The sequence below is a fragment of the Bacillus sp. AY2-1 genome (genome assembly GCF_008368965.1).
In the GTDB taxonomy this organism is placed as follows: Bacteria; Bacillota; Bacilli; order Bacillales; family Bacillaceae_G; genus Bacillus_A; species Bacillus_A thuringiensis_S.
Window position 1 is genome coordinate 1 of record NZ_QPEL01000049.1, and the last position, 48,849, is coordinate 48,849.

Consider the following 48,849-nt stretch of genomic DNA (forward strand, 5'->3'; position numbering starts at 1 on the left):
AACAATTGGGGTGCAGTTCACTGTTTCATTCAGTTTTACTCTTTTTTCTATTGAATCTAATAATCAAATAGTTTCTTAGAAGTATTAAAAGACGTAAAAAAATGGATTATAAAAATATTAGCTATTAATGAGCGTGTTTTGTAGAGGAAATCATGATTAATCAACACGCCTGACTTCACATATTACTTTTGGTGCCTGATTTTATGAATTCACACCATTCACAAGATTTTCACAGAATTAATGACTATACTAATTAACAGGATGTTCAAATGAAAATGATTATCAATAGCGATTCAATTGAATAAAAGTTAATTTCTAATTCAATCTATGGATGTCATCATTTTCGAAATAAATTACACTATAAGGAGTATACATATGAAAAAATCTATGCTTTTAAAATTAGTGAGTATTCTAGCAATTTTTACTTTAATGTTAGTAGCTTGCTCAAATCCAAGTAATGATACTAAAGAGTCAAAGGCTAATAAAGATAATGGTAGTGATAAGGCAAAAACGGTTGAAATCACTGATGCTCATGGAACTGTTAAAGTCCCTGTAAACCCAAAGAATGTAGTTGCTTTGGATAACAGAACTTTTGAAACTTTATCTGATTGGGGAATTAAATTAGCGGCTGCTCCAAAGGATATCATGCCTGCAGATTCAGCATATAAAAAGGATGATTCAGTTCAAAACATTGGAAATCACCGTGAACCAAATCTTGAAATTATTGCAGCTGCAAATCCTGAACTTGTAATCGTTGGTCAAAGATTTGCTGGTCATTACGAAGAAATCAAAAAATTAGTACCAAATGCAGCTGTTATTGATCTTAATGTTGATGTATCTGAGAAGGCTACTAAGCCTGGCGAAAATTTAGTAAAAGGACTTAAAGATTCTACAGTTACTTTAGGGAAAATCTTTAATAAAGATAAAGAAGCTAAAAAATTAGTAGCTGATTTTGATAAATCTATTGAAAACGCAAAATCTGCTTATAACGGAAAAGATAAAGTTATGAGTGTTATCGTTACTGGTGGGAATATCGGTTTTGCTGCGCCGCACTCTGGTCGTGTTTGGGGACCAATGTATGAAATTTTCGGTTGGACTCCAGCATTAGAAGTTTCAAATTCTACTGCAGGTCATAAAGGTGACGACGTTTCTGTTGAAGCTATTGCACAAACAAATCCTGATTGGATTTTCGTATTAGATCGTGATGCTGCAACATCTGATGCAGCCACTTCAGCTCCAGCTAAGGATGTTATTTCTAAATCACCTGCTCTTCAAAACACAACTGCTGTTTCTAAAAACCAGGTTATTTATGCACCAGAAGATACTTACACAAATGAATCAATTCAAACTTATATAGAGTTATTTGGAAATATTTCAAAAACTTTAGCTAAGTAGTGTAAAGGAGTACGAAGCAGTGTCAAAAAATATAATTTCTAGGGTTGAGAATATTTCTCAACCCCAGTTTTATAATCACAATAAATTATGGACAAAACCTTTTATAATAGCGATTATAGTTGTTCTAATTTTAGGGATTATATCACTGTTTACTGGAGTTTATGATATACGTGGACAAGAGGACGGAATGGAGATGTTTTTCATCACTCGTGTTCCAAGAACAGTTGCATTAATGCTTACTGGAGCTGCAATGGCGATGGCAGGGCTCGTAATGCAACTCATTACACAGAATCGCTTTGTTGAACCTACTACAACAGGGACTATTGAATGGTCAGGCTTAGGCCTGCTTTTTGTGTATTTACTATTTCCTGCCCCAACTTTAGTGCAAAGAATGACTGGTGCAATCATTTTTTCTTTTATAGGAACTATGATTTTTTTTCTATTTTTAAGAAGAGTTAAGCTTCGTTCGTCTTTAATTGTCCCGATTATTGGATTGATGCTTGGAGCAGTTATTTCTGCAGTGTCTACTTTTTTGGGACTCCTTTTTCAAAAGACGCAAAGTATTGAAACTTGGTTCGTAGGTTCATTTGCGAACGTTCAGGTAGGAAGATATGAATATTTATGGCTGATTGTTATCATTACTTTTCTTATTTTTATGTATGCTAATAGATTGACTTTAGCTGGACTAGGAGAAGATGTCGCAACAAGCCTTGGAGTTAATTACAATAGAATTGTTCTTTTTGGGACTGCTCTTATATCTGTTGCAGTTGGAATTGTTGCAGCTGTTATTGGACACTTACCTTTCTTAGGATTAATTGTGCCAAATATCGTTTCAATGTTTAGAGGTGATGATCTTAGGAGTAATTTACCTTGGGTTTGTGTGATCGGAATGGGGTCAATAACTGCCTGTGACATCATTTCTCGAACAATTATACAGCCTTTTGAATTACCTGTTTCTTTAATACTTGCAACAGTGGGAGCAGTCGTGTTTATTACTATTTTATTGAGACAAAGAAAACCAAGGAGGCTACGATGATCACATTAGAATATAGAAAAAAAGAAAATGTCGAAATCGATTCTAGCCTTCATAATGAAAGTAGATCAGCTAGCGCTTTTCGGTCTAAGAAGGAAGCAAGACGTTATTGGATTTTACTGATTACATTGATTGCTTTAGGTCTCCTTTCTTCATATGGACTTTTAGTTTATAACAATCCAGTTCCGATAGATTCACCTTCTTTTATCCCAGTCGTTAAGAGAAGGATAGTAGCTATTGTTGCAATGATTATCGCTGCAGTTTGCCATAGCTTGTCGACAGTTGCTTTCCAATCTATTACGAATAATAAAATTATTACTCCATCGCTTTTAGGTTTCGAATCACTTTATTCAGCAATTCAAACGAGTACAATATTCTTCTTTGGTGCTAGTGCATTAATAAATTTTAATGGAATTGGATCATTTTTATTCCAAGTTGTTGTTATGGTCTTCATGAGTTTGATACTTTATGGATGGTTACTTTCCGGTAAATACGGGAATTTACAACTTATGCTTTTAGTTGGAATTATTATTGGTACCGGGCTAAATTCAGTGTCAACTTTCATGAGAAAACTACTTGCGCCTTCAGAATTTGATATTTTACAAGCAAGATTATTTGGTTCTGTTAATCATGCAGATCCTGCATATTTTCCTATTGTAATTCCTATGATCATAATTGTAGCAGTATTAATTTTGGCTCATTCTAAGAATTTGAATGTTTTGTCACTAGGAAAAGATGTTGCTACTTCTTTTGGTGTTAAATATCAACCTAGTGTAATTTATACGCTTGTATTAGTAGCTATTTTGATGTCCATTTCAACAGCTCTAATTGGACCACTTACTTTCTACGGCTTTTTAGTAGCAACTTTGAGTTATCAGGCAGCGTCAACTTATGATCATAGATACATTTTTCCGATGGCTTTTGCTATAGGATTTTTAATAATGACGAGTGCATACTTTTTAATGTATCATGTATTCCATGCTCAAGGTGTAGTTTCAGTTATTATTGAATTATTTGGTGGAATCATATTCTTAACTATAGTTTTAAGGAAGAGGGCTTTATGATAAAAATTGATAATGTTAAAAAGTTCTATACTGATAAGGTGAAGATAGGACCTTTGGATATTGAAATACCAAAAGCAGGCTTTACTTCTTTAATTGGACCAAATGGCGCTGGAAAGTCTACGACACTTTTGATGATTGGAAGACTTTTAGATATGGATGAAGGTCAAATTCAGGTAGCAAATATGGATGTTTCTGAATCCAAATCAAAAGACTTAGCAAAAATTTTGACTATATTGCGACAAGAAAATCATTTTGTAACTAGGCTTACTGTTAGACAATTAGTTGGATTTGGGCGCTTTCCTTATTCAAAGGGAAGATTGACTAAAGAAGATGAGGTTATCATTTCTAAATATATTGATTTCTTAGATTTAACTAGTTTAGAGAATAGATATTTAGATGAGCTTTCTGGTGGTCAAAGACAAAGGGCATATGTAGCGATGGTATTGTGCCAAGAGACGGAATATGTACTTTTGGACGAACCTTTGAACAACCTTGATGTTGCTCGTTCTGTTCAAATGATGGAGCATTTGAGACGTGCAGCTAATGAATTTGGACGAACAATTTTGACTGTCATGCATGACATAAATTTTGCGGCTAAATACTCTGATAAAATTTGTGCTATGAAAGATGGACAAATTGCTGCTTTTGGAACAGTAGAAGAGGTTATGGATCCAACACTTTTGACAGATATTTTTGAAACAAAAATAGAAATTATTAATGGTCCTTATGGGCCAATAGCAGTTTATTAGTTATAAAATGTCTTGCGTAGATTATGCAAGACACTCTAGTTGAAGTTGCTGTCTGTATTTTATAGGCAGCAACTTTTTTTATGTGATTACTCATAAAATGCAAAAGAATGCTTCACCTTTTCAAGTATGTACCAAACGAAAAAAATATCTCTGTATAACTTTTTAAAAGAATTCAGTTTGTTTTTGATATGTAATATTGCATATCAGAGTGTATTGATAAAAGTGTAAGGTGTCACTATAATGAGGGCATAAAGATAAACCACATTATCGTAGCAAGAAAAAGGAGGAAATAATATGGAAATCGCAATGGCAGTTTTAAAATTTGTAGGTGGCGTAATCCCGTTAATTCAAGAACTTTTAAAAGCATTTATGTAAGTTTATTAATTAGCTATCATTTATCAATCATTATCATATTTTACTAAAAAAAGAACGGGGTGATTTTTCTGAATATTAAGAAAAACACTAAAAGAAGAAAGTTCCTTGCATGTTTATTAGTTAGTTTATGCACTATTAATTATTCATCTATTTCCTTCGCAGAAACACAAGCAAGTAATGTAACTGATGTAACTAAAAATGCTAGTGGCATTGATACTGGTATAGCAAATCTTAAATATAATAATCAAGAGGTTTTAGCTGTAAATGGTGATAAAGTAGAGAGTTTTGTTCCGAAAGAAAGTATCAATTCAAATGGTAAATTTGTAGTAGTGGAACGCGAGAAAAAATCACTTACAACGTCACCAGTCGATATTTCAATTATTGATTCTGTAGTGAATCGCACGTATCCAGGAGCTGTACAACTTGCAAATAAAGCTTTTGCAGACAATCAACCAAGTTTATTAGTGGCTAAGAGAAAGCCTTTGAATATTAGTATAGACTTACCTGGCATGAGAAAAGAAAATACAATCACTGTTCAAAATCCGACATATGGTAATGTAGCTGGAGCAGTAGACGATTTAGTATCTACTTGGAATGAAAAGTATTCTACAACACATACGTTACCTGCAAGAATGCAGTATACAGAATCTATGGTTTATAGTAAATCACAAATAGCAAGTGCTCTTAATGTTAACGCTAAATATCTTGATAACAGTCTAAACATTGATTTTAATGCGGTTGCAAATGGAGAGAAGAAAGTGATGGTAGCGGCATATAAGCAAATATTTTATACGGTAAGTGCTGAACTACCTAACAATCCATCCGATCTTTTTGATAATAGTGTTACTTTTGACGAGTTAACTCGGAAAGGTGTAAGTAATTCGGCTCCACCTGTTATGGTTTCAAATGTAGCTTATGGTAGAACCGTTTATGTAAAATTAGAAACAACATCTAAGAGTAAAGATGTACAAGCTGCTTTTAAAGCCTTACTTAAGAATAACAGCGTCGAAACGAGTGGACAGTATAAAGATATTTTTGAAGAAAGTACCTTTACTGCTGTAGTATTAGGCGGAGATGCGAAAGAGCATAACAAGGTTGTTACTAAAGATTTCAATGAAATCCGAAATATCATTAAAGATAATGCTGAATTAAGTCTTAAAAATCCAGCATATCCAATTTCATATACAAGCACTTTCTTAAAAGATAATGCAACTGCCGCTGTTCATAACAATACAGATTATATTGAGACGACAACTACAGAATATTCAAGTGCTAAAATGACACTTGATCATTACGGTGCTTACGTTGCTCAATTTGATGTATCTTGGGATGAATTCACATTTGACCAAAAGGGTAACGAAGTACTAACACATAAAACATGGGATGGTAGCGGAAAAGACAAAACGGCTCATTACTCTACAGTTATCCCTCTTCCACCGAACTCAAAAAATATAAAAATTGTAGCAAGAGAATGTACAGGTCTTGCATGGGAATGGTGGAGAACAATTATTAATGAACAAAACGTTCCATTAACAAATGAAATAAAAGTTTCAATTGGAGGAACAACATTATATCCAACTGCTAGTATTAGTCATTAGTTATAAAAAAAGCGCCCTATAAGTAGGGCGCTTTTTACTCTTTCCAAAATTGTTCTAATAGAATGACAAGCATGGTACCCACAAGTAAGCCATTACTTAAAACATATTGTAAGGAAGAAGGAACTCCGCTAAATGCACTTTCTGGAAGAAACAATATTCCCAAACTGATTAATAATGAAATTCCTAATATAGTTAATCGGCATTGATTTAATTCTTCACGTAAAATGGATTGAAATGAAATGCCTATTACTTGGACAAATGTAGCTAAAAGTGCAGCATTAGCAATAGGTCCTGGTAGCAAGGATATAAAGTTTACAATTGAGGGAATAAAAGAAATTCCTGCTAATATAAGACTTGCTATAAGGAACGACTTCACTTTTCTTTGTCCTGTTAGTTGGATAAATCCTGCTGATGCAGGTAATGGTACAATTCCAATTGTAGAGAACAACGACGAGATAATATGTGATATACCTCCGACCCATACACCACGGTTCAGTGTTTGCTTTTCATTTTCTTTAGATAATGGAGCCACTTGTTTTACAGCCGAAATAGCAGCGATTGTATTTGCAACTAAAAGAAATGTAAATAAAGTTGCAGTTAGAGTCATTCCAATATCGAATCTAGGTGTGCCCCAAGCAAATATCTCTGGTAACTTAACTAGCGTTGTATGCGAAGGGATATGAGATGATTTTCCTAATACTGCATACAAAAGCCAACCACATGAAATTCCAAGTAACACAGCGTAACTTTTCATCCATCCTTTCCCTTTAATTGATAAGAAAGTAATAAGGGCAAAAACAAAGAGAGCAATAGTAGTTGTTGTATAGTCAGGATGGGTTGCAGATCCTTGTAATCCTATCATTCCTTTTAGTAACACACCACTAAGCTGAAGAGATAATATTAAAAGAAAGGTTCCTGTAACCAAGGGTGTAAATAAGCGTAAGATTCGATGAACAAGCCCTGTTATACCAAGAAAGAAGAGTAATATACCTGCAATAATTAATCCGCCTTCTAAAAGTTGCAATACGTCTTTTGCACTTTGTCCCTGATGCATAGCGACTTGTCCCAATATGACAAATATACTTACCCATGAACCGGCTGGCCCGTCCGCAATGGGGTAACGATGCCCAAACCACGCTTGTAGAAACGAACTTACTCCCACGACTAAAAAAGTCCGCTGCATTAATGTTGAGACATCCTCTATTGGTAAATGGAATATGCCACCAATAATGATAGGTAACGCAATTGCATTTGCTAATAGAAACACAAACCATTGTAGAATACTAAAACTCGTATCAAAGTGTTTTTTATTCATATTATTCTCCTTTGCCGAAAAAGAATCTCATAGTAAAAATCCATCCTTTCTACACAGTTAGATTAAAAAGGATAGATTTATTAAATCTATAAAATTATTTTAATTATATAGATAGATTTTTAATTAATTACCATGTACGGAATGGTAAGAATTTCCCATTAAGTGTAATCACGATACGAGGATCGCCACCTTTTGGATCTTCTTGTGTATCCACACCTAGGTTGAAGTTAATCGCACTCATTACACCTTCGCCCGCTTTTTCTAAGATTAACTCTCTAATAGTTGGTGCATATTGTAACATCATTTCATATAAACGATATGCAATCGGGTCCGTAGGAGGCATTTCCATCACTTGGCCGCGAAGTGGAACTACTGTTAATGATTGAACTACTTCTTCATCTAATTTTAATAGTTTACCAATTTTTTCTGCTTCTGGACGTGTCATTGTAGCTTGTCCTAATAACGCTGTTACAACCCAAGTCTCAGAGTGTTCACTTACTTTTGCAATTTCTTCCCAAGTTAACCCTTTTTCAATTTTTGCCGCTAAAATTTTTTGCGTAGCTTCTTGTCTATTCATATCTAATACTTGTTTTTTCATATCTCATAACTTCCCTTCATATACGTGATAATTATTATTTTGTTTTACTATTTAACGCTTTATATCCATCAACCACTACATCTAATTTACCTGTGTGAGGGTCAATAACTAAACCATGTACAGGAACATCTTTTGGGATAAGTGGATGATTTCTTACTAAATCAACATTAGCTTGCGTTGAGTCGCAAACATCATCGAATCCGAATAACCATTTTTCAAGGTCAATACCAGCATATTCAATTGCTGATAAAATTTCTGATGAAGCTACTCCGCGATCTAATATTTTTTGAAGTGTTCCTTTTGGATTCGTTTGGCTCGCGCCACATCTATGATGTCCAATAAGGAAGATTTCATCTGCATTTAAATCGTATACTGATGCTACAACACTTTGCATAACACTATCGAAAGCAGAAGCAATTTTACCACCTGCATTTCTGATAACCTTTGCATCACCATCGTGTATATCTAAAGCTTTTGGAAGTAGCTCAATTAAACGAGCATCCATGCAAGAAACAACAACCATACGTTTTTTAGGCATTTTTGTCGCTTCACGAGGAGCGTATTCCTTATTTTCTACAAAATGTTCATTGAACGATAGAATTTCTTGTAATAACATATTTGTAACCTCCTTTAAATCTAGATGTATTTTTTTGTTGTGTCCTCTGTGTTATAAGTAAATATAGCTGATAAATAATGTGATGTAAGAGGATAAACTAAGTATAGTGAATTGTATCGATAAGCAGAATAAGTTGGCGAAACACTTTCGGGCTTTCTACTTTCACGGTGAAAGGATTGGTTTATATCATTGATCAAACAGATTTTGAGATACTGAAATTATTAGGAGAAAACTCAAGAATACAATGGAAAGAACTTGGCCAAAAAATACATATGACGGGGCAAGCTGTAGGAAATCGAATTCGAAGATTAGAGGATTTAGGGATTATTGAACAGTATACAATTGCAATAAACCGAATCAAATTAGGACAAGTAGTGACTGCATTTGTTACTTTGTTCGTAACAACGGCTAATCACCAAGAGTTTATGAATTTCTTTCAAGGAGAAGAAGGGATTTCTGAAGTACACCGTATAAGTGGTGAGGGGTGTTATTTATTAAAAACACATTTTGCTTCCAACGAAGACTTAGATAACTTTCTAGGACGACTATTAAAATACGGGAACTACCGTGTTAACTTATCAATAGGAAAGTTGAAATAAGGTTTCTTTTCTTTGGAGGAGATAGTAACATTATTTGCTAAACTTTATTTGTATAGAGATAATGAAGTCGTTTAATGTTTATCTTAAATAGTCAGAGCCTTACTACAATTTATGTGTAGTAAGGCTTTTTAAAGTTGTTATATTCAACAATTAAGCTGAAGTGTTGAGGGGGGATATGAGACGATTTCTTTCAAGAGAATCATAAATGATTTTGTCTTAAGAAAGATCTTGCAACTCAGTACAGGATCTTTAATTAAACGTTTTTAAAAGCTAAATTGTGGTTTCATATCCCCTTTATAAGGTTCATGTTCAACGAATATAGTTATATCCTTACCAGCTTGGTCTTTACCAGTTCTTTTATACGTAAATTTATTCTTATTTAGTTCAGTAAGTTCAAGAGCAGCACCATATTTATTATTTCCAATTGAAACATGGGCTCTTATTTTATTTTCATGTACAACATCGAAGTAGCCATAATCACCGCGGCTTTGACCTGTTTCGCTATTGAAGAACTCATATTTATTAGATTTGTCATCAAATTTTGCTAGACTTATAAAATTCGAATTAAATTGTGTTACATCGTTACCAGCTTCGTCTAATACCTTTGTTCCGTGCCAAAGGGTACCGCCTAAAATTTTATCTCCATCAACATTTTTAACAATATCTCCTGTAGTCGTGTTCAGCTGCTTGTCCGGATCAGTGAAAGAAAGTTCTTTTTCTTTATATGGAACATGTTCAACGAAAACTTCTACATCTTTACCGTTAGCGTCTTTCCCCATTCGTTTATAAGTAAATACATTTTTATTTAGTTTTGTCATGTCAACGACAGCTTGATACTTCATTGATTCTGAAATTAATATTCTCTTCTTCCCATCATTTGTGACAAAGAAAGTTCCTTTATCGCCACGACTTGCACCTGTTTTAGCATCAAAAAATTCATATCTGCCTGACTTCGCATCATATTTTGCAAGACCAATGAAGTTTGCATTCTCTTTTGTTAAGTCATTCTTATCTTTGTCATACACTCGTGTACCTTGCCAATTTGTCTTGCTAAGAATATTAGCCATTTTTTGCCCTTTAGTTAATTTATTTTCCTTTTTTGTTTCTTTAGCAACTTGTTCTTGTTTTTGTTTACTATGATTTTCTTCAGCTTTAGTACCAGCACACCCTGTTAATGCTAATGTGAATCCGAGCAGTACGGATGATAGTGCTTTTGTTTTTTTGTTCATGTTTTATCGTCTCCTTATTTTATGATTTTAAGTAGTACGGTTTGCGATTATAGTAGCAGTGCGTCATATATGAACTTAGTTGCTACGTTTCTTATGTTAATACCCGACTATAAACTGCCTCTAAATAAAACATTAAAAAAAGATAAACTAATTCCTAAAAAATGTTCATATTTATAAAAAATCGCTAGCTTGTTGTAGTGCCTACGAGTAATCCAACAAATACATTGTAATGAAGAAGGAAAGTCGCTAACAATAATGTAATTCCTAATGGAGCCAATCGATTGTATTGCAAAATTTTCGAGCTAAACTGTAGGGGAAATGAAGATTTTATAGAATTCGTTTCGTATAGGAAGGGGATGTCCATGTTTGATTCAACAGATTTTAAGATTATACAATTACTACAAGAAAACGCTAGAATGAACTGGAAGGAAATTGGGGAGATAGTACATTTGACTGGTCAGGCTGTCGGGAAACGAATTCATAAATTAGAAGAGGCAGGTGTCATTCAAAAATATACGATAAATATCAACAGGGCTAAGCTAGAAGGATCTATTATGACCTTTGTTACACTATTTTTGCATGCACCGCACTATCATAATCAAATTCAAAAATTTTTTGAAAAAACGGACGTAATTACTGAAATGTATCGTATAAGCGGCGATGGGTGCTATGTCATGACTCTTCACACATCTTCGCATCAGCAATTAGAAGAGACTCTTGCAGATGTTTTACATTATGGTGATTATCGTATAAATACTGTCATTAAGACAATGGAAAAAAAGAAAGAATAAGATACTTATCCTTTCTTTTTTTTTGAACTGTAATTTTTTATTTGCTCTTGTTTATAAAACAGTTTGCTGACATGACTGTTGCATAAATATCACCAAACTCTAATGCACTCATGAACGATTGATGAGCGTGTACTGCGGGGATTAGATTTCCTTGAAATTCTAAATCTTTTGTTGTACAAGCATCTTCAATTACAATACATTGAAATCCGAAGTCACTGGCAGCGCGTACTGTTGCATCAATACATACATGAGTCATCATACCGCAAATGACTAGTTGATCTATTTTTTCTGTCTTTAATGTTTCTAATAAATTTGTTCTTAAAAAACTGTTAGGGTGATGTTTTTGAATGACTCTTTCGTTAGCAATTGGTTGTACATCATCATAAATTTGAACACCTATTGTATCGGGTAAGAAGAAAGTAGCCCCTTCATTGTTCGCAATATGTTGTACGTGAATAACTGTTTTATGCTTTTCGCGAAATACTCTCAAAACTTCTTTCGCTTTTTGTGCGGCTTTTTCAGGTTGATGTAATTCCATATTGCCACCTTCAAAGTAATCATTTTGTATGTCGACTAATAGTAACGCTTCGTTCATAGTTAATCCCCCCACATATATTTGTACAGTACGTTGTTTGTACTGTACCGTTATTATATAAAGTGTAGGTATGCGGAAGTAATAGCGTTATGAAACGATTTTAACGTATATAGTTTCATTGTGAAAAAGGTGAAAGTTGGTATAGGCACAAATGGATTTTGTGGAATTCACGGCAAAGTTATAGGTAGAGTGGCGTTGTAGGATAAAAACCATAACTTTGCTGGAGGATCGGGTTATGGTTTTTTTTATGAGGAAATGCGATTTTAAGTTTTTGCTGAAGATGTTTTTCTAGGATATGCTGTGAGTGATTGAAGTGAGGTAGTGTCGGATATTGTCGACCGATCGATATATTAGAAAAATCGTTGATATATTGTGAGTTATGATAGATATATTGGAAAAATCGTTGATATATTGCTAGTTGTGATAGATATATTGAAAAAATCGTTGATATATTTGTAAAGGGGTGTTTGAGGTGATTGTGAAAGAAAGAAAAATACCGATTTATATAAGACAGTTAGAAGCGCTTCTTAGAAGGTTACCTGTATATCATCCGAAACGAAATATAATTGGAGAAAACTTGGCAAAACACATGGCGGGGTATAAAGGGGAGCAAGCGATTGATTATCCACTTAGTTTTATTTCTGAGAAAGAGTACAGTGTTTTACATGATGTTCGCTTATCTAATCATGATCAATACTTTCAAATTGATACTATTATCATTTCCACAAAGTTTCTTCTGTTTCTTGAGATAAAAAATATAGCAGGTACATTAATATTTGATACAAAGTTTAATCAACTTATCCGAATAACAGAAGGAAATTCAGAGGGATTTCCAGACCCTGTTTTACAAATAAAAAGGCAGGAAATACAACTTAAAAAATGGTTAAGCTTACATGGATTTTCTTCTAGTCTTCCAATCGAGTCCCTCGTTGTTATTAGCTCGCCTCGTACCATTATAAAATCTTCAGATGACAATCTTCTTCATACAATTATTCATAGTGCAAATCTACCTCATAAAATAAAGTAGTTTGAAAGTAAATATAAGAAAAAAGTTATAGATAATGTAGATAGGCTCATTCATCAAATAATAGCGGAGCATTCTCCACTTCAACAAAATATACTTGAGCAATATAAAATAGAAAAAGAGGAGTTGCTAAATGGAGTACAATGTGAGAAATGCTTAGTTATTCCAATGGTTAAAGTTAAGAAGGGTTGGCGTTGTACAAGTTGTAAAGATTTTCTAAAAGTGGCGCATGAGGGTGCTATACGAGATTATGCATTGCTCATTAGTACGACATGTACGAACGGTAATTTGAAAGAGTTTCTCCATGTTTCGTCAGGTATGGTTGTAAACAGAATTCTCCACACACTAAATCTGGCCTATACTGGCAACAACAAAGGACGAATATATGATTTAACTTCTTTCCAATCGTAATTTTGCTATAATAAATAAGTACTTATACGAAGGGGAGTTTAAAGATAAAATGAAGTCGTTTAATATCGATCATGTTATAGCTAGTATTTTGCAATGGATATTAAATATAGCTTTAATTATATTATCCATTGTGTTATCGATTTTCTTAGTGAATGAGACGATCACGTTTGTGCAGTATATTTTTTCGTCAAAAGAGTATACGTCTTATAAATTGGTTGAAAGTATCATCGTCTATTTCTTATACTTCGAGTTCATTGCATTAATTATTAAGTATTTTAAATCGAATTATCATTTTCCGTTACGTTATTTTATTTATATCGGAATTACGGCTTTAATTCGGTTGATTATTGTGTCTCATGAGGAACCGATGGAGACGTTATTATACGCAGGAGCAATTCTTGTTTTAGTTATTGCTTTATACATATCGAATATGAGAGATTTGAGAAAAGAGTAGTAGTGCAGACGTAAGTTTGCACTACTTTTTTATGTGGAATTTTCCACCCTATGATTTTGGGGCTGTAATCAAATGAATAGTGTCAGGACATTCTAATTTATAAGTTACTTTGTTGTCTTCAATATCTTTCTTTATCTTTTGACATGTAGTATTCGAATATTGTATCTCTTGGTTTTCATTATGTTTCTCATTTGTTTTTGTGTAGTCGACATCATAATAGACGGAGGTAGATTCCTTTTCTTTTTTTACAGTTAAATCAATAATAATAGGCTCGTTCTTGTTATTAAATTTAGTAATTCTAACTGAATCGTCTTTATTTGAATTATAGTTTTTTACGAAAGTATCTAATTTCTCTATGTTATAAACTTCATCGTTTTTCTCAATAATATCACCACGTTTTTTGGAAGCCTCAAAAGTATATGGCTCGTTTTTATCGTTTTTTTGCTCATTATTAGTACAACCAATAAGAGTAAATAAGGCTAATGAAATTACAGATAACGCATATTTTCTATAGTGTATTCTCATAGATTCAGCTCCTTTTCTTAATTTTTAACGATGATATATTTATAATTTTATTTTATCTTAATGAGCTTTTTGGAAAGCAAAAAGACTGTTCTTTTTTCGTTAAGTTACTGTAAATACCTACATTCTTTATTAATTAGTTATAAATTTCGGCATAATATTTTTACATTAGTTTTTACATCTTGACCTTCAAGTTGCTTGAAAGTTTACAATGAAATTAGGGCGTTTGAAATCGAAAAAAATTGAGAAATTAAGTGAAGAGGTTTCTTTTACTTGGAGGTTATAGGAATGAATCAGGAATTGAAGTTACGTCCATTAGAACGAGAAGATTTAAAGTTTGTACACGAACTGAATAATAATGCCCATATTATGTCGTATTGGTTTGAAGAGCCGTATGAGGCATTTGTGGAGCTGCAAGACTTATACGATAAACATATACATGATCAAAGCGAACGCCGATTTATCGTTGAGAAAGACAATGAGATGGTTGGATTAGTTGAGTTAGTAGAAATCGATTATATTCATCGTAGAACAGAATTCCAAATTATTATTGATCCAAATTATCAAGGATATGGTTATGCAGCAGAGGCGACGCGTTTAGCGATGGATTACGCTTTTTCTGTATTAAATATGCATAAGATTTATTTAGTTGTGGATAAAGAAAATGAGAAAGCAGTCCATGTGTATAAAAAGGTTGGATTTATAGTGGAAGGCGAGCTTTTAGACGAGTTTTTCGTTGATGGTAACTATCATAATGCGATAAGAATGTGTATGTTTCAGAAGGAATATTTTAAAAATAAGTAGTTGAATGATTTGGAGGTAATGTTGACGCTTCGTAAAACTGTATGCTAAAATCCCTTTTAAGTATTAAGGAAGGTGCAGAACATGCTTTATATAAAATTTGTAAAACTCATTAGAAAACTTTGCTCCGCACAAATGTATACGGTGAAGCGTTGTACGGAGCTTAATCAAGGGGCATAAATCCCTATATTCATCGACTGAATAACTTTTCTAAAAAAGTATAGTTTATCTATGCTTATTTGGTTATGGTTTTTCAGTTGATGTATAAAATAGATTAAGGGGCCATAGACAATGCTTTGTCTATGGCCCTTTGTGTATATTATTCCGATGAGTATTTACTGTAAATTGGAGTAGTATAGGAAAAACCACGAAGCAGAGGGCTAGTGTCGAATGACGCTATCTCTCTGCTTTTTTTAATTTCAGGAAAAGAGGAATAAAAATGAGTTTACTTAAAGTTGAAAGTTTATCACATAGTTTTATTGATAAAGTATTATACGAAAATGCTTCTTTTGATTTGCATAAAGGCGAGCATATGGGAATTGTTGGACAGAATGGTGCAGGGAAAAGCACATTAATGAAAATATTGGTGGGAGAAATTATTTCTGATAAGGGAGACATAAAGTGGCAACCCAATATTCAAATTGGACATCTTGATCAATACGCAGAAATTGATGAGGGTTATACCATTTCACAATATGTAAAGAGAGCCTTTTATGATTTGTATGAAATGGAAAAGAGAATGAACAAGTTATATGAAGAAAGTGCGATGACTGGAGATGAGAATCAACTACTAAAAGCAGCTGAAATGCAAGAGCAGCTTGAGGCTCGTGATTTTTATTCAGTAGACAGCGTAATAAATAAGGTGGCAGCCGGTTTAGGTATTGATGCGATTGGGATGGATCGTGTTATTGGTGAATTAAGCGGAGGGCAGCGTGCAAAGGTAATTTTAGCAAAGCTTTTATTAGAAGAGCCTACTATTTTATTACTAGATGAACCGACGAATTTTCTCGATAAGGAGCATGTGGAGTGGCTTGCTAATTATTTAATGAATTTTGAAGGAGCGTTTATTGTCGTATCACATGATTTTGATTTTCTGGAAAAGGTAACTTCTTGCATATGTGATGTAGAGTTCGGAACGGTTAAGAAGTATTACGGAAAATACTCAGATTTTGTAAGACAAAAGGAGCATTTGCGAAAAGATTATATTCGCCAATATTATGCACAGCGAAAGAAAATTGAAAAAACGGAAGAGTATATTCGTAGAAATATTGCTGGGGTGAATTCAAAAATAGCGCAAGGTCGTAGAAAACAATTGGAGCGTATGGAAAGAATTGCGCCACCAAGTTTTACTCATAAACCGTCTATTCATTTTCAGGAACTTCCCATTTCAGTTCAGACAGTTCTTGAAGTAAATAACCTTGAAGTTGGTTACGATTTCGCTCTCTTACCAAAATTGAATTTTTCAGTGATGGGTGGGCAAAAACTTGTTATTACAGGGTTCAATGGAGTAGGGAAATCTACTTTATTAAAAACAGTCGTTGGAAATATTGCTAGCATTTCTGGAGAGTTTCACTTTTCAGAGCAAATAAACATTGGATATTATGAGCAAGATTTAAATTGGAGCAATGATTCTTTAACGCCGCTTCAAATTATTTCAGAACAGTTTCCTAAACTGAATATGAAGGAAATACGCCATCATTTAGCTGCGTGTGGTGTGAAGGATACGCACGTTTCGCAAGAAATTCGTACGTTAAGTGGTGGTGAACAATCGAAGGTGAAACTGTGCGGATTATTACTATCACCTTGTAACTTCTTAATTTTAGATGAGCCGACAAATCATTTAGATGCAGAAGCGAAGGAAGCTTTGCAAAAGGCGCTAATTCAGTTTAAGGGCAGCATTATACTCGTATCTCACGAAGCAAGTTTTTATCTTGATTGGGCAGATAGCATCTTTGATATAGAGACAGGATTAGTTAAGGGGGTGTGAAACATATGAGTGAAAACAATTGGAAAACGAAAATTATATTATTTTTGACCGCTCAAACTATTTCGTTGTTCGGTTCCTCTCTCGTGCAATACGCGATTATATGGTATATCACCCTTACAACATCATCAGGAGTGATGTTGACTATTTCAACTGTTTGCGGTTTTCTACCACAAATTGCGATATCTTTGTTTGCAGGTGTTTGGGTTGATCGTTATGACCGTAAAAAGATGATTATGTTATCGGACGGGATTATAGCGATTGCGACGTTAGTTTTAGCAATTTTATTTTTAACAGGATATAAAAGTATTTGGTTACTTTTTATTGTGTTACTCATTCGTTCAGCTGGAACAGGAGTACAAACGCCAGCTGTGAATGCATTAATTCCGCAAATCGTTCCGAAAGAGTATCTGATGAAAGTAAATGGAATAAATAGCAGTATTACATCTTTAATTATGTTTCTTTCTCCAGCAGCAAGTGCGGCGATTCTTTCTATTGCCAGCATTGAAACAACATTTTTTATTGATGTTATTACAGCCATGTTTGGAATTAGTATTATGTTTGTTATTCAGGTCGAAGGACATGTGAATGTAGAGAGTAAGCAAAAATCTAATCTACAAGGAATTAAAGAAGGGTTCTCTTATTTAAAAGAAAATGTATTTATTAAAAGGCTAATCCTTTTATTGATTATCGTCATGATTTTAATAAGTCCAGCTGCTTTTTTAACGCCTTTAATGGTAACTCGTTCTTTCGGGGCCGAAATGTGGAGACTTACTGCGAGTGAGATGACCTTTAGTGCGGGTGCGGCAGCTGGTGGCGTATTGATTGCGGCGTGGGGTGGTTTTCGTAATCGTATGCATACAACAGCGCTAGCTTGTGCATTATATGGACTGCTTATGATTGGACTCGGAATAGCACCGATATTTACTATGTATTTAGTATTTAATTTTTTAATTGGTATAACAATGCCGTGCTTCAATACACCAGTTACTGTGTTATTGCAGGAGAAAGTAGAACCATCGATGCACGGGCGGATTTTTAGCCTTGTACAAATTGCGAATTCATGCGCGCTTCCTTTAGGAATAATAATATTTGGTCCATTGTCGGATATGTTTAGTGTAGAGATTTTATTAATTTATGCTGGGATATTCGTGCTATTTTGCGCAATGTATGTTGTATTAAGCAAGAGGTTTGAAGTGTAAATATTTATGATTTAGAAGGTTTGCGAAGTGATTTAAGATGCTTCGTAAACCTTTTTGTTATTAGTTTAGTCAATAATTATTTATTGTTAAACAATAAATAATTATTGACTGTTAATGTTGTTTTAGATAATATGATGTTAACGATCTAAGGAGAATTACATGAGTAGAGGAGAATGTGAAATGAAAAATAAATACGTAGTAGCTATTTCTTTAATGATTTTAGCGATTATTTCTTTAACTATACATGCTTCAAACAGTAAAATAGGAGCGGATGGATTCCTTGAAGAACCTTTCTTTTTCCTAGTACCGATAAGTTATGTATTGTTCCTTAGTGGTATTGGTGTATTACTATTTGGATTTATTACTTCAAAGCTGAAAAAGGGCAATAGATAGGAGCTACCAATAGGGACAAAACACTCACTATGAAATAGAAACATACCATATGGAAGAAAAAGAATAAGTGAGATGAATCATGATGAATCATTATTTTTATAATGGTAGACAAGTAGGAGCAGCTATTACGCTGGCTGGGGCACAAGGGACAATTCATGCTGTGAATCAGGCTATTCAAATGCAACAACAAGCATATTTTGCACAAATGATGCAAAGTCAGTATATGCCGTATTCACAACTTCCGATGCAAATTGTACATTACGATGTACATCCAGCTGGTTTATTTTCCATTCCATATGGCGGGACATACTTCTTATGAAAGAAAGCGACTGGTTAGAGTCGCTTTTTTTATATTCCGCCTAGCTTCATTCCAAGGAAGGCAAAGGCGATACCAATTATGTAAGTAGCACTTAAATATAAAAGGAAGATGTACAGTTTTTTACGATTGAGAAGCTGAACAGATTCTAATTTAAGCGTAGAAAATGTAGTGAATGCGCCCATAAATCCAGTACCTAATAATAGTTGCCAGTCTGTAGTGACTCCGTTGCCAATTATATATCCAAGTAAAAATGCCCCTGTTATATTAATAAGGAATGTAGCAATTGGAAATTGTGTTTTATTTCTTTTCTTAAACCAATTGCTAATTGCAAATCGTGTAATCGCGCCGAAAAATCCACCTGTTGCCACTAATAAAGCTTCTATCATAAGTGATCACCTTCCGTAAGATGTTTCTTAATTAAGAAATCACCTAGTGTATAGCCAAGACCAGACATAATGAGACCACCAAGTATGCTGCATGATACATATAAGAAAGCCGTATCCCATTCAGAATGATTGATTAGTTGCACAGTTTCTACACTAAATGTTGAAAACGTCGTAAAGGAACCAATGAATCCAGTCCCAATGCCTGTGATAATTTCTAATGGTAAGATGTTTCGCCGAGCGATATAGGTAGTTAGCCACGCTAATAGGAAGCAGCCGAGTAAGTTGATGAGCAATGTAGCTAGCGGAAATGAATGATTCCATGAAGTATGAATAGTAAGACCTAAATAATAGCGAGAAAGGGCTCCTAATATACCGGCTATGCCAACGATAATATAAATCAATTTCTTCACCTCTTTAAATAGCTTGCTCAAAAAAATAGACTCCTACCAGTAGTTATACTGGTAGGAGTCATTAGCTAAGCAGCAGTTATGGCGAACTCCATCGCCTCTGATTATTACATATAGTGTACTAAATATACCGTTTAATTTCTAGTGAGGAGGTGGGTGTAACTTTTCTTTTTTTGATGTTTGAAGGTTTTTTAGTAATTAAAATGAGATCGATTACTTATCAACTAAATATAGTGATATACAGTTTTAATTATGATAAAATGTTTCTTATGTGTGTCGTTTTATTTTATTTGACTGAAAATAAAGAAAAATAAATTCGCGTGAAAAGGAGTCATTTATTTGAAGAAATTTTTAAAAATCGTATTTATATGTGTTTTAGTATTAGCGGGCATTGTAGGAGGATTTCTAGCGTATATGACACTTACTAAAGAACAGCCTGCTGATGTTATAAGCTTGAAGGTGGAGAATAATAAGGAGCGCGTATTAGCGACTGGAAATGAATTTAAAGTTACAACATTTAATATTGGATATGCTGGGTTAGATAAGGATCAAGATTTCTTTATGGATGGTGGAAAGGGATCTGGTTCAAGTAGTAAAGAGCAAACGGAAATTAATTTAAAGAATATGCTTTCGTTTTTACAAAATGAGAATAGTGATTTTGCGCTATTACAAGAAGTTGATATAAAGTCACTTCGTTCATTTGATGTAAATGGACATGAATTTTTGAAAAAAGGATTACCTGATTATGTTTCGTCATTTGGCAAGAACTACGATACGAAATGGGTTCCAGTGCCAATAACAAATCCAATGGGATATGCGGAGGCTGGATTAAGTACGTTTTCTAAATACACTGTTCAAGAAGCGAAGAGGTTCCAGCTGCCTGGAATGGAGCCTTGGCCAAAGCGTTTGTTTGATTTAGATCGAGCAATTGTGGAATATAAAATTCCTGTTAATAATGGGAAACATGTTAGACTCGTAAATCTACATTTGTCTGCTTATGATGAAGGCGGGAAAATTAGAAAACAGCAAGTAGAGTATTTAAAAGAATATATGAACAAGCATTATGAAAATGGTGATTACGTAATAATGGGCGGAGATTGGAATCAATTAGTTTCGAACGCTCAATTAAGTGATCCGAAGTTTGTGAAAGAGCGTCCTGAGTGGTTAGTAGAGTTACCGAAGGATTTTACGGACGGTGGCTTTAAGTGGGCTGTAGATCCGTCTGTTATGACTGTGAGAGATGATGTAAAGAAATATGTAGAAGGTGAAAATTTCGTCACTATTATTGATGGCTTTATCGTTTCACCGAATGTAGAGATTGTAAATGTACAAGGGAAAGATTTAAAGTTTGAAAATAGCGATCATAACCCAGTGAGTGCGGTATTTAAACTGAAGTAATTGATATGTATAAGTAGAAGGTGGGGCTTCATATGGAGTGGTTAAAGAGGACTTGTTTTTCTAACCTTGAGAAAGAATCACAGAAAAATCATTTATTACTGTTTATAACGATTTGTAGTTTCTGCCTTGGGATAATCGCGATTGGGTATTATGGATATATTTTTACAGAGAGAGCAATAGCGTTTTGGATTTGTGGTATTTCTGTCGTTGCATTTGGAACGCTTTTTACTTTTATAAAAAGTATGGAATCAGCGTATAAATATATCATGACATTTATGTTGCTTACCATGTCTTACATCATGGTACAAGCTTTTAATGAAAGCCCGGCTGTATTTCAAATGGTTTATTTTACATTAGCTGTTTCACTTATTTACTTAAGTGAGCGCCTCATTTTAATTCTTGGCGGGGTAGCTGTTGTAATCACATTTATTCTTTGTAGCTATTGGCCGAAGCAATTTTTTGCTTATACAGCCTCGTCTGAAGCTGCTAATTTTGCAAGTTTGTTAGCGATTGTAACAATTGCTATGTGGGGCGTCACGAAAATCGGTTCTAATCTGCTCCTTCGTTTAAGTGATGAGAAGCAAGAAGTAATGAGAAAAGCTCAGGAGCTAGAAGAGACGCAAAGGCTTATTGAAGAAACAGTTGTGAAACTAGATAGTAATTTCAATCATTTAAGGCAAAATATGAATACGTCGATGGAATCGATGAGTGAAATTAATTTTGCCTTTGAAGAGGTAGCAGTTGGTACGCAATCACAATCAGAGATGATGTACCGTTCGGTAGAGGTATTGAATGATATGGAGGGAAATATTGAACAAATCATCTCTCAAGTAAGAACTGCATCGGCTCGTGTGGATGAAAGTTTAGACATTTCAAAAGGTAGTGTACATACTTTAAGAAATTTTGAAGCTAACATGAGAAGTTTAAATGATGTTGTTTCACAGTCTGGAATTATATTTAGAGATTTAATGATGCAATCGAAACAAATTAATGAAATTGTAGATGTAATAACGAATATTTCAAGTCAGACGAGTTTGCTAGCTTTAAATGCAAATATTGAAGCTGCGAGGGCAGGTGAGCATGGAAAAGGTTTTGCTATTGTAGCGAGTGAAGTGTTAAAGCTTGCTGAAGAATCAAATCATTCTGCGGGAAGAATTCAAGGGATTTTGAAGGAGTTTAGTAATCAAGCAAGTAAGGTAGAAGTGCAGGTAGAGAAGTCAGAAAGAGTACAAGAAGAGTGTAACGAAATGTTAGCAAGCGTTTTAACAAACGTAACTGATTTAGGGAAGTTTATTGATGCGATTAATAAAGTAATGCGAGAGGTTGTTATTCATCAAGAAAGTTTCCAAGTTAAAACGACGAATATTGTAAAGGATGTTACGCATGCTTCTAACGTAATTCAGCAAACTTCTACAGCTACAGAAGAAGTGCTAGCGAGTGTGGAAGAAGAAAAACATCGAAATGATATATCGGTGAAGACGTTACATACTGTTAGCGAGCAAGTGAAGTTACTAGAAGATATTCTAGAAAAGTAATATTTCTTGAAAAGGGCACACCATGTGTGCTCTTTTTTCATTTAAATGAATACTTGATAGTAATTTAATTGCTTTTCTGCGCGTTTTCTGCCAAGCTTAAGGAGATAAAGTGAGACTAATACCTACTGATTATTAGTTGAACCTCGCAAATAGCGGGATAAAATACTTCAAAGAAAGAATTATATAGGTGACGAATATGATTGAAGTTAAGACTTCTGAACTTAGTGATGGAGAATTTAATAGAGGTGTATTTGCAACTCGTGATATTAAAAAGGGTGAGTTGATTCACTCAGCACCAGTTATCTCTTATCCGAATGAACAGCATGAACACATTGAAAAAACGTTACTTGCTGACTACGCATTTGAGTATGGGGTAAATCATACGGCATTCCTGTTAGGATACGGCATGTTATTTAATCATGCATATAATCCGAATGCAACGTATGAAATTGTCTTCGAGAATCATACTTTTAACTTCTTCGCGTATAAGGATATAAAAGCGGGAGAAGAAATTTTAATCAATTATAATGGTGAAGTGGATGACGATGAGCTATTATGGTTTGATAAGGAAAAAGAAGAGAACGAAAAATAATTTAATGAGTATAGAAAGAGCACATTCTGTGGAATGTGCTCTTTTTTCATTGATGTAAATAAAGTAAAAAGTACAAAAAAATACCACTTTCTTTTTGTATGGTATAGTAAGATACTGAGGGATAGTGTTTTGAAAAAGTCACATATTTTACAAATTGTTGTCTTTCTGATGACATGTCAAGTTTAGTAGTCCATTTGGGTTGCTTTATTATGCAATATATATTTTAATATGAGTGGCACCTCTTATAAATTAAGAGGTTTATAGGTGTCTCGAATTGATTTTGGGTACACTGTATCCACCACTTTAGGTTCTTTCATGTACGTGGGGATATTATGGGCCCGTATAACGGGATAAAATGAATATAGAAATAGAGGAATCGTAAAATGAATATGCAAGAGGTTTATAAATATTTAAGTACGGTATTGCCTGAAGGACATGTTAAACAAGATGAAATGTTAAAGAATCATACGCATATTAAAGTTGGCGGAAAAGCAGATGTTTTCGTTGCGCCTACAAATTATGATGAAATTCAAGAAGTTATCAAATATGCGAACGAATATAATATTCCAGTTACGTTTTTAGGAAATGGATCGAATGTCATTATTAAAGATGGTGGAATTCGCGGGATTACAGTAAGTTTAATTCATATTACAGGTGTTACTGTAACAGGAACGACGATTGTAGCACAGTGTGGCGTAGCAATTATTGATGTATCACGCATTGCATTAGATCATAATTTAACGGGTCTTGAGTTTGCTTGTGGTATTCCAGGTTCAGTTGGCGGAGCATTATATATGAATGCTGGTGCATACGGCGGTGAAATTTCGTTTGTATTAACAGAAGCTGTCGTAATGACAGGTGATGGAGAGCTACGTACTTTGACGAAAGAAGCATTTGAATTTGGATATCGTAAGAGTGTATTTGCGAACAACCATTACATTATTCTTGAAGCGAGATTTGAACTTGAAGAAGGTGTACGTGAAGAAATTAAAGCAAAAATGGATGATTTAACGTTTAAGCGTGAGTCAAAACAGCCTCTAGAATACCCTTCTTGTGGTAGCGTATTTAAGCGCCCACCAAATAACTTTGCTGGTAAGTTGATTCAAGACTCAGGACTACAAGGTAAGCGAATTGGTGGAGTAGAAGTTTCTTTAAAACATGCTGGATTTATGGTGAATGTTGATAACGGAACAGCACAAGATTACATCGATTTAATTCACTTCGTACAAAAGACAGTTGAAGAGAAATTTGGCGTGAAGTTAGAGCGAGAAGTAAGGATTATTGGAGAAGATAAGGAATAACGAAATACGTATGAAGATATGAATTATTTTAAAATAATATTTGGGTATTGTTGACAATTTGTTTTCAATTCAATATAATGGCTAATAATTTAACAAATAACATACGTTGAAAGAGCCCAGTAGCAGTTTGTCACTGTTAACGAGAGAGCTAGGGGTTGCTGGAACCTAGCACAAACAAACTTGCGAATTACACTCTGGAGTATCTTAGGTAATGCTAAGCGGACTAGCAATCGATATTATTGCTAAGAGTGGTATGAGTAGCTATGCTATTTATGCAAACTGGGTGGTAACACGGTGAATAATCGTCCCTATGTCTATCGTAGACATAGGGGCTTTTTTGTTTTTAAAAAATAAAGGGGATGACAAAAGATGAATATTATTGATGAATTAGAATGGCGCGGCGCCGTTAATCAGCAGACTGACGAAGAAGGCTTACGTAAGCTAGTAGAAGAGAAAAAGATTTCACTATACTGCGGAGTTGATCCAACTGGTGATAGTATGCATATCGGACATTTGATTCCGTTTATGATGATGAAGAGATTCCAATTAGCTGGCCATCATCCTGTTATTTTAATTGGCGGGGCAACAGGAACAATTGGTGATCCGAGTGGACGACAATCAGAGCGTCAACTTCAAACGTTAGAAGTGGTTCAGCATAATGTAGATGCGTTAACAGCACAAATGAAAAAGCTATTTGATTTTGGTGGAAATAGCGAAGTGAAGATGGTAAATAACTATGATTGGACACATGAAATAAATATTATTGAGTTTTTACGTGATTACGGGAAAAACTTTAGCATCAATAGCATGTTAGCGAAGGATATTGTAGCAAGCCGCTTAGATACAGGTATTTCTTTCACAGAATTCACATATCAAATTTTGCAAGCGATGGATTTTCACCATTTATACACGAAAGAGGATGTTCAACTTCAAATTGGTGGTAGTGACCAATGGGGAAATATTACGAGTGGTTTAGATTTAATTCGTAAGTTAGAAGGTCATGAGGCTAAAGTATTCGGATTAACGATTCCGTTATTATTAAAATCGGACGGTACGAAGTTTGGTAAATCAGCAGGTGGTGCAGTTTGGCTTGATCCTGAAAAAACGACACCGTTTGAATTTTACCAGTTCTGGGTAAATACAGATGACCGTGACGTAATTAAATACTTGAAATACTTTACGTTCTTAAAGAAAGAGCGTATTGATGAATTAGCAGCGAAGGTAGAAGTCGAGCCTCATAAACGTGAAGCGCAAAAAGTGCTAGCGGAAGAAATGACGAAATTCGTTCATGGAGAAGAGGCGTTATTACAAGCTGAGAAAATTACAGCAGCGTTATTTAGCGGAGATATTAAATCGTTAACAGCTGATGAAATTGAACAAGGTTTTAAAGAAATGCCAACATTCCATTCTTCAAAAGAGACAAAAAATATTGTAGAGTGGCTAGTTGATTTAGGAATTGAACCATCCAGACGACAAGCACGCGAGGACATTAATAATGGTGCGATTTCTATGAATGGTGAGAAAGTAACAGATGTGGGTACGGATGTTACTGTAGAAAATTCATTTGATGGAAGATTTATTATTATTCGTAAAGGGAAGAAGAACTACAGCCTTGTGAAGTTAGGCGAATAGTTTGTGTGAAAGGGGTGGGAGTAGGAAGAATACTTCCACCCCTTTCATATACACAATTTGGACATAAAATAATCAGTAAATTTAGATAATTAAAAGGGTTATATTATTCTTCTGCCGAATATATAAGTTAGAGAAAATTACGGATAAAGTGAAACTTTAATCAGTGGGGGGATTGTTCCTCCCCACTGATTATTAGTTGAACCAATCGGGCTTTTACGGGCAGTTAATCTTCCGACTTCATCCCTGCATTCACTGGATTTTAAGGTGGAGGTTTTACTGCCCGTTAATGCGGGATAAAAATAGCCCGAACCATGCTGGGCATGATTCGGGCTTATATTCAGATTAGTAAGCTAAGCTGAATAGACCTTTAATATGTGATAAGTAACGAACGTTACTTGCTTCTTTCATTAATGATGCTGGTAAGCCTTTAAGTGGAGTATTGCTTGCTCCAATTGTAGCAACCGCATCTTTACGTCCTAGACTAGCAAGTGTTCCAGAGTTTACAGGTGCGAACTCTTCGAATGCTTTGCCTTCTAGTGCTGCGTATAAGTTGTATCCAATTAACTCACCCATTTGCCAAGCGATTTGTGCAGTTGGTGGGTATGGACGACCGTCTGGAGAGAAGACAACAGCGCTGTCTCCAGCAACGAATACGTCTTTGTGAGAAGTAGATTGTAGGTATGCATCAACTGTTGCACGACCACGGTTAACTTCAAGACCTGATTCACCGATTAATGGATTACCTTGTACGCCACCTGTCCAAACGAATGTGTTAGCAACAAGTTTTTGACCGTCTTTTAAGTCGATCTCATTGCCAGCAACGTTTGTTACAGGAAGACCTGTTAAGAATGTAACACCGCGTGCTTCTAGGCTAGTAGTTGCACGTTCGATTAAGTGGTCTGGTAATACTGGAAGGATTTTTGGACCTGCTTCAACAAGAAGAAGTTTAACTTCTTTTGGATTTACGCCGTGGCTTTTTGCAAGTTTAGGCATAATGTCAGCAAGCTCACCAACTAGCTCAACGCCAGTTAATCCGCCACCACCGATTACGATTGTAGCATCAGCTTCGTTTTTCGTTTTCGCGTATTCACGAATACGGTCTTCAACGTGTTTGTAGATTTTGTTTGCATCAGCAGCAGATTTTAATACCATGCTGTTTTCTTCTAGTCCTGGAATACCGAAGTAAGCAGTTTTACTTCCTAAAGCAACTACAAGTGCATCGTAAGATAAAGTAGTGCCGCCAGCTAGTTTGATTTCTTTGCTATCAACAGAGAATGACTCAACTGTTGCGATTTTAAGATCGATATCTTTGCCTTTGAAAAGCTTTGTAAGTGGCATTGCAATTGCTTGCTCAGCAACGTTACCAGCTGCAAGGCGGTGTAGTTCAGTGATGATTTGGTGTGTTGGGTATTGGTTAATCACTGTAACTTGTGCTTCTGATTTGCTGTAATATTTACGTACGTTTAAAGCGGCAAGAAGACCGCCATAACCAGCGCCTAAGATGACAATTTGTTTTGACATAGTATGATATCCCCCGTCTTTACTAATTGTTGTTATAAGTTAAATTATTTATTGTTACGTTCTGCACTAATTTGAAGATATGCGTTCACAAAGCGGAACATTTTTTGTGCTTGTGGATCTTTTAGTAATTTTAATAGACCGAATAGGCCGATAACTTCAGTACTTTCGTCAGCACGATCTTTCGCTTCGATTGCAGTTGCAGCCATGCTTTTCACTGTATCTTTTACAGGTTCTACAAGCTCTGTAATTGCACCAACAGTGTCGCTTTTTAATACTTCATCAGTAGCAACAGTTTGAGCGAAGTCATAAGACTTAGTTAAAATGTTAACAAGCTCAGTTAATTTTGGAAGCTGTTCTACTAGTGTTGTTAATGATTCTTGTACCTCAGGTTTTAACAACTGATCAAGTACATCAAGTTGTCCTTGGCTAGCAGAAATTTGTACAGTTTCTTGTTCTGGCTTTGTTTGAGTCATAGTTTCTGGCATCTCCAATTCTCCTTTACGATAGCAATACTCTTATTTTTTATAAGTAAGATAGTAAACGTTTACGAAACTTTATGCAAAGTTTCACAAAACACAATAAAATGCCTTTAAATATATGGCAGCAAACAAGCTGACATAGATCTAAAACCACATTTTCTTACCTATTGTTTATGAACTGTCCGATACATGGCTTGTCCGCATAATGGAAAAGCTCCGCTACCGGAAAGTGTATATAATATATATCCTATATTATATACTATATGCACCTATGTTAACATAAAAATGATTCCTAATTATTTGATATTGAGTGTATAACCTAGTGCTGACAAGGTATGAAAGCGTATAAAATATTTTGTTTTAGTTAGAAATGTACATATATATATAGAAAAAAAGGAAAAAACGAACAAATTCATGTTCGTTTTTTCCTTTTTTCCTATTATTCACCTTCTGCAATTAGCATCGATGTATTACCTTCTTTTTCAAGATGACATTCGCCCCAAGTACAAAGAGAGTCAAGAATTGATTCTAAAGACCAACCGTAATCAGTAAGGGAGTATTCTACTTTTGGCGGGACTTGGTTGTAGACTTTTCTTTGAATGACCCCGTCGTCCTCTAATTCGCGTAATTGCTGAGTTAACATTTTTTGTGTAATACCAGGCATTAAACGTTTTAGTTCACTCGTTCTTTTTGTGCCTTTCGTTAGATGACAAAGGATAACAACCTTCCATTTTCCACCGATAACCTCTAAAGTCGCCTCTACAGGAATATTGTATTTCTTCATATGAAACCCTCCTTTTATGAGTAAAGTAAGCTTAATAATACAAATGTTACTTTTTAGTACCTATAGCACTTTAAAGTACGTACTTTTTATCATGTTAAATATGTTTCATAATAGCACATGTGAGAAGCAAGTGAGTAGTACGGTACCAAAAAGTGACTATGTTACTTTTTAGTGCCTATCGTACTTTAAAGTGCGTTCTTCAAAAAAGGAATGAAACCATTCATAATAGCATTTGTAAGTATAAAATATATTTTTTAGAAGATAAAAGGGCCTTTTTATCACACTATTATGATTGGATTTCTTGTAATAAGGAGGAATTCAATTGAGTTCATATACAGTACCATCTTCAGAAGTTCAGACGAATCGAAGAAGTATGTTTGCTTTATTAGCACTAGCAATTAGTGCATTTGGGATTGGTACGACCGAGTTTATTAGTGTCGGTTTACTACCATCTATTTCGAAAGATTTAAATGTTTCGGTTACAACAGCTGGTTTAACCGTTTCTTTATATGCATTAGGAGTAGCGTTTGGTGCTCCAGTATTGACGTCATTAACAGCTAGTATGTCGCGAAAGACGTTGTTAATGTGGATTATGATTATTTTCATTATTGGCAATGGTATTGCGGCAGTAGCAACAAGTTTTACTGTGCTACTTATCGCGAGGGTTGTATCTGCGTTTGCGCATGGGGTTTTTATGTCAATTGGATCTACAATTGCGGCTGCGCTTGTACCTGAGAATAAACGTGCAAGTGCAATAGCATTTATGTTTACTGGTTTAACTGTTGCGACTATTACAGGTGTACCAATTGGAACATTTATCGGTCAACAATTTGGCTGGAGAGCATCGTTTATGGTTATTGTGGCAATTGGAGTCGTTGCTTTAATCGCCAACAGTATGCTAATTCCTTCTAACTTAAAAAAGGGTACGTCTGTATCATTTCACGATCAATTTAAGTTGATTACGAACGGAAGACTATTACTTGTATTTATCATTACTGCATTAGGATACGGGGGAACATTCGTAACATTTACGTATTTATCTCCGTTATTACAAGAAGTAACAGGATTTAAAGCAAGTACCGTTACAATTATTTTGTTAGTATACGGAATTGCAATTGCGATTGGGAATATGGTCGGCGGAAAATTATCAAATTATAATCCGATTCGAGCGTTATTTTACATGTTCTTTATTCAAGCGATTGTATTATTTGTTTTAACATTTACAGCGCCATTTAAAGTTGCTGGATTCATTACAATTATTTTTATGGGACTATTTGCGTTTATGAATGTCCCAGGGCTACAAGTGTATGTCGTTATCTTGGCTGAGAGGTTTGTACCTAGCGCTGTTGATGTAGCATCAGCGATTAACATTGCAGCATTTAACGCAGGAATTGCTCTTGGTGCTTACTTGGGCGGTATTGTAACGAACTCGTTAGGATTAATTCATACGGCTTGGGTAGGCGGAATTATGGTAGTAGGTGCTGTGATTTTAACAGCGTGGAGCATGACATTAGAAAAAAGAGATCAAGTAAAATAAAAGGAGAGAAAATAAAATGAAAAACTTACAAAGTAAAACAGTATTAAATAATGGTGTAGAAATGCCTTGGTTCGGTTTAGGTGTATTTAAAGTAGAAGAAGGACCAGAACTTGTAGAAGCTGTAAAATCAGCGATTAAAGCAGGATACCGTAGCATCGATACAGCTGCAATTTACGGAAATGAAAAAGCTGTAGGTGAAGGAATCCGTGCCGGTATTGAAGCGACTGGTATTTCAAGAGAAGAATTATTTATCACTTCAAAAGTATGGAACGCAGATCAAGGATACGAAGAAACAATTGCTGCATACGAAGAGAGCTTAAAGAAATTAGAACTAGATTATTTAGACCTATATCTTGTTCACTGGCCTGTAGAAGGAAAATATAAAGATACGTGGAGAGCGCTAGAAACACTTTATAAAGAAGATCGCGTACGTGCAATTGGCGTAAGTAACTTCCAAATTCACCACTTACAAGATGTAATGAAAGATGCAGAAATTAAGCCAATGATTAACCAAGTAGAATACCACCCTCGTTTAACACAAAAAGAATTACAAGCTTTCTGTAAAGAACAAGGTATTCAAATGGAAGCATGGTCACCACTTATGCAAGGTCAATTATTAGATAACGAAACATTACAAGCAATTGCTGAGAAACACGGTAAAACAACAGCACAAGTGATTTTACGTTGGGATCTTCAAAACGGAATAATCACAATTCCAAAATCAACGAAAGAACACCGCATTATTGCAAACGCGGATGTATTTAACTTTGAATTAACAAAAGAAGACATGGAAACAATCGATGCGTTAAACGAAAATCACCGCGTTGGTCCAGATCCTGATAACTTCGATTTCTAAGATTAAAGTAAGAAAGAAAAAAGAGTGCTTTTATGCACTCTTTTTTTGTGCATAAAAATATTTTCTAATTAAATACTACTTAGTATTAAGTTTGTTATTAAGGGGCTGTAAATATGAATATAAAGCAATCGTTCAAACTTTTAGCTATGTTTTTAAGTGTCTTATTTGTATTATTCCCACTTCAAAAAGCATTCGCAGAGGTTATGGACCATACAAAGTATGAAATGGATTGGAGTTATAGTAGGTCAAAGAAGAAACCAATCCGAACAGAACTTATTAAAACGGCAGATGGAAAAATTGCATTTTGCTTAAATGTAGACTTAAAATCTCCGAGCGGTCAAGACTTACCAGAAATGGGTAAAGTAGATATTAACGTGTACCGTGTACTGTTGAATGGATATCCACAAAAGAGCCCACAAGAATTAGGGGTATCTGATTGGAGAGAGGCGCATTACGCAACGCAACTGGCAGTGTGGAATGCGTTAAAACAAATTGATGTTAATGATTTAGATTTCCGCAATAAAAATGTAGAGAAAGTAACGAAAGACATCGTTGCAAAAGCAAACGCTAGTGAAGAGTTACAAGAAATTACGATGAGTGTAACTCCTACAGAAGAACAAGAAGCAGTATTAAAAAATGATTTCTTTGAAACAGGTTTATATACAGTAGAAACAAATGCAAAAAGCGGAACGTATAAAGTGCAAGCAACAGGTGCACCAGCGGGTGTGAAGTTTGCAAATGAAAAAGGCGAAACAAAAACAGAATTTAATGTAGGAGAGAAGTTCCGCATTTTAATTCCGAAACAAACACCAGCTGGTGGATTTAGCTTTAAAGTATCAGGAAATTTAACGAAATTACAAGGGATTGCGCATAAAGGTACACCGACTATTCAAAATGCAGTAGTATTACTTGAGCGTAGTGAAGAGAAAACGAGCCCTGAGTTAGCGGTAAGTTGGAAAAAGGCTGAGGCTCCAAATAAACCAAATAAGCCATATACTCCAAATGAACCGCATAAACCGAATCAATATAAAAGGTAAATAAAAGCATTGGCCTATGCCAATGCTTTTTGTATGCGAGGATTAAAGTTATATTAAGAAAATAATAAAATAGATAAAATAGTGTTTTTACAGAGTAAATTATATTTTAAAATAATATAAATATAACAAAATCCTAACGTTACGATTAATAGATTAAATTCACAAAATTGTAATATTATTCTTGGGGGGAGGCTATTAAATACAGGTAAAAGCGTGTAAAATTCAGTTGGAAAAACTACCTATAGATGGTCATATATGAAGAAAATGTAAGGTTTTATTTTTAGATGTATAGATGACGAGACTAAAATATATCTTTTACTATTTTCCTTTTATGTAAGAAGAGAACTCATCACAAGTAGAGCGAAGTGAGGAGGGCGTAATACATAAAAAAATTTACAATATAAGAAAGCGAATACATTTAGAGAAATGCGGTAGTAATTGATATAGGTGCGAGAGGTGTTAGTCTATTCAATAAATGTTTTTATAAAAATAATAGGATTTCTTATTAAATGAATATATAGGATGGTTTGTCTAAAAAAAGGACAGGGGACACAGATTATGTCAAAGCAGAAAAAGAGTAGGGTATTAGTAGCTGGTATTTGTATATCTACATTATTATCACCAGTAGCTTTCGAAGCATCGAAAGGATATGCGGCGCCTTTGGAAGAGAATAAGGGCGGGCAGTTGGAAGAGAGTAAAGAGAATCGTTTGGAGCAGAGAACGTTTCATTTGCCTGGAAAAGGTAGTGTTGAAGAAGAGCAAAAACGCTTAAAAGTACGTTATGTACTTTCAACAAATGAACCAACTGGAATTTATGCTGGTCCAAATGAAGAAATTAAAATTGAAATAAAAGGAACGCAATCTATTAAAGCGTTCATAGGAACGAAGTCATATGATGAAAAAGGGTTTGAAGAATTTGAGTTAAAACCTGGTGAAAATAATATTTCATCTTCAAGAGGTGGAATACTATATTTTTATAACATGAATAATGATGGCGAAGTAACAGCTTCAGTTATTCATGGAGGAAGTCATTTTCCATTATTTGTATTAGGGAAACACACAAAAAAAGATTGGGATGCAATGTTAAAAAAGTATAAAAATCCTTATGCAGTTGAATTGAAGGGTGAGAGAAGTTTAATTACTGCAAGTCCTGAAGCAGTGGCAAACTATATGGGAGAGACGGATCCAGTAGAATTAATGAGGCTACATGATAAGATTATTCGCTTTGAAAATTCTGTAGCAGGATTATCTGAAGATGGTATAGGGGTGTCAAAAGCTCCAAACCACTATATCCAATTTGTTGAAAAGAGAAAACCAGATAAAGATGATTGGATGTTTGCTACTCATTATCATACAGGGTATGTTCCAGAGACTATGGATAGGGTTTTAAATATAAAGAGATTACAAGGAGATGGCTGGGGACCGTGGCATGAAGTAGGGCATTTACATCAGCAAGCTCCTTGGTTTTGGTCAGGTGTAGGAGAAGTAACAGTAAATATATATTCATTATCGGTTCAAAGAATGTTAGGCAATAAATCAAGTCTAGAAGAAGATGGTCATTATAAAAAAGCTTTTGCTTACTTAGATAATCCTGATGCTCAAAAAAAGATGGAAGAATTCGAGAAACTAGTAATGTTTTGGCAACTTGATTTAGCTTATGGAGAGCATTTTTACCCTAATTTACATCAAATGTATCGCTTATTACCAGAATCTGAAATGCCTGCTTCAGATGAAGATAAAAAGCAAATGTTTATTTATATGGCATCGAAAGCGGCTAAACAAAACTTAGTGCCGTTTTTTGAGAAATGGGGATTAGGTCCAAATGATGAGGTTAGAGGGAAAATCGAAAATTTAAATTTACCTAAATTAGAAAAAGAAATATGGAAAGCAACAGATAGTAATATTATTCGTGAAAAACAAGTGAAACCATACGGCGGGCTTCCTTATGGTGAAGCGTCTACTGTGGTACAAGATCTCATCGTTGGTGCGAATTTTAATGAAAATCTAGCAAATAGTCTTGTTCAAAATTTAGGTGAAAATGTAAAAGTAACAGGTAGAATTATGTGGCCGTATTTAGAGGTTGGAAAAAGAGCGGTATTAGTAGAAATTGAGGATGAGAAAGGACAGAGAAATTTCATTTCTGTTCCAGTTAACAGTCTTTATGGAGATACTATGGTATTTAAAGGTTACGGTGATGAGGTAAATTCTGTTATAACGCTCCTTCATGATGAAAAGAAAATCAACGTTTCTTTCGTTGGTAATGAGTTTCATGAGCGCTTTAAAAATGAAAAGTATGTAGGGATTACCTTATATGATAAGGATGGAAATGAAAAGAAAAATATTTCTATAGAAGGGCAAGAAAATTCTAAAAAGGTTGCTTTGCAACTTGAAGGTGTTGAACTTCAATATGGCGATATTATGAAAGTATATCATGCAGAACCAAGTCGTTTCGATTGGTATCAAAGTAATAAACTTGTAGATCAAGGTGGAGCTAAGAATAAAAAAGAAAAGTTCTTTAAGATTACTCCACAAGGATATGAACTAATAGACGGTATACAGGAAGTAGAAGCAGTACCGCAAAAAGTATTAATCGGGGCAGACGCTGAAAAATTAGAAGCGAAAAACTTTGTTCAAGTAAAAGGTGGAGAAGTAATTGGTTTTGTAGAAAAACCAAATACGACAAAGATTGGTGAACAAAAAGTAAAAGTAGAAACGAAAGATCGTTTCGGAAATAAGAAAGTGACGGAAGTACCAGTAGAAGTAACTTATGGAGATAGTTTACTTGTATATGGGTTAAGCTATGATGGTGACGATATGAAATCAATTATAACGTTGCATCATGATACGAAAAAAATGAGTGCGACAGATACGGATAATTTGATTCATGATTACTTTGGAGATGAGAAGTATTTTGAATTCACCTTGTACAATAAAGAGGGAAAAGAGAAGAAAAATATAGAGGTAAAAGGCTTGGAGAATACAGAAGCTTTTGCCAAGGAAGTAAATGGATTAGCATTTGAATATGGAGATGTGGTGAAAGTATATCATGCAGAATCTTCACGCTTACATTGGTATCAAAAAGGTTTATATGTGGGAGAAGGAAAAAATAAAGAAATAAAAGAATTATTCTTCAAAATTACTGAAAATGGATTTGAGAGATTAGAAGCTCTGCAAGAAGTAACAGCAGTACCACAAAAAGTAGTTATTGGAACTGACGTTGAAAAATTAGAAGCAAAAGATTTTGTGCAAGTCAAAGACGGAGAAGTAGTTGGATTTGTAGAAAAACCGAATACGACAAAGATTGGTGAACAAAAAGTAAAAGTAGAAACGAAAGACCGTTTTGGAAATAAGAAAGTAACGGAAGTTTCATTAGAAGTGGTTTATGGAGATAGCATTGCATATGCAGGAAATGGCGATGATATTGCTTCAATTGTAACTTTAAAGCACGAAGAGAAGAGATTCCATGCAACTGATATGGATAGCGAAATTCATGAGTATTTTAATAAAGAGCTATACATGGGGATCGCGTTATACGATGGAGAAGGAAAAGAGAAAAAACATGTAACAGCAGAGGGACAAGAAACATCAGAGAACTTTGCGAAGCAAGTGAATGGTATACAGTTCGAGTATGGAGATGTAGTGAAAGTATTCCACGCAGAACCGGATCGTTTGAAATGGTATCAAAATAATACACTTACTGGTCAAGGTGAGAAAAAAGGAACAAAAGAACTATTCTTCAAAGTGACAGAAAAAGGTTTTGAGAGAATGGACATGTTGCAAGAAGTCACAGCGAAACCTCAACAAGTAGTAATCGGAACAGATGTTGAAAAATTAGAAGCGAAAAATTTTGTTCAGGTGAAAGACGGAGAAGTAGTAGGATTTGTAGAAAAACCAACTACAGCAAAAGTTGGAAAACAAACAGTAAAAGTAGAAACGAAAGATCGCTTTGGTAATAAGCAAATAACAGAAGTGCCAGTAGAAGTGATTTACGGAGATAGCATTATGTTCTTCGGTACATGGCACGACGAAACGAATATTAAATCGATTGTTACATTAAATCATGAAGAAAAGAAATTCAGTACAACAGATTCAGAAGGTCCAATGCATACTTCATTTGCAGATGAGAAGTATATGGGAATGACTGTGTATGATAAGGATGGAAAAGAGAAGAAAGATTTATCAGTAAAAGCATCGGAGAATACGAAAGTATTTGCAGAACAATTTAATGGAATGACTTTTGAATACGGTGATGTAATAAAGGTATATCAAAGAGAGTTTGATAGATTTAAAGTGTATAAAAAGAATGAACTAATGAATGCGCAGTATGGTGTTCATGAAGTGCTCTTTAAAGTGACAGAGCAAGGTTTTGAGAGAATGGAAGCACAACAAGAAGTAACAGCTATACCGCAAAAAGTAGTAATCGCAACAAACGCTGATAAATTAGATGCAAAAAACTTTGTTCAAGTGAAAGATAGAGAAGTAATTGGATTTGTAGAAAAACCAAATACAACAAAAATCGGTAAACAAACAGTAAAAGTAGAAACGAAAGACCGTTTTGGAAATAAGAAAGTAACGGAAGTACCAGTAGAAGTAACATATGGAGATAGTCTTGTATACCAAGGGCTGGGTGATGATATTCGTTCTATTGTAACGTTAAATCATGATGATAAGAAACTACATGTAACGTCTACAAATGAACAAATTCATAGTTACTTTAACAATGAATTATATATGGGAATTACCCTATATGATCAAAATGGAACGGAGAAAAAACATGTAACAGCAGAAGGACAAGAAACTTCAAAGAATTTTGCTGAGCAAGTAAATGGTATGATGTTCGAGTATGGTGATGTAGTAAAAGTGTATCATGCAGAATCTGATCGTTTAAGTTGGTATAAAACTGGTGAGTTAATTGGAAAAGGGGATGCGAAAAAATTTAAAGAGATTTCCTTCAAGATTACTCAAAATGGCTTAGAGCAAGTACGATAATAAGAAAAAGCTCGTAAAACATTATGTTTTACGAGCTTTTTTATTATTCAGCTTCAGAAACAACTGTGAAGCGTTCGTTTACATGTTTTGGATTTTCGATTTCATCAAGTGCTGCAACTGCGAAGTCCTCGTAACTTACGTAGCTATCACCTTTTGAGTTAACAAGAAGATTGTCTTTGCCAGCTTTGTAAGAACCAGTGCGTTTTCCTAATGCGAATAGTGCAGAAGGGCTGATGAATGTCCAAGTGATATCATTTGTTTGTTGCAAGATTTCTAAGTTTTTACCTTGGTTTTGAGCTGTTGCAAGGTATTCGCCTGGGAAACCTGGTGTATCAAATACACGTGTTGTTTTTTCTTCGTCTACAAATAAGCTTCCTGCTCCGCCAACTACAAGTAATTTTGTATTTGGTGCACCTTTCACAGCTTCAATAAGTACGTTTCCTGCATCTACGTGAAGGTGTTCTTGCCCTGCTGGAGCACCAAATGCATTTACAACTACGTCGAATGCTTGTAGGTCGTTAGATGTAAGAGAAAATACGTCTTTTTCTAAAACTTTTACGTTTTCTTCTGTAATTTTTGCAGCGTTTCTTACGATTGCAGTTACTTCATGTCCACGATCTAATGCTTCTTTTAAAATACGACTTCCTGCTTTACCAGTTGCTCCGATAATTCCGATTTTCATAATAAATCCCTCCAAAGTGTTTTGTTAAATTGTATATCTGAAAGTGAATGAATGTATTGTAATTAGGTTTGTTACAACCCGTTGTAATCATTATAGTTACAGGTAGGTGTTTTTGTCAATGGGGTAGTTTGTAGATTTATTTTTTGTTTTAGTATGCACAGTTAGAGGGAGGAGAGTCATAAAGATATTGTTACTTCGCGCTTGGCTAATATTTGGAAATTGCAAATTGTCGAAAAATGTTGATTTTTGAATGTTTTTTAAATATAATTCGTTTTATGGAGAAAAGGAGGGGTTAATTGTATGAATATTTTGGAACAATTCGTTTCATCAACGAATACGATTCTTTGGTCATATATTCTTATTGCAATGTTAATTGGTTTAGGGCTTTATTTTTCTATTAAATTGAAATTCGTACAGCTTACTCATTTAGGAGAAATGATTCGTTTAATGAGTGATGGACTAACTGGCAAGACACGTAAAAAGGGCAGTGTATCATCGTTCCAAGCATTTTGTATGAGTTCTGCAGCTCGTATTGGTATCGGGAACTTAGCTGGTGTAGCGTTAGCTATTTCTATGGGAGGACCTGGAGCTGTATTTTGGATGTGGGTTATTGCGATTATTGGTGCTTCTTCAAGTTTCGTAGAAAGTACGCTTGCGCAAATTTATAAAATAAAAGATGGCAGTGGCTTCCGTGGTGGTCCTGCTTATTATATGGAAAAAGGTTTAAATAAACGTTGGATGGGGATTTGGTTCTCTATTCTGATTACAATTAGTTACGGTTTAATTTTCAACTCAGTACAAGCAAATACAGTAACATTAGCATTTGAAAATGCATTTGGCTTAGAGCGTTATATTGTTGGTATTGTATTAGCTGCATTAGTTGCGGTTATTATTTTTGGTGGTGTAAAAAGTATTGCACGTATGTCGGAAATGATTGTTCCGCCAATGGCGCTTATTTATATTGCCGTAGCTATTTTTGTTGTCATTAAAAACTTCTATTTAATACCAGATGTGTTTACGGAAATCTTTAAAGGTGCATTTGGTTTAGATTCAGCTGTAGGTGGCGGTATCGGTGCTGCGATGAAATATGGTATTCAGCGCGGATTATTTGCGAACGAAGCAGGTATGGGTAGTGCGCCGAATGCGGCAGCAACAGCTGATGTAACGCATCCAGCGAAACAAGGTTTTATTCAAACGATTGGAGTATTAGTAGATACATTCTTAGTATGTACATCAACAGCATTTATCGTACTATGTTCTGGTGCATATAAAGCAACGAATTTAGAAGGTATTGAATTAACACAAAATGCATTAAGTTCACAAATTGGCCCATGGGCGAGCAGTTTCTTAGCGATTATTATTTTCTTATTTGCATTTAGTTCACTTCTAGGAAACTACTATTATGGTGAAACAAATATTGAATTCATTAAGCAAAGCAAAACGTGGTTAACAATTTATCGTATTGCGGTAGTTGGAATGGTATTATTCGGTTCTGTTGCGACGCTTCAAGTTGTATGGAATATGGCGGACTTATTTATGGGGCTAATGGTAATCACGAACTTAATTGCGATTACACTTCTCGGCCGATTTGCGTATGCTGCATTGGCAGACTATGTAAGGCAAAAGAAACAAGGAAAAGATCCAGTCTTCAGTGCAGATTCTATTCCTGGTTTAACGAATACAGAGTGTTGGGATAAGTCAGCGGTAACAGATAAAGAAAAAGCAGTGTAAATGAAAAGGCGAGCATCGAGGTGAATTCGATGCTCGCCTTTTTTGTTGTAGGAAATGATGAAAAGGGTGAGAGGTAATTATTAATATAATTTTTTTTGTTTATTTCTCTCTCGTTATTTGTGGGGAACGTGCTGTATTAAAAGTATGACTGGTCGAAGAGGATAAGTGATTGAGTATTGGATAAATGTATGTAATGGCTATATTTTTATGTAAAAAAAACACGTATGTTAATTTTATTAACATATTCATGTTATAAAACCTTACATAAAGTTCTTGATTACTTAAAGTTTTTAGAATATAATTTTCTTATTGTTAGGAAGAGGGGGCAATGCAAATATGGATTTTTTAGCTAGGGTAATTGGGGATGTAAATAATATCCTTTGGTCATATGTCATTATTGCGATGTTAATTGGGTTAGGGCTCTATTTTTCATTTCGTGTGAAATTTGTCCAAGTTCGTTACTTCGGTGAAATGATTCGTTTGCTTGGGGATGGAGCAAGCTCGAAAACGAGAAAAGCGCAAAAAGAGAAGAGCGGCGTATCATCATTTCAAGCGTTTTGTATGAGTACAGCTTCTCGTGTAGGTACTGGTAACTTAGCTGGTGTAGCTATTGCAATCTCAGCAGGTGGTCCAGGAGCAGTATTTTGGATGTGGTTAATCGCGGTAATTGGGGGTGCTTCTGCATTTGTAGAGAGCACATTAGCGCAAATTTATAAAGTAAAAGATGGGAATGCATTCCGTGGGGGCCCAGCGTATTATATGGAAAAGGGTTTAAAGAAACGCTGGTTAGGTGTTGTGTTCTCTGTTCTAATAACAGTAAGTTTCGGATTGATTTTTAACGCTGTACAGTCTAATACTGTAGCGGCTGCCTTTGATGGGGCGTTCAAAACAGATAGTAGATTAGTAGGTCTTGTTATGGCTGGTTTACTTGCAGTTATTATTTTCGGCGGAGTAAAACGAATTGCTCGCGCGGTTGAAATGATTGTTCCAGTAATGGCAATTATTTATGTAGCAGTGGCATTATTCGTTGTTGTAACAAACATTACGGCAATTCCATATGTATTTAAAGAAATTTTCTTACATGCTTTCGGAATTAAAGAAGTAGTAGGTGGAGGATTAGGAGCTGCGATTTTATTAGGGGTAAAACGTGGATTATTCTCAAATGAAGCAGGTATGGGTAGTGCGCCGAACGCAGCAGCGACTGCAAACGTAACGCACCCAGTTAAACAAGGTTTCATTCAAACTTTAGGGGTATTTACAGATACATTATTAATTTGTAGTTGTACAGCATTTATTATTCTTTTATCAGATGTGCATAATGCAGCTGATTTAAATGGAATTCAATTAACGCAGCAGGCGTTAAGTCAACATATCGGTCCATGGGCTTCTATATTTGTAGCAGTTGCAATCTTCTTGTTTGCATTCAGTTCATTAGTAGGTAACTACTACTATGGTGAAACGAATATTGAGTTCTTAAATGGAAGTAAAGTGCTATTAAATGCATACCGCATTGCTGTACTTGGTATGGTTATGCTAGGGTCCGTGGCGACAATTCAAATCGTTTGGGATTTAGCAGATTTATTTATGGGAATTATGGCTGTTATTAACTTAGTAGCAATTGTATTCCTTTCTAAGTACGCTTTCGCAGCGTTATCAGATTATATTAAGCAAAAGAAACAAGGGAAAGATCCAGTCTTTTATGCGGAGTCTATTCCAGGTTTGAACAATACAGAGTGTTGGGATAAGCCAGAGGTAGCTGATAAAGAAAAAGCAGTATAATGAGGTGAGCATCAAGTGAAACTTGATGCTCATTTTTTGTTGGTTCAGCTATTTGTGTGAAGTGAAACTCCCGTTCATTAAAGTTTCGCTTTATAATGAAAAAGACGAACATTCATGAATGTTTCATAATAAAACGTATTTTTTTAAGAAAAATGCGGATATGAATTATGATTTATGTTAGAATGGAAAATGCCTTTGAAATAAGAGGTTTTATGATCTTTCCTATCCGATTGAAGGTTTTGGAGGAGAAATGGAAAGTTCGGATTATTTCTTGTTTCGAATGGTCAGACGTTCAACGTTAATGAAGAGTTAAATGGAGGATTTTATTAATGAAGTTTGTTATGTTCCTTGTAGGATTACTCGTTGTATTTGTACTCGGTTTTCTTATAAGTGCCGATCGAAAGAAGATTAAGTATAAACCAATCGCAATTATGCTTATTATTCAGCTAGTATTATCTTATTTCTTATTAAATACGCAAGTTGGTTATATTTTAGTAAAAGGAATTTCAGATGGATTTGGCGCACTTCTTGGATATGCGGAAGCTGGAATCGTTTTCGTATTTGGTGGTCTTGTTAATAAAGGAGAGGTTTCATTCTTCTTAACAGCGCTATTACCAATCGTATTCTTTGCGGTTTTAATCGGAATTCTGCAACACTTTAAAATTTTACCAATATTTATTCGTGCTATTGGTACGTTGTTAAGTAAAGTAAATGGTCTAGGAAAACTAGAATCATATAACGCAGTAGCAGCTGCCATTGTTGGACAAGCAGAAGTATTTATTACAGTAAAAGATCAATTAAGTAAAATCCCAAAACATCGTTTATATACATTATGTGCATCTTCTATGTCGACAGTATCGATGTCAATTGTTGGTTCTTATATGAAAATGATTGAACCAAAATATGTAGTAACAGCACTTGTATTAAATTTATTTAGTGGTTTCATTATCATTCATATTATTAACCCGTACGATATTACAGAAGAAGAAGATACACTGAAATTAGAAAATAAGAAGAAACAATCATTCTTTGAAATGCTAAGCGAATATATTATGCTTGGTTTCACAATCGCGATCACAGTAGCGGCAATGTTACTTGGTTTCGTAGCATTAATTACAGCAATCAATAGCTTGTTTGATTCAATGTTCGGTATTACATTCCAAGCTATTTTAGGATATATTTTCTCACCATTAGCATTCGTAATGGGCATCCCGCAAGCAGAAATGGTAACAGCGGGACAAATTATGGCAACAAAATTAGTATCAAACGAGTTTGTTGCGATGCTTGATCTTGGAAAAGTAGCTGGTGATTTATCGGCTCGTACAGTTGGTATTCTTTCTGTATTCCTTGTATCATTTGCGAACTTCTCATCTATCGGAATTATCGCAGGTGCAACGAAAGGTATCGATGAAAATCAATCAAATGTTGTATCATCATTCGGCCTACGCCTTGTGTACGGTGCGACATTAGTAAGTATTTTATCAGCGATTATCGTTGGTGTTATGTTATAAAGTGAAACTTTAATTAGTGGGGGGAGCTTTATCCCCCGCTGATTATCAGCCCTCACCAATCGGGCTTTTATGGGCAGTTAATCAACCATCTAACTTCTTTGTTTTCGCTGAATGTTGAGATGGGGGTCTTACTGCCCGTTAAAGCGGGGTAAAAAAAGGATGGCTCTAGCTCATAGCTAGGGCTATTTTTTTATGGTAAATTTGCATGAAAAAACCAATTAATTAGGAATATATTAACATATAAAAATCTTTTAAAATTTATATTGCATTTCACCTAGATAACGCTTACAATTTGATTTGTAGGTGGTATCAATTTCAGACTTTCAAGTATGGTAGGAGAGAAGAAGCTACCTTTTATAAATTGCAATTTATGTAAACGCTTACTGATTTTAGATGACAGTTGAATAGTTTTTAGGGGTTTTAAATTTTTTTAACAACAATGGTCAGACGTCATTCGTTATACGTTATACGACCAATAACTTGTGGGAGAAGTGGGGGATTCACATATGAAAATAGTAATGTTTCTAGTCGGTTTACTTGTAGTGTTTGTACTAGGTTTCCTTATCAGTTCAGATCGTAAGAAAATTAAATATAAACCAATTGCACTTATGCTTGTCATTCAATTGGTACTTGCGTATTTCTTACTAAATACAAAGGTCGGATTTGTATTAGTAAAAGGGATCGCAGATGGATTTGGTTCTATTTTAAAATTTGCGGAAGCTGGGGTTAACTTCGTATTTGGTGGTCTAGCAAACGATGGACAAGCACCATTCTTCTTAACAGTATTATTACCGATTATTTTCTTAGCAGTATTAATCGGGATCCTGCAACATATTAAAGTTTTACCGATTATCATTCGTGCAGTCGGTTTCCTATTAAGTAAAGTTAACGGTTTAGGAAAACTAGAATCATATAATGCGGTAGCGGCTGCAATCGTTGGTCAAGGGGAAGTATTCATTACAGTAAAAGATCAACTAAGCAAATTACCGAAAAATCGTTTATACACACTTTGTGCATCTTCAATGTCTACAGTATCGATGTCAATCGTCGGTTCTTATATGAAAATGATTGATCCAAAATATGTAGTAACAGCACTTGTATTAAACTTATTCAGTGGATTCATTATCGTTCATATCATTAATCCATATGAAGTAAAAGAAGAAGACGATATTTTAGAATTACAAGAAGACAAGAAACAAACATTCTTTGAAATGTTAGGCGAATATATTATGCTTGGTTTCTCTATCGCTGTAACAGTAGCGGCGATGTTAATCGGTTTCGTAGCATTAATTACAGCAATTAACGGTGTATTCGATTCAATTTTCGGAATCACATTCCAAAGCATTTTAGGATACATTTTCTCACCATTAGCATTCGTAATGGGTATTCCAACATCAGAGATGCTACAAGCAGGACAAATTATGGCAACAAAATTAGTGACGAACGAATTCGTTGCAATGCTTGACCTTGGAAAAGTAGCTGGCGATTTATCAGCTCGTACAGTAGGTATTTTATCTATCTTCCTTGTATCATTTGCGAACTTCTCATCTATCGGAATTATCGCAGGTGCAACGAAGAGTATCGATGGCAAACAAGCAAACGTTGTATCATCATTCGGTTTAAAACTTGTATACGGTGCAACGTTAGTAAGTATATTATCAGCGATTATCGTTGGGGTTATGCTTTAATAAATTAAGAAAAGCAATGAGCGTAAGCTCATTGCTTTTTTGTTTAACTTGCTTTATCCAAATCTCTTTTAAAACGTGGTTTCTCTAAATAAGTTCCCAGTCTCCACACATATTCCACTGGACCCATCCGGTATTTCTGGAGCCAATAGGTGCTAACGAATAATTGAATCGTATAAATTCCGATGGTTAAAAGAATACCGAAGAAATAACCGATTTTACCGTATAGGCCAAATCCATATGCGTAAAAAATAGTTGTTGCAATAATAGATTGTGCTAAGTAATTACTAACGGACATTTTTCCCATGTTCGCCATGTATGTTAGTAGACGAGATGCTTTTTTGTAATGGAATAATAAAATAATCGTACTTCCGTAAAAGAAGGTCATAGTTACTGGTGTAAGGCCATCTTGTAACATAATTAAAATCGGATGCTTTACGAACATAGCTAAGATTTTAATTGTAAAAGAGAAGAGACCGGTGGCAAACCATATTTTTTTGACAGCAGGTATATGTTTATTGACCTCAAATAGCCAGCCTTTTTTCCCTACATACATTCCGAGTAGGAACAGTGGAGACATAAAAATTATTGCGAAAACTGATATGAAAAATAATCCGAATGCACCGTCAATTCCCATGTAATCAAAAGGATTTTCAGTCAATCTAAAGTTGACGTGATCCATATAGCCTCCGGTTTGATGGACTTTATGTTCTTTTTCAGTATAAGGTGCGAAATCATTTATATTTGTAGATGGATCAGTTTGATAGGACATAAGTGTAATAAGTGCGAGTAGAATAATCGCCCAAATGAGCAAAGTTTTCGGTTTTCGATTGATGAACATCATTAAGAAAATCCCGATAACTCCGTATGCAAATAAAATATCTCTCTCCCAAACAAAAGTGCCGTGAATGTAGCCAAGTAGTAAAAGAATGATAATACGTCTTATGTATGTAGGGAAGAATTTTTTTCCTTTTGCGATAATACTTTTTTGTAACAAAATAATGCTAAGCCCAAATAGAAAAGAAAATAGGGATATAAAATTGTGTGTGCCGAAAAATTGAATAAACCAATTAGCGCCTTTATCAAGATTGCCGAATAGATAAGTGGGTTTTTCACTGGTGAAGAACCCAAATTGAATTAATGTCATATTGACTAGTAAAATGCCAAACAAAGCGAAACCACGAATTGCATCGACAGCTTCTACACGTTGATTCATTTTTTCTCTCCTCGTATATTGTTTTTATATTGAAAATAATACCATTTTATAGCTGGCGCTATGTCAAATATGAGGAAATTTAAGGTGATTTTAAGATAGAGAGCAAATAAAAAATCACCTTAATACATGTATTAAGGTGATTGAAATATTATTGAGCTGGAGGTGTAAATGTACGTTTCTCTAATTCAGCATCTAGCATAAATAGTGCGTTTGAATCACTTGTAATACGTTTTAGTTTTTGGATGATGCTATCAAATGAAGCTTCTTCTTCTACTTGCTCATCGACGAACCATTTTAAAAATGTAATTGTTGCGTGTTCACGCTCATCCCAAGCGATATCAGATAAGTTATAAATACGCTTCGTTACTTCACGCTCGTGCTCAAGTGCCACTTCAAAAGCGTTCAATACAGATTCATATTCGTTATTTGGATTATCAAATCCAGTAATAATAGCACGCTCACCACGGTCATTAATGTAGTTGTAAAGCTTCATTGCGTGGAAACGTTCTTCTTCAGCTTGTACAAGGAAAAAGTTAGCGAATCCATCATAGCTCTCAGCTGTACAGTAAGCAGCCATTGCCATATAGGCGTGGGCAGAGTAAAATTCAAAGTTCATTTGATCGTTTAATGCGTCGTGCAATTTTTTAGATAACATAAAATCCCCCTTAGTATTGTGACAAGAACATTATACCATAATTGATAATATTCTCATTTGGATACTTCGAACCTTTTCGAAAGCTTTGTGACGTGTGCCTCCATAATGTCTTGTAAATCTAAATCATATTTTTGTGAAAGAATAATAAGATTAGATAGTACATCACCAAGTTCTTCTTTTAACTCTTGTTTTAGTTCTTCTTCTGTTTTCACTTTTTCGTCAGGACGATCACGGCCAATTTCGATTGCACGAACAACGCGTGAAACTTCTCCAACTTCCTCTGTTAAGAAATTTAAGCGAATAAAGGAATTATACTGTGACCAGCTTCGTTTTTCGTAAAATTCCTCCACCCATCTTTGAAATGCGACGATATCCATTTCTTCCTCATCCCTTCAATATGTTGTACAATATTCATTGTATCATAACAATATATAGTTTCGGGGTGTAGGAATGAGAAAGATTTGTGTGTTTGCAGGTTCTAATTTAGGGGAGAGACCAGAATTTAAAGAGCAGGCAATAGCGTTAGGAAAAATGTTTGTTGAGAACGATTATGAGCTTGTATACGGTGGTTCTTGCGTTGGATTAATGGGAGAAGTGGCAAACGAAGTTCTTCGCTTAGGCGGACGTGTAACAGGTGTTATGCCACGCGGTCTATTCCGAGGAGAAATTGTTCATACAGGGCTAACAGAATTAATTGAAGTAGAGACGATGCATGAACGTAAAGCGAAAATGGCAGAGCTTGCGGATGCTTTTATTGCATTACCAGGCGGATACGGAACGTTTGAAGAGCTATTTGAAGTAGTATGTTGGTCACAAATTGGTATACATAATAAGCCGGTTGGTTTATTGAACATAAAAGGCTTTTACGGACCAATTTTACAAATGGTTGAACGTTCAGCTGAAGAAGGATTTATGAATCCATCAAATAAAGAATTGATCGTTTCAGCTGAGACGGCAGATAAACTAATTCATGCAATCCAAAATTATGAGCGTCCTGTTTTGGGAACGAAGTGGAAGCAACTATCATAGCAAATACGGAAACACATGTCGTTTTAATTTAAGATGGCATGTGTTTTTAATTTGGTTAAATATGTTAATGTTTAGATGTAATGTTTTGGGGAAAGGAGAAATAGATGGAGGAGTTCGTATATTTACGTCCGGTTTTTAAAAGTATTTTAGCAGCATCTATTCTTGTTATGCTAATTGTTTTGAGACAGAAGAAAGAGTTGATTAATGAATTTTCGCTTTGGTTTATCTCGGTATTGTGTATCGGTGTTTCCGCGATAACGTTGTTTATGTCCGGATTTATCGTTGATGAGTATAATCTAGGTGGAGATCCACAATCGTTTTGTATGTTTATTGCGATTGGTTGTATTAGTGGTCTGAATTTCATTATTTATTACAGAAGGCAATAAAAGAGGCATTCCATATTACTTTGGAATGCCTTTATCATTTTGATTGCTTTGTTTTTTATACAGGTACCAGCCACCCCAGCCGCCACCAATTGCTACGACAACGAGGAAAGCATAGTCCTTAACCTCGACACGTATATTGAAAATATTAGCTATAAGTAAGAGAATCCCAACTGTTATTAACGCAAAAAACGCTCTAATTAAGTAGTCTTTCAACTGAACCACTCCCGTCATTTAAGTAGTAAATGATGAATTTGGAAAAGCCTTTTGGATCTATGATACTAAAGGGTGTTTCCTATATTTTAACATAAAAAGGATTGTAATATAGTGATAAAAGTGGGGGCGAGTTGTGTGTTAATACTGTCGTGATTTGTCGGTAAATTGATATCCCTTGTCGAATCGTTGATATATTGAGGGTAATGATCGATATATTTGAAAAATCGTTGATATAATTTCGTGTACCGTTAAGTGCAACCACTACATAAAAAAAGCGACTCTGAACGAGCCGCTTCTGCTTTAATTTTATTATCCAGCGCCGGTAGCTAGAATGTTTGGTGTCTTCGCTTTTTCCTGCGAGGCAAAGAGCGCCTCGCAGGAAAAAGTTCCATCCCCCTCACATTCTGAGAGAGCTACTTCCGCTTTTAACGATATCCAGCT

The 48,849-nt window shown here is 34.9% G+C and carries 44 protein-coding genes, 1 pseudogene, 1 riboswitch and 1 other annotated feature; of the genes and pseudogenes, 29 read left to right on the top strand and 16 right to left on the bottom strand.

The window, feature by feature from the left end:
- Nucleotides 1-375 precede the first annotated feature (375 nt).
- From DN403_RS12625 to alo, 5 genes are all read left to right on the top strand, one after another.
- The gene (locus DN403_RS12625) at nt 376-1,395 is read left to right on the top strand and encodes a siderophore ABC transporter substrate-binding protein (RefSeq protein ID WP_149185524.1); all 1,020 of its coding nucleotides are present in this window, start codon (nt 376-378) and stop codon (nt 1,393-1,395) included.
- A 19-nt stretch (nt 1,396-1,414) separates the two neighbouring features.
- The gene (locus DN403_RS12630) at nt 1,415-2,431 is read left to right on the top strand and encodes an ABC transporter permease (RefSeq protein WP_000041823.1); all 1,017 of its coding nucleotides are present in this window, start codon (nt 1,415-1,417) and stop codon (nt 2,429-2,431) included.
- The gene (locus DN403_RS12635; protein WP_000631243.1) at nt 2,428-3,492 is read left to right on the top strand and encodes an iron chelate uptake ABC transporter family permease subunit; all 1,065 of its coding nucleotides are present in this window, start codon (nt 2,428-2,430) and stop codon (nt 3,490-3,492) included. The genes DN403_RS12630 and DN403_RS12635 overlap by 4 nt, the downstream gene beginning before the upstream one ends.
- Nucleotides 3,489-4,241 carry an iron ABC transporter ATP-binding protein gene (locus tag DN403_RS12640; protein ID WP_000590056.1) on the top strand — a complete coding sequence of 251 codons (753 nt, stop codon included), beginning with the start codon at nt 3,489-3,491 and terminating at the stop codon, nt 4,239-4,241. The genes DN403_RS12635 and DN403_RS12640 overlap by 4 nt, the downstream gene beginning before the upstream one ends.
- A gap of 434 nt (nt 4,242-4,675) precedes the next feature.
- Nucleotides 4,676-6,214 carry an anthrolysin O/cereolysin O family cholesterol-dependent cytolysin Alo gene (gene alo / locus DN403_RS12645; protein WP_000576735.1) on the top strand — a complete coding sequence of 513 codons (1,539 nt, stop codon included), beginning with the start codon at nt 4,676-4,678 and terminating at the stop codon, nt 6,212-6,214.
- 34 nt (nt 6,215-6,248) lie between these two features.
- Here alo and DN403_RS12650 read toward each other — a convergent pair whose 3' ends face one another.
- From DN403_RS12650 to DN403_RS12660, 3 genes are all read right to left on the bottom strand, one after another.
- Nucleotides 6,249-7,529, bottom strand: a complete 1,281-nt coding sequence (locus tag DN403_RS12650; protein ID WP_001034723.1) for a purine/pyrimidine permease — start codon at nt 7,527-7,529, stop codon at nt 6,249-6,251.
- Between the two features lie 127 nt (nt 7,530-7,656).
- Nucleotides 7,657-8,106: a cyanase gene (gene cynS, locus DN403_RS12655; protein WP_033669095.1), complete on the bottom strand. Its 450-nt coding sequence runs from the start codon at nt 8,104-8,106 to the stop codon at nt 7,657-7,659.
- 55 nt (nt 8,107-8,161) lie between these two features.
- Nucleotides 8,162-8,743, bottom strand: a complete 582-nt coding sequence (locus DN403_RS12660) for a beta-class carbonic anhydrase (protein ID WP_000926482.1) — start codon at nt 8,741-8,743, stop codon at nt 8,162-8,164.
- Between the two features lie 167 nt (nt 8,744-8,910).
- Here DN403_RS12660 and DN403_RS12665 point away from each other — a divergent pair, with 167 nt between their 5' ends.
- Complete coding sequence (locus DN403_RS12665) at nt 8,911-9,342, top strand: Lrp/AsnC family transcriptional regulator (protein ID WP_002008929.1); 432 nt, start codon at nt 8,911-8,913, stop codon at nt 9,340-9,342.
- A 263-nt stretch (nt 9,343-9,605) separates the two neighbouring features.
- Here the strand turns inward: DN403_RS12665 and DN403_RS12670 are convergent, their stop codons facing one another.
- Nucleotides 9,606-10,571: a DUF4822 domain-containing protein gene (locus DN403_RS12670; RefSeq protein WP_042596471.1), complete on the bottom strand. Its 966-nt coding sequence runs from the start codon at nt 10,569-10,571 to the stop codon at nt 9,606-9,608.
- Nucleotides 10,572-10,933: 362 nt separating this feature from the next.
- Here DN403_RS12670 and DN403_RS12675 point away from each other — a divergent pair, with 362 nt between their 5' ends.
- Complete coding sequence (locus DN403_RS12675; RefSeq protein WP_000460473.1) at nt 10,934-11,362, top strand: Lrp/AsnC family transcriptional regulator; 429 nt, start codon at nt 10,934-10,936, stop codon at nt 11,360-11,362.
- A gap of 37 nt (nt 11,363-11,399) precedes the next feature.
- On the opposite strand, the gene DN403_RS12680 is transcribed toward DN403_RS12675, so the two are convergent.
- Nucleotides 11,400-11,957 (bottom strand): cysteine hydrolase family protein, encoded by a 558-nt coding sequence (locus tag DN403_RS12680; RefSeq protein WP_042596469.1) that lies wholly within the window; start codon nt 11,955-11,957, stop codon nt 11,400-11,402.
- 478 nt (nt 11,958-12,435) lie between these two features.
- Between DN403_RS12680 and DN403_RS12685 the strand changes: the two are divergent.
- Both DN403_RS12685 and psiE read left to right on the top strand, forming a co-directional pair.
- A pseudogene (locus DN403_RS12685) lies at nt 12,436-13,392 on the top strand (nuclease-related domain-containing protein).
- A gap of 49 nt (nt 13,393-13,441) precedes the next feature.
- Nucleotides 13,442-13,846, top strand: a complete 405-nt coding sequence (gene psiE, locus DN403_RS12690; protein WP_000834707.1) for a phosphate-starvation-inducible protein PsiE — start codon at nt 13,442-13,444, stop codon at nt 13,844-13,846.
- Nucleotides 13,847-13,894: 48 nt separating this feature from the next.
- Here the strand turns inward: psiE and DN403_RS12695 are convergent, their stop codons facing one another.
- Complete coding sequence (locus DN403_RS12695; protein ID WP_149185525.1) at nt 13,895-14,371, bottom strand: DUF4362 domain-containing protein; 477 nt, start codon at nt 14,369-14,371, stop codon at nt 13,895-13,897.
- Between the two features lie 285 nt (nt 14,372-14,656).
- Here DN403_RS12695 and speG point away from each other — a divergent pair, with 285 nt between their 5' ends.
- From speG to DN403_RS12720, 5 genes are all read left to right on the top strand, one after another.
- Entirely contained in the window at nt 14,657-15,172 is a 516-nt protein-coding gene (speG, locus tag DN403_RS12700; protein WP_001071085.1) for a spermidine N1-acetyltransferase, read from the top strand.
- Between the two features lie 436 nt (nt 15,173-15,608).
- Complete coding sequence (abc-f, locus tag DN403_RS12705; protein ID WP_042596467.1) at nt 15,609-17,156, top strand: ribosomal protection-like ABC-F family protein; 1,548 nt, start codon at nt 15,609-15,611, stop codon at nt 17,154-17,156.
- Between the two features lie 5 nt (nt 17,157-17,161).
- Nucleotides 17,162-18,355 (top strand): MFS transporter, encoded by a 1,194-nt coding sequence (locus DN403_RS12710; protein ID WP_001293768.1) that lies wholly within the window; start codon nt 17,162-17,164, stop codon nt 18,353-18,355.
- 159 nt (nt 18,356-18,514) lie between these two features.
- The gene (locus tag DN403_RS12715; protein WP_000086300.1) at nt 18,515-18,748 is read left to right on the top strand and encodes a DUF3955 domain-containing protein; all 234 of its coding nucleotides are present in this window, start codon (nt 18,515-18,517) and stop codon (nt 18,746-18,748) included.
- A gap of 79 nt (nt 18,749-18,827) precedes the next feature.
- Entirely contained in the window at nt 18,828-19,067 is a 240-nt protein-coding gene (locus DN403_RS12720) for a DUF3947 family protein (RefSeq protein ID WP_000980956.1), read from the top strand.
- 29 nt (nt 19,068-19,096) lie between these two features.
- Here the strand turns inward: DN403_RS12720 and crcB (DN403_RS12725) are convergent, their stop codons facing one another.
- The gene (crcB, locus tag DN403_RS12725; protein ID WP_000568577.1) at nt 19,097-19,453 is read right to left on the bottom strand and encodes a fluoride efflux transporter CrcB; all 357 of its coding nucleotides are present in this window, start codon (nt 19,451-19,453) and stop codon (nt 19,097-19,099) included.
- Nucleotides 19,450-19,854 (bottom strand): fluoride efflux transporter CrcB, encoded by a 405-nt coding sequence (crcB, locus tag DN403_RS12730; RefSeq protein ID WP_000639338.1) that lies wholly within the window; start codon nt 19,852-19,854, stop codon nt 19,450-19,452. The genes crcB (DN403_RS12725) and crcB (DN403_RS12730) overlap by 4 nt, the downstream gene beginning before the upstream one ends.
- 54 nt (nt 19,855-19,908) lie before the next feature.
- A riboswitch (Fluoride riboswitch) is annotated at nt 19,909-19,968 on the bottom strand.
- Between the two features lie 231 nt (nt 19,969-20,199).
- Between crcB (DN403_RS12730) and DN403_RS12735 the strand changes: the two genes are divergently transcribed.
- From DN403_RS12735 to tyrS, 5 genes are all read left to right on the top strand, one after another.
- On the top strand, nt 20,200-21,258 hold the full coding sequence (locus tag DN403_RS12735) for an endonuclease/exonuclease/phosphatase family protein (RefSeq protein ID WP_000714043.1): 1,059 nt from the start codon (nt 20,200-20,202) through the stop codon (nt 21,256-21,258).
- A 32-nt stretch (nt 21,259-21,290) separates the two neighbouring features.
- Nucleotides 21,291-22,793 carry a DUF4077 domain-containing protein gene (locus DN403_RS12740; RefSeq protein ID WP_000455073.1) on the top strand — a complete coding sequence of 501 codons (1,503 nt, stop codon included), beginning with the start codon at nt 21,291-21,293 and terminating at the stop codon, nt 22,791-22,793.
- Nucleotides 22,794-22,989: 196 nt separating this feature from the next.
- Nucleotides 22,990-23,385, top strand: coding sequence for an SET domain-containing protein (locus tag DN403_RS12745; protein WP_000573651.1), 396 nt, complete (start codon nt 22,990-22,992; stop codon nt 23,383-23,385).
- 383 nt (nt 23,386-23,768) lie between these two features.
- The gene (gene murB / locus DN403_RS12750) at nt 23,769-24,686 is read left to right on the top strand and encodes a UDP-N-acetylmuramate dehydrogenase (protein WP_042596460.1); all 918 of its coding nucleotides are present in this window, start codon (nt 23,769-23,771) and stop codon (nt 24,684-24,686) included.
- A 97-nt stretch (nt 24,687-24,783) separates the two neighbouring features.
- Nucleotides 24,784-24,999: a binding site (T-box leader), on the top strand.
- A 56-nt stretch (nt 25,000-25,055) separates the two neighbouring features.
- The gene (tyrS, locus tag DN403_RS12755) at nt 25,056-26,318 is read left to right on the top strand and encodes a tyrosine--tRNA ligase (protein ID WP_001021089.1); all 1,263 of its coding nucleotides are present in this window, start codon (nt 25,056-25,058) and stop codon (nt 26,316-26,318) included.
- 342 nt (nt 26,319-26,660) lie between these two features.
- On the opposite strand, the gene DN403_RS12765 is transcribed toward tyrS, so the two are convergent.
- From DN403_RS12765 to DN403_RS12775, 3 genes are all read right to left on the bottom strand, one after another.
- Nucleotides 26,661-27,839 (bottom strand): NAD(P)/FAD-dependent oxidoreductase, encoded by a 1,179-nt coding sequence (locus DN403_RS12765; protein WP_000043197.1) that lies wholly within the window; start codon nt 27,837-27,839, stop codon nt 26,661-26,663.
- A 44-nt stretch (nt 27,840-27,883) separates the two neighbouring features.
- Complete coding sequence (locus DN403_RS12770) at nt 27,884-28,324, bottom strand: DUF1641 domain-containing protein (RefSeq protein ID WP_001115310.1); 441 nt, start codon at nt 28,322-28,324, stop codon at nt 27,884-27,886.
- Nucleotides 28,325-28,757: 433 nt separating this feature from the next.
- The gene (locus tag DN403_RS12775) at nt 28,758-29,102 is read right to left on the bottom strand and encodes a winged helix-turn-helix transcriptional regulator (protein ID WP_000760473.1); all 345 of its coding nucleotides are present in this window, start codon (nt 29,100-29,102) and stop codon (nt 28,758-28,760) included.
- A gap of 373 nt (nt 29,103-29,475) precedes the next feature.
- Here DN403_RS12775 and DN403_RS12780 point away from each other — a divergent pair, with 373 nt between their 5' ends.
- The 4 genes from DN403_RS12780 to DN403_RS12795 all read left to right on the top strand — a co-directional run bounded on the left by DN403_RS12780 (nt 29,476) and on the right by DN403_RS12795 (nt 37,521).
- Nucleotides 29,476-30,639, top strand: coding sequence for an MFS transporter (locus DN403_RS12780; RefSeq protein ID WP_164852167.1), 1,164 nt, complete (start codon nt 29,476-29,478; stop codon nt 30,637-30,639).
- A 16-nt stretch (nt 30,640-30,655) separates the two neighbouring features.
- The gene (locus DN403_RS12785; RefSeq protein ID WP_000793558.1) at nt 30,656-31,495 is read left to right on the top strand and encodes an aldo/keto reductase; all 840 of its coding nucleotides are present in this window, start codon (nt 30,656-30,658) and stop codon (nt 31,493-31,495) included.
- Between the two features lie 113 nt (nt 31,496-31,608).
- Nucleotides 31,609-32,532 (top strand): thioester domain-containing protein, encoded by a 924-nt coding sequence (locus tag DN403_RS12790; protein WP_001022528.1) that lies wholly within the window; start codon nt 31,609-31,611, stop codon nt 32,530-32,532.
- A gap of 558 nt (nt 32,533-33,090) precedes the next feature.
- Entirely contained in the window at nt 33,091-37,521 is a 4,431-nt protein-coding gene (locus DN403_RS12795) for a putative mucin/carbohydrate-binding domain-containing protein (protein ID WP_086398391.1), read from the top strand.
- Between the two features lie 43 nt (nt 37,522-37,564).
- On the opposite strand, the gene DN403_RS12800 is transcribed toward DN403_RS12795, so the two are convergent.
- On the bottom strand, nt 37,565-38,203 hold the full coding sequence (locus DN403_RS12800; protein ID WP_000689910.1) for an NAD(P)-dependent oxidoreductase: 639 nt from the start codon (nt 38,201-38,203) through the stop codon (nt 37,565-37,567).
- A 300-nt stretch (nt 38,204-38,503) separates the two neighbouring features.
- Between DN403_RS12800 and DN403_RS12805 the strand changes: the two genes are divergently transcribed.
- From DN403_RS12805 to DN403_RS12825, 4 genes are all read left to right on the top strand, one after another.
- Nucleotides 38,504-39,934 (top strand): alanine/glycine:cation symporter family protein, encoded by a 1,431-nt coding sequence (locus tag DN403_RS12805; protein ID WP_001022952.1) that lies wholly within the window; start codon nt 38,504-38,506, stop codon nt 39,932-39,934.
- A gap of 336 nt (nt 39,935-40,270) precedes the next feature.
- The gene (locus DN403_RS12810; protein WP_000346410.1) at nt 40,271-41,713 is read left to right on the top strand and encodes an alanine/glycine:cation symporter family protein; all 1,443 of its coding nucleotides are present in this window, start codon (nt 40,271-40,273) and stop codon (nt 41,711-41,713) included.
- 329 nt (nt 41,714-42,042) lie between these two features.
- Complete coding sequence (locus DN403_RS12815) at nt 42,043-43,224, top strand: NupC/NupG family nucleoside CNT transporter (protein ID WP_000673845.1); 1,182 nt, start codon at nt 42,043-42,045, stop codon at nt 43,222-43,224.
- Nucleotides 43,225-43,730: 506 nt separating this feature from the next.
- Nucleotides 43,731-44,912: a NupC/NupG family nucleoside CNT transporter gene (locus tag DN403_RS12825; protein WP_000706853.1), complete on the top strand. Its 1,182-nt coding sequence runs from the start codon at nt 43,731-43,733 to the stop codon at nt 44,910-44,912.
- A gap of 43 nt (nt 44,913-44,955) precedes the next feature.
- Here DN403_RS12825 and DN403_RS12830 read toward each other — a convergent pair whose 3' ends face one another.
- The 3 genes from DN403_RS12830 to DN403_RS12840 form a co-directional block, all read right to left on the bottom strand.
- On the bottom strand, nt 44,956-46,125 hold the full coding sequence (locus tag DN403_RS12830; protein ID WP_149185526.1) for a DUF418 domain-containing protein: 1,170 nt from the start codon (nt 46,123-46,125) through the stop codon (nt 44,956-44,958).
- Nucleotides 46,126-46,273: 148 nt separating this feature from the next.
- Nucleotides 46,274-46,780, bottom strand: coding sequence for a ferritin (locus tag DN403_RS12835; protein ID WP_000949393.1), 507 nt, complete (start codon nt 46,778-46,780; stop codon nt 46,274-46,276).
- A gap of 53 nt (nt 46,781-46,833) precedes the next feature.
- Nucleotides 46,834-47,157: a MazG nucleotide pyrophosphohydrolase domain-containing protein gene (locus DN403_RS12840; protein ID WP_000355764.1), complete on the bottom strand. Its 324-nt coding sequence runs from the start codon at nt 47,155-47,157 to the stop codon at nt 46,834-46,836.
- Nucleotides 47,158-47,230: 73 nt separating this feature from the next.
- Here DN403_RS12840 and DN403_RS12845 point away from each other — a divergent pair, with 73 nt between their 5' ends.
- Both DN403_RS12845 and DN403_RS12850 read left to right on the top strand, forming a co-directional pair.
- Complete coding sequence (locus DN403_RS12845; RefSeq protein ID WP_033669073.1) at nt 47,231-47,809, top strand: LOG family protein; 579 nt, start codon at nt 47,231-47,233, stop codon at nt 47,807-47,809.
- A 104-nt stretch (nt 47,810-47,913) separates the two neighbouring features.
- A complete protein-coding gene (locus tag DN403_RS12850; protein WP_000390910.1) occupies nt 47,914-48,195 on the top strand; it encodes a hypothetical protein in 282 nt (93 codons plus the stop codon).
- A 15-nt stretch (nt 48,196-48,210) separates the two neighbouring features.
- Here the strand turns inward: DN403_RS12850 and DN403_RS12855 are convergent, their stop codons facing one another.
- Entirely contained in the window at nt 48,211-48,408 is a 198-nt protein-coding gene (locus DN403_RS12855; protein ID WP_000656312.1) for a hypothetical protein, read from the bottom strand.
- Between the last annotated feature and the right edge of the window lie 441 nt (nt 48,409-48,849).

Bases quoted from the DNA above. Each gene is read 5' to 3' on its own strand.
- DN403_RS12805 (WP_001022952.1), top strand. From the start codon at position 38,504: ATGAATATTTTGGAACAATTCGTTTCATCAACGAATACGATTCTTTGG.
- DN403_RS12765 (WP_000043197.1), bottom strand. From the start codon at position 27,839: ATGTCAAAACAAATTGTCATCTTAGGCGCTGGTTATGGCGGTCTTCTT.
- cynS (WP_033669095.1), bottom strand. From the start codon at position 8,106: ATGAATAGACAAGAAGCTACGCAAAAAATTTTAGCGGCAAAAATTGAA.
- DN403_RS12810 (WP_000346410.1), top strand. From the start codon at position 40,271: ATGGATTTTTTAGCTAGGGTAATTGGGGATGTAAATAATATCCTTTGG.
- DN403_RS12790 (WP_001022528.1), top strand. From the start codon at position 31,609: ATGAATATAAAGCAATCGTTCAAACTTTTAGCTATGTTTTTAAGTGTC.
- DN403_RS12720 (WP_000980956.1), top strand. From the start codon at position 18,828: ATGATGAATCATTATTTTTATAATGGTAGACAAGTAGGAGCAGCTATT.
- DN403_RS12710 (WP_001293768.1), top strand. From the start codon at position 17,162: ATGAGTGAAAACAATTGGAAAACGAAAATTATATTATTTTTGACCGCT.
- DN403_RS12780 (WP_164852167.1), top strand. From the start codon at position 29,476: ATGTTTGCTTTATTAGCACTAGCAATTAGTGCATTTGGGATTGGTACG.
- DN403_RS12745 (WP_000573651.1), top strand. From the start codon at position 22,990: ATGATTGAAGTTAAGACTTCTGAACTTAGTGATGGAGAATTTAATAGA.
- DN403_RS12670 (WP_042596471.1), bottom strand. From the start codon at position 10,571: ATGAACAAAAAAACAAAAGCACTATCATCCGTACTGCTCGGATTCACA.
- DN403_RS12680 (WP_042596469.1), bottom strand. From the start codon at position 11,957: ATGAACGAAGCGTTACTATTAGTCGACATACAAAATGATTACTTTGAA.
- DN403_RS12695 (WP_149185525.1), bottom strand. From the start codon at position 14,371: ATGAGAATACACTATAGAAAATATGCGTTATCTGTAATTTCATTAGCC.
- tyrS (WP_001021089.1), top strand. From the start codon at position 25,056: ATGAATATTATTGATGAATTAGAATGGCGCGGCGCCGTTAATCAGCAG.
- DN403_RS12635 (WP_000631243.1), top strand. From the start codon at position 2,428: ATGATCACATTAGAATATAGAAAAAAAGAAAATGTCGAAATCGATTCT.
- DN403_RS12640 (WP_000590056.1), top strand. From the start codon at position 3,489: ATGATAAAAATTGATAATGTTAAAAAGTTCTATACTGATAAGGTGAAG.
- DN403_RS12835 (WP_000949393.1), bottom strand. From the start codon at position 46,780: ATGTTATCTAAAAAATTGCACGACGCATTAAACGATCAAATGAACTTT.
- abc-f (WP_042596467.1), top strand. From the start codon at position 15,609: ATGAGTTTACTTAAAGTTGAAAGTTTATCACATAGTTTTATTGATAAA.
- DN403_RS12795 (WP_086398391.1), top strand. From the start codon at position 33,091: ATGTCAAAGCAGAAAAAGAGTAGGGTATTAGTAGCTGGTATTTGTATA.
- DN403_RS12785 (WP_000793558.1), top strand. From the start codon at position 30,656: ATGAAAAACTTACAAAGTAAAACAGTATTAAATAATGGTGTAGAAATG.
- DN403_RS12675 (WP_000460473.1), top strand. From the start codon at position 10,934: ATGTTTGATTCAACAGATTTTAAGATTATACAATTACTACAAGAAAAC.
- speG (WP_001071085.1), top strand. From the start codon at position 14,657: ATGAATCAGGAATTGAAGTTACGTCCATTAGAACGAGAAGATTTAAAG.
- DN403_RS12825 (WP_000706853.1), top strand. From the start codon at position 43,731: ATGAAAATAGTAATGTTTCTAGTCGGTTTACTTGTAGTGTTTGTACTA.
- DN403_RS12625 (WP_149185524.1), top strand. From the start codon at position 376: ATGAAAAAATCTATGCTTTTAAAATTAGTGAGTATTCTAGCAATTTTT.
- DN403_RS12775 (WP_000760473.1), bottom strand. From the start codon at position 29,102: ATGAAGAAATACAATATTCCTGTAGAGGCGACTTTAGAGGTTATCGGT.
- DN403_RS12840 (WP_000355764.1), bottom strand. From the start codon at position 47,157: ATGGATATCGTCGCATTTCAAAGATGGGTGGAGGAATTTTACGAAAAA.
- DN403_RS12850 (WP_000390910.1), top strand. From the start codon at position 47,914: ATGGAGGAGTTCGTATATTTACGTCCGGTTTTTAAAAGTATTTTAGCA.
- DN403_RS12740 (WP_000455073.1), top strand. From the start codon at position 21,291: ATGGAGTGGTTAAAGAGGACTTGTTTTTCTAACCTTGAGAAAGAATCA.
- DN403_RS12715 (WP_000086300.1), top strand. From the start codon at position 18,515: ATGAGTAGAGGAGAATGTGAAATGAAAAATAAATACGTAGTAGCTATT.
- crcB (WP_000568577.1), bottom strand. From the start codon at position 19,453: ATGATAGAAGCTTTATTAGTGGCAACAGGTGGATTTTTCGGCGCGATT.
- murB (WP_042596460.1), top strand. From the start codon at position 23,769: ATGAATATGCAAGAGGTTTATAAATATTTAAGTACGGTATTGCCTGAA.
- DN403_RS12830 (WP_149185526.1), bottom strand. From the start codon at position 46,125: ATGAATCAACGTGTAGAAGCTGTCGATGCAATTCGTGGTTTCGCTTTG.
- DN403_RS12815 (WP_000673845.1), top strand. From the start codon at position 42,043: ATGAAGTTTGTTATGTTCCTTGTAGGATTACTCGTTGTATTTGTACTC.
- DN403_RS12800 (WP_000689910.1), bottom strand. From the start codon at position 38,203: ATGAAAATCGGAATTATCGGAGCAACTGGTAAAGCAGGAAGTCGTATT.
- DN403_RS12660 (WP_000926482.1), bottom strand. From the start codon at position 8,743: ATGTTATTACAAGAAATTCTATCGTTCAATGAACATTTTGTAGAAAAT.
- DN403_RS12650 (WP_001034723.1), bottom strand. From the start codon at position 7,529: ATGAATAAAAAACACTTTGATACGAGTTTTAGTATTCTACAATGGTTT.
- DN403_RS12845 (WP_033669073.1), top strand. From the start codon at position 47,231: ATGAGAAAGATTTGTGTGTTTGCAGGTTCTAATTTAGGGGAGAGACCA.
- DN403_RS12770 (WP_001115310.1), bottom strand. From the start codon at position 28,324: ATGCCAGAAACTATGACTCAAACAAAGCCAGAACAAGAAACTGTACAA.
- psiE (WP_000834707.1), top strand. From the start codon at position 13,442: ATGAAGTCGTTTAATATCGATCATGTTATAGCTAGTATTTTGCAATGG.